Consider the following 55,356-nt stretch of genomic DNA (forward strand, 5'->3'; position numbering starts at 1 on the left):
CGAAGTGATGGGCGGCAGCGTGCAACAGGTGGAAAACGCTGCCGAAATCGGCATGGAGCACAACCTGGGGCTGACCTGCGACCCGATCGGTGGGCTGGTACAGGTGCCCTGCATCGAGCGCAACGCCATGGGCTCGGTCAAGGCCATCAATGCGGTGCGCATGGCCCTGCGTGGCGACGGGCAGCACTACGTGTCGCTCGACAAGGTCATCCGCACCATGCGCCAGACCGGCGCCGACATGAAAAGCAAATACAAGGAGACCGCCCGCGGCGGTCTGGCCGTCAACATCATTGAATGTTGACCCGACAACAAACCAAGGAGTCATCGATGTCCGAAACACTGCACAAGACCCCGCTGCACGCCCTGCACCTGGAACTGGGCGCGCGCATGGTGCCATTCGCCGGCTTCGACATGCCGGTACAGTACCCGCTGGGCGTGCTCAAGGAGCACCTGCACACCCGTGAGCAGGCCGGCCTGTTCGATGTCTCGCACATGGGCCAGATCATCCTGCGCGGCAAGGATGCCGCCCAAGCCCTGGAAAGCCTGGTGCCAGTGGATATCATCGACCTGCCGGTGGGCATGCAGCGCTATGCCATGTTCACCAACGAGCAAGGTGGCATCCTCGACGACCTGATGGTTGCCAACCTGGGCGACGACACGCTGTTCCTGGTGGTCAACGCCGCCTGCAAGGAGCAGGATCTGGCCCATCTGCAGCAGCATATCGGGGACCGTTGCCAGATTCAGCCACTGTTCGAGGAACGTGCCCTGCTCGCCCTGCAAGGCCCGGCCGCAGTCACCGTGCTCGCGCGCCTGGCCCCGGAAGTGGCCGGCATGACCTTCATGCAGTTGCGCCCAGTCACCCTGCTGGGCGAAGACTGCTTCGTCAGCCGTTCGGGGTACACCGGCGAAGACGGTTATGAGATCTCGGTACCGGCCAAGGCTGCCGAAGCCCTGGCCAGACGCCTGCTGGCCGAGCCTGAAGTGCAGCCGATCGGCCTGGGCGCACGCGACTCTCTGCGCCTGGAAGCTGGCCTGTGCCTGTATGGCCACGACATGGACACCGCCACCACGCCGGTCGAGGCCAGCCTGCTCTGGGCCGTGTCCAAGGTCCGCCGCGCCGACGGTGCGCGCGCTGGCGGCTTCCCCGGGGCCGAGGTGATCTTTGCCCAGCAGCAAGCCGGCGTGGCCCGCAAGCGTGTTGGCCTGCTGCCACAGGAACGTACGCCCGTGCGTGAAGGCGCAGAGATTGTCGATGCAGCTGACAAGCCCGTGGGTAAAGTCAGCAGTGGTGGCTTCGGCCCGACACTTGGCGCACCGGTTGCTATGGGTTATGTCGATATCGAACATGGCGCGCTGGACACTCCGCTGTTTGCCCTGGTGCGCGGCAAGAAGGTTGCCCTGAAAGTCAGCAAAACGCCTTTTGTGGCGCAACGTTACTATCGCGGTTGAACGCGGTACATGAGGTTTGCGAGCAGGTCGACTTATTCGTTTTCGAACCTGCCCCATAACTTATGAACATGGCGCCAGGCCAGGCGCCATGCCGTTTGCGATGAATTGTTCAGTTATCGAAAAAAGCCCGATTTTCCAGCTGACCAAGGGCTTGTTTTTTTCTCGGGAGTTGGCGTAGAGTCATTGCACTGTGTTTGCATGGGTCGCAACAGTTCGTGACCTGGGCCAGTAGCCGCAATCTGCTACAACCCGTTGGACGTGACTTACTTTCCTGCAACCCAGCCCAGTACTCTTTCACTCTTGATAACGTGAAAGTAACTGTCATTAAAATTTAAGCTTCATAGGAAATAAGACAATGGCTGAGCGTCAGAACGGTACCGTCAAGTGGTTCAATGACGAGAAAGGTTACGGCTTCATCACCCCAGAAAGCGGTGCTGATCTGTTCGTGCACTTCCGTGCCATCGAGGGCAACGGCTTCAAGAGCCTGAAAGAAGGCCAGAAGGTTACCTTCGAAGCAGTTCAGGGCCAAAAAGGCCTGCAAGCTGACAAGGTTCAAGTCCTCGGCTAAGCCGGTCGCGACTTCGAAGAAAGCCCCTGCCCAGTGCAGGGTTTTTTTTTGCCCGTAGAATGGCGGCTTCGCCATTCGGAGCTGTCCTGCATGCCCAAGCCTCTGCTCTCACCCCAAGGTGACTTTCCGCCGGTCGGCCTGGGCCGGCGCCTGGCGGCGATGTTCTACGACTTCCTGTTGTGTACGGCCCTGCTGATCGTCACCGCAGGGGCCTACAAGATGATCCAGATGGCGATCATCGGCGAGGCACGCATGCGCGAGCTGACCGAGGCTGGTGCGCTGGACGGCGACCCGCTGCTATCGACGATCCTGCTGTTTGCGCTGTTCGGTTTCTTTGCCAAGTTCTGGACCCACGGCGGGCAGACGCTGGGCATGCAGGTATGGGGCGTGCGCGTGCAAAACCTTGATGGCAGCGCAATCAGCCTGTGGCAGGCGCTGCTGCGCTTTATCGTGTCGATCGCCTCATGGCTGTGCCTGGGGCTGGGGTTCTTCTGGTCGCTGATCGACAAGCGCAAGCGCGGCTGGCATGACATTTATTCGCAGACACAGCTGGTGCGGGTACCGAAACAGAAGAAATAAGCCAGTCAGTTGGCGTTGTCAGGGCTGCTTTGCAGCCCATCGCCTGCAAGCCAGCTCCCACTGGGACCGCGCAATTGCTGAGGTCTGCGCTGTACCTGTGGGAGCCGGTTTGCCGGCGATGGGCCGCAAAACGATTACCTGACTGGTATTAACCCTGAGGTCGGGTTTCTCGTGTCATCAGGCCATCATCCCGCCCGACGCAGCAACCATAAGCCGGCCAGTGCACACACACCGGCCGGGATCACCACCGCCAACAGCGGCGGGAAGCCGAACACCTGGCTCGAAGGGCCAAGCAGGTCGCCGGCAATACGGAATACAAAGCCCACCAGTACGCCAGTGAACACGCGCTGGCCGAGGGTCACCGAACGCAGCGGCCCGAAGATGAACGAAATCGCCATCAGGACCAACGCCGCGGTCACCGCCGGCTGCAGCACCTTGGTCCAGAATGCCAGCCAGTAACGGGCATTGTTCAGGCCCTGGTCGGACAGGTAATGGATGTAGTCCCACAGCCCGGTGATCGACAGCGACTCCGGGGCCAGCACCACGGTATTGAGCAGTTGTGGGGTCACCGAGACATCCCAGCGTTCTGCCGAGCTCTTCACCACTTCGGTGTGATCGCCACGGAAGTAGGTGGTGCTGACATCGCTGAGTACCCAATGATCGCTCTCATAACGCGCCCGGCGCGCGAAACTCGACGTGACGATCTTGCGCTCGTCGTCGAAGCGGTAGCGGGTCACACCCAGCAACAGGCCATTGGGCTGTACCGAGTTGATATGCACGAACTCATCACCCTGGCGGTGCCACATGCCGCGCTTGGAGCTCTGCGCCTCACCGCCGCCCTGGGCCAGGGAACGGTCGGCCTGGGCCTTGTTCTCGCTGATTGGCGCCACGTACTCGCCAATCAGCAGGCCGACCAGCATCAGCACCAGCATCGGCTTCATCACCGCCCAGACGATGCGCCCGATGGAAACCCCGGCGGCACGCATGATGGTCAGTTCGCTGCTGCTGGCCAGGCTGCCCAGGCCGATCAGGCAGCCGATCAGTGCCGCCATCGGCAACATGTCGTAGAGCCGGCGGGGCGCTGTAAGAAGCGTGAACCAGCCAGCATCCATGACGGTATAGGTATCGCTCAGGTCGCTCATTTCGTCGATGAAGGCGAACAACGAAGCCAGGCCCAGAATGATGCCCAGCACGGCCAGGATGGCCATCAGCACGCTCTGGCCGATGTAGCGGTCGAGTTTAACCATGGGCCACCTCCGCACGACGGGCGGCACGCTTGAGCCGTAGCGGCTCCCAGTACATCAGGCCCAGGCCGATGAGCAGGAACAGGCCATGCACCCACCACATGCCCAGGGCGATCGGCAGCTTGCCTTTCTCCAGAGCGCCACGTACGGAAATCAGCATCGTCAGGTAGGCCATGTACAGAAGAATCGCCGGCAGCAGCTTGAGGAAGCGGCCCTGGCGTGGATTGACCCGGGACAGCGGCACTGCCAGCAGGGTCACGATGAATACCAGGATCGGCAAGGAGATGCGCCATTGCAGCTCGGCACGTTCGCGTAGCCCGGCATTGCCGATCAGTTGGGAGGTAGGAATGGCTTCACGCTCGGTCACTTCCTCACTGACTTCAGGCTTGGGCAACAGCACGCCATAGGTGTCGTACTTGATCGCCCGGTAATCGGCCTGGCCAGGGTTGCCGTCATAGCGGTAGCCATTCTGCAACACCAGATAGCGATTGCCGTCGGCCTGCACTTCCTGGTGGCCCTTTTCGGCTACCAGCACGGACGGTGCACGGTCCTTGGTCTTGTCCTGGTTGAAGCGCTTCTCGGAGATGAACACACCGGTGAGGTTGCTGCGATCATCGGTCAGCTCCTCGGTGTAGGTCACCCGCGAACCGTCGCGCAGGGTCTGGAAGCGGCCCGGCACCAAGGTATCGAACTCGGTCAGGGCATCCTGCTGGCCAATGATCTGCTGCACCTGGGCAACGCCCAGTGGCGCCAGGCTCAGGCTCAGCCAGGCCACCAGCAAGGCGACCAGCGCTGCAGGTGCCATGGTCAGGCCGAGCAGGCGTTGCTGGCTCATGCCGGTGGCCGACAGCACGGTCATCTCGCTTTCCAGATACAGCCGGCCATAGGCCAGAAGGATGCCGAGGAACAGCCCCAATGGCAGGATCAGTTGCAAGAAACCGGGCAGGCGGAAGCCCATGATCAGGAACAGCACGCTCGGGTCGAGCACGCCCTGGGCCGCCTGGGCCAGGTACTTGATGAAACGCCCGCTCATGATGATCACCAGCAGCACTGCGCTGACGGCGCTCAAGGTCACCAGGACCTCGCGGGAGAGATAACGAAAGACGATCAAACCAGACACTCCTGGGTTGTCAGGGGCGGACTGCCAAACAAAGGCTTACGACAGCCAAGACCAATGCCGGTTCGCCGGGGGCGAACCTCCTTGTAAAGTGCGCGCATTATCCTGTGATTGGCCGCGCCTGTCACTTGGCCGCGCATCAAGGCTGACAACGGGGTTGTCAGCACGCTTGCCGCAGGCTCAAACTGGCAGCTTTTCCACTGGCCCGCGACCACGCGGCCAGGCCCGCCCAGAGCGCAAGAACTCAAAGCGCCAACTGCACAGATCATTCGGGGACCCTGACATGGAACTGGTTGTAAAAAGCGTAGCTGCTGCATCCGTAAAAACCGCCACCCTGGTCGTACCGGTCGGCGAAGGGCGCAAGCTCGGCGCCGTTGCCAAAGCTGTCGACCTGGCCACCGACGGTGCCATCAGTGCCGTGCTCAAGCGTGGCGACCTGGCCGGCAAGCCAGGCCAGACGCTGCTGCTGCAAAACCTGCCTGGCCTCAAGGCCGAGCGCGTACTGCTGGTGGGCAGCGGCAAGGACGAAGCCCTCGGTGACCGCGCCTGGCGCAAACTGGTCACCAGCGTTGCCGGCGTGCTGAAAGGCCTCAACGGCAGCGACGCGGTACTGGCACTGGACGACATCGCCGTCAGCAACCGTGATGCCCACTACGGCAAATACCGCCTGCTGGCCGAAACCCTGCTCGATGGCGAATACGTGTTCGACCGTTTCAAGAGCCAGAAAGCCGAGCCACGCGCGCTGAAAAAGATCACCCTGCTGGCCGACAAGGCCGGCCTGGCCGAAGTGGAGCGCGCGGCACACCACGCCACCGCCATCGCCACCGGCATGGCCTTCACCCGCGACCTGGGCAACCTGCCGCCGAACCTCTGCCACCCGAGCTACCTGGCCGAGCAGGCCAAGGAGCTGGGCAAGGCTCACAAAGGCCTCAAGGTCGAAGTGTTCGACGAGAAGAAGATCAAGGACCTGGGCATGGGCGCGTTCTACGCGGTCGGCCAGGGCAGCGAACAGCCGCCACGCCTGATCGTCCTGCAATACCAGGGCGCCAAGAAGAGCGATAAACCGTTCGTGCTGGTCGGTAAAGGCATCACCTTCGACACCGGCGGCATCAGCCTCAAGCCCGGTGCCGGCATGGACGAGATGAAGTACGACATGTGCGGCGCCGCCAGCGTGTTCGGCACCCTGCGCGCCGTACTTGAACTGAAGCTGCCGATCAACCTGGTATGCATCCTGGCCTGCGCCGAGAACATGCCGAGCGGCAACGCCACCCGGCCGGGCGACATCGTCACCACCATGAGCGGGCAGACCGTTGAAATCCTCAACACCGACGCCGAAGGCCGCCTGGTGCTGTGCGATGCACTGACCTACGCCGAACGTTTCAAGCCACAAGCGGTGATCGACATCGCGACCCTGACCGGCGCTTGCATCGTTGCCCTGGGCAGCCACACCGCAGGCCTGCTGGGCAACAACGACGAGCTGATCGGCCAGTTGCTCGACGCCGGCAAGCGCGCCGACGACCGCGCCTGGCAGCTGCCGCTGTTCGATGAGTACCAGGAGCAGCTGGACAGCCCGTTCGCCGACATCGCCAATATCGGTGGGCCGAAGGCCGGCACCATCACCGCCGCCTGCTTCCTGTCGCGGTTCGCCAAAGCCTACAACTGGGCGCACCTGGACATCGCCGGCACCGCCTGGGTCAGCGGGGGCAAGGACAAGGGCGCCACCGGCCGCCCGGTTCCGCTGCTGACCCAGTACCTGCTCGACCGCGCCAGCGCCTGATGCCGTGAGGCCGGTGATGCCCCAAGGCGTCACCGGCCGGCAGAGCGAACCATGAGTAAAGTCGATTTCTACATCCTGCCCACCGACTCGCTGTCGGCACGGCTGGATTTCGCCTGCAAGCTGTGCGAAAAGGCCTGGCGCCTCGGCCACCGGGTCTACCTGCATTGCCAGGACGCTGAACAGCGCAGCGAGCTGGACCAACGCCTGTGGCGCTTCAAGGGCGAAGCGTTCGTACCCCACGACCTGGCGGAGGCACATGCCGACGCCACAGTGGCCTTGGGCTTGGCCGACAACGCCGGCGAACATCGGGACCTTCTGATAAACCTGGGCGCTGATGTGCCCGGCTTTGTCGGGCAATTCGAGCGGGTTGCCGAAATCGTTGTCGAGCAAGCGGATATCCGCCAATCGGCCCGCGAACGATTCCGTTTCTACCGCGAACAGGGCTATGCTCTGCAAGACCACCGCTTACAGCGACTTTGACGACGATGGACAAGCCTTCCGCCCTACCCGATTCCGCCCATCTGCTTGACGACCTCGAGTCGATTCGCCAGTTGCTGGGCGACGCCGACCTGCAACCACCGCTGCTCACCGAGACGGTGGAACAGATTCCGCTGCTGCTCGACACCCCGGCCGGCAACACCCTGCCAGCACCTGAACCGGCTGCAGCACCCGCCGAAGCAGAACCCGAAGAAGACCCGCAGACCCGCCGCCAGGACACACTGCTGCACCTGGAGGCCGAGCTACGCGCCGCAGCGCAATTGATCATGCAGGACGTGATCAACGACTTCACCCCGCATATCGAAACCGAGATCAAGCGCCGGCTCGATGCGCGTATCGAGCGGCTGATCAAGCGTTCTGAATAAGCCTGACAAACGCGGCGCACTCTTCGCGGATTTACCCCGCGAAGAGTGCCCATAGGTCTTGCAGCTTGTCGCTTGAAGCTCGCAGCTCCGTTATACTTCCCGGCTTTCCCGAATAAATGCACAGGGTCCCGCCGCGCATGGATAAGACCTACCAGCCGCACGCCATCGAAACTTCCTGGTACAACACCTGGGAGTCCGAAAACTATTTCGCTCCACAAGGTGCAGGTGAGTCCTACACCATCATGATCCCGCCACCGAACGTGACGGGCAGCCTGCACATGGGCCACGGTTTCAACAACGCGATCATGGACGCCCTGATCCGTTTCCGTCGCATGCAGGGCCGCGACACCTTGTGGCAGCCGGGTACCGACCACGCCGGTATCGCCACCCAGATGCTGGTCGAGCGCCAGCTCGAAGCCAAGGGCCAGAACCGTCACGACCTTGGCCGTGACGCCTTCCTGGACAAGGTCTGGGAATGGAAAGAGCAGTCTGGCGGCAACATCAGCCGGCAGATCCGTCGCCTGGGTTCGTCGGTAGACTGGAGCCGCGAACGCTTCACCATGGATGACGGCCTGTCCGAAGCGGTCAAGGAAGCCTTCGTGCGCCTGCACGAAGACGGCCTGATCTACCGTGGCAAGCGCCTGGTCAACTGGGACACCAAGCTGCACACGGCCATCTCCGACCTCGAAGTGGAAAACCATGACGAGAAAGGCCACCTGTGGAACCTGCGTTACCCGCTGGCCGACGGTGCCAGAACTGCCGACGGCCAGGATTACCTGGTGGTTGCCACCACCCGCCCGGAAACCCTGCTGGGTGACGCTGCGGTAGCGGTCAACCCGAACGATGAGCGCTACCAGGCACTGATCGGCAAGTTCGTCGAGCTGCCGCTGGTCGGCCGTCGCATCCCGATCATCGCCGATGACTACTGCGACCCCGAGTTCGGCACCGGCTGCGTGAAGATCACCCCGGCCCACGACTTCAATGACTATGAAGTCGGCAAGCGCCACAACCTGCCGCTGCTCAACATCTTCGACAAGAACGCCCTGGTGCTGCCCGCCGCCCAGGCGTTCAACCTCGACGGCAGCGTCAATGAACAAGCGGACACCCGCCTGCCCGCCCAGTACGCCGGCCTCGACCGCTTCGTCGCGCGCAAGCAGATCGTCGCCGACCTGGACGCTCAGGGGCTGCTGGTCAGCATCGACGACCACGCTTTGAAAGTACCAAAGGGCGACCGCTCCGGCACCATCATCGAGCCATGGCTGACCGACCAGTGGTACGTTTCCACCAAGCCGCTGGCCGAACCTGCGATTGCCGCCGTTGAAGATGGCCGCATCCAGTTCGTGCCCAAGCAGTACGAAAACATGTACTTCTCCTGGATGCGCGACATCCAGGATTGGTGCATCAGCCGTCAGCTGTGGTGGGGCCACCGGATCCCGGCGTGGTACGACGAGGCCGGCCAGGTCTATGTCGGCCGCAACGAAGCCGAAGTGCGCGCCAAGCACAACCTGGGCACCGACGTGGTACTGCGCCAGGACGACGACGTGCTCGACACCTGGTTCAGCTCGGGGCTGTGGACCTTCTCCACCCTGGGCTGGCCGGAGCAGACCGAATTCCTCAAGAAATTCCACTCCACCGACGTGCTGGTCACAGGCTTTGACATCATCTTCTTCTGGGTTGCCCGGATGATCATGCTGACCATGCACCTGATCAAGAACGAGGATGGCACCCCGCAGGTCCCGTTCAAGACCGTGTACGTGCACGGCCTGGTACGTGACGGCCAGGGCCAGAAGATGTCCAAGTCCAAGGGCAACGTGCTTGACCCGCTGGACATCGTTGACGGCATCACCCTGGACGCCCTGCTGGAAAAACGCACCAGCGGCATGATGCAGCCCAAGCTGGCCGAGAAGATCGCCAAGCAGACCAAGGCCGAGTTCCCGGAAGGCATTGCCAGCTACGGCACCGACGCCCTGCGCTTCACCTTCTGCTCGCTGGCCTCCACTGGCCGCGACATCAAGTTCGACATGGGCCGCGTCGAAGGCTATCGCAACTTCTGCAACAAGATCTGGAACGCCGCCCGCTATGTGCTGGACAAAGGCGAGGACTGCGGCCAGAACGGCGAAGCCTATGAACTGTCGCTGGCCGACCGCTGGATCATCTCGCAGCTGCAACGCACCGAAGCCGAAGTGACCCGCCAGCTCGAGCAGTTCCGTTTCGACCTGGCCAGCCAGGCCCTGTACGAGTTCATCTGGAACCAGTACTGCGACTGGTACCTGGAACTGTCCAAGCCGGTACTGTGGGACGAAAACGCTCCGGTAGAGCGCGCCCGCGGCACCCGTCGCACCCTGGTGCGCGTGTTGGAAGTGGCGCTGCGCCTGGCTCATCCGTTCATGCCGTTCATCACCGAAGAAATCTGGCAGCGCATCGCGCCGCTGGCAGGCATCGACGGCAAGACCATCATGCTGCAGCCGTGGCCAGTGGCTAACGAAAGCCGCATCGATGCCGCCGCCGAAGGCGATATCGAATGGCTCAAGGAGCTGATGGTCGGCCTGCGTAACATCCGCGCCGAAATGAACATCGGCCCGGGCAAGCCCCTGCCACTGTTCCTGAAGAACGCCAGCGCCGACGACCAGCGCCGCCTGCAGGAAAACGAAGCCCTGCTCAAGAAGCTGGCCAAGGTCGAGTCGTTCACCGTGCTCGGCGAGGCCGACGAAGCGCCGCTGTCGGCCACCGCACTGGTGGGCGATCTGCAGGTGCTGGTGCCGATGGCCGGCCTGATCGACAAGGACGCCGAGCTGGCTCGCCTGAACAAGGAAATCCAGCGCCTGCAAGGTGAAGTGCAACGCGTCGGCGGCAAGCTGTCGAACGCCGCCTTCGTCGACAAGGCACCGCCTGCGGTGATCGAGAAGGAGCGCGCCAAGCTGGCCGAGTCCGAGCAGGCCCTGGCCAACTTCACCGAGCAGCATGCGCGGATCGCTGCGCTGTAACAGTTACATCGCTGACTGACCGGCGGGGGCTTCGCCCCCGATCGCGACACAAGGCCGCCCCTACAGATTCGATGCCGGATTCAACGGCACCGCTTCCTGTAGGAGCGGCCTTGTGTCGCGAAAGGGCCGCACAGCGGCCCCAGGCCAGCGATGCCCATTTGGATTCAAGCATGACCCAGAAACCCACCCTGCACCCGCGCAACCGCCATCAGGGGCGCTACGACTTCCCCAGCCTGATCAAGGCCCACCCGGACCTGGCTCGCTTCACCATCACCAACCCCCACGGCAAACCCAGCATCGACTTCGCCAACCCCGAAGCCGTGCGGGTGTTCAACCGCGCCTTGCTCAAGGCCCAGTACGGCATCCAGCACTGGGACATTCCCGCCGATTACCTGTGCCCGCCGATACCCGGCCGCGCCGACTATATCCACGTCGCCGCCGACCTGTTGGCCGAGGACAACGCTGGCGAAGTGCCCAAAGGCGCTCAGGTGCGCGCCCTGGACATTGGCGTGGGTGCCAACTGCATCTACCCGCTGCTCGGCCACAGCGATTACCGCTGGCGCTTCCTCGGCTCGGACATCGACCCGGTGGCACTGGCCTCGGCCAAGGCGATCGTCCAGGCCAACAACCTGAGCAAAGCCATCGCACTACGTCAGCAGAACAACGCCAAGCTCATTCTCGGTGGCCTGCTCGAGGAAGACGAACGCTTCGACCTGACCTTGTGCAACCCGCCCTTCCACGCCTCACGCGAGGAAGCCACCCGTGGCAGCCAGCGCAAGTGGAAGAACCTCGGCAAACAGGACCCCAAGCGCAAGCTGCCCGTGCTCAACTTCGGCGGGCAGAACAACGAGCTGTGGTGTGAAGGTGGCGAGATCCGCTTCGTCAGCCAGCTGGTTGGCGAAAGCGTGCAGTACGCTTTGCAAGTGCTGTGGTTCACCAGCCTGGTGTCCAAGGCCGGCAACCTGCCCGGCATCGAAGCGGCGCTGAAAAAGGCCGGCGCCAAGGCCGTACGTATCGTTGAGATGGGCCAGGGGCAGAAACAGAGCCGTATGGTCGCATGGAGCTTCCACGACCTTGGCCAACGCCAGGCCTGGAACGAGCGACGCAAATCACAGGCATGAAAAAACCGCGCCCGGGCAAGCCGGGCGCGGTTTGGTCAATGCATCAACGAATTACTTGTTGATAGCGTCGGTCAGCGACTTGGCCGGCACGAACTTGACGACTTTCTTGGCAGCGATTTCGATGGCGGCGCCAGTCGAAGGGTTGCGGCCGGTACGGGCAGGACGCTCGGAGACTTTCAGCTTGCCGATGCCTGGCAGGGTGATTTCAGCGCCGTTTTCCAGCTGGTCGGCAACGATCTGGCCCAGTTGCTCCAGAGCGTTTTTGGCGGTGGCTTTCGGCTGAGCGATCGACTCGGCGATATCGGCAATCAGTTGGTCTTTGGTCAATGCCATGGTGGTGTTCCTTCCCTATCAAATTCAGTGGTTATGCAGCGCTCTACGACGTTATCGGGCCAGCCCCTGAAGTTTGGAGGGCCGCGCCAATCGGGCATGTAGATGCGTAAATCGGCGTTTGGTTCGACACGGCGCAAGCGCGCTGCCAGCAATGCGCCACCCGAGGTGCGCAAGACCGCGCAAAGCTACCACAGGAATGGATAAATATCCGCTGCCCGCTTCAATTTAGTGCAGGTTTTTCGGGGGTTTTAGCCAAATTCGCAAAAAATTGAACAAAAAAACAACAACCGGCATTTCTGCCAACATCCGGCCACTGCATCACCTGTCGTCTGGGGTAAACTTGACGACTTTTGCAGCGCGGCGCCTGGCCGCCCACGACTGACCGAGAATTCCATGCCAATCCGTCATTGCATCGTTCACCTGATCGACAAGAAGCCCGATGGCAGCCCCGCCGTGCTCCACGCACGGGATACCGAGCTGGGTGCATCGGACGCTATCGAAAACCTGCTGGCCGACCTCAACGACAGCTACAACGCCAAGCAGGGCAAAGCCTGGGGCTTCTTCCACGGCGAATCCGGCGCCTACCCGCTGAGCGGCTGGCTCAAGCAGTACCTGGAACAGGAAAAGGACTTTGCCGCCTTCAGCCGCGTTGCCGTCGAGCATCTGCAAAAGCTGATGGAAGAATCCAACCTGTCCACCGGCGGCCACATCCTTTTCGCCCACTACCAGCAAGGCATGACCGACTACCTGGCCATCGCCCTGCTGCACCATAGCGAAGGCGTGGCGGTGAACGCCGAGCTGGATGTAACACCCTCGCGTCACCTGGACCTCGGCCAGCTGCACCTGGCGGCACGCATCAACCTGTCGGAGTGGAAGAACAACCAGAACTCCAAACAGTACATCTCGTTCATCAAGGGCAAGAATGGCAAGAAGGTTTCGGATTACTTCCGCGACTTCATCGGCTGCCAGGAAGGCGTCGACGGCCCAGGCGAAACCCGCACCCTGCTCAAAGCCTTCAGCGACTTCGTCGAAAGCGAGGACCTGCCAGAAGAAGCCGCACGCGAAAAGACCCAGACCCTGGTCGACTACGCCACCACCCAGACCAAACTGGGCGAGCCGGTAACCTTGGAAGAGCTGTCCAGCCTGATCGACGAAGACCGCCCCAAGGCCTTCTACGACCACATCCGCAACAAGGACTACGGCCTGTCGCCAGAGATCCCGGCGGACAAACGCACCCTCAACCAGTTCCGCCGCTTCACCGGGCGCGCCGAAGGCCTGTCGATCAGCTTCGAAGCGCACCTGCTGGGGGACAAGGTGGAATATGACGAGGTGGCGGGCACACTGATCATCAAAGGCCTGCCGACGCAGCTGGTAGACCAGCTCAAGCGCCGCAAGGACTGATCAACCGCTGGCATAGGAGGCGACCAAAGCCTCCTTCGCGGCCTTGCGCAACTTCTTCACCAGGCGCTCCTGGCGCAATGCCTCGCCCTTGTCCGGCCACTGCTCGATGTAGACCAGCGCCTGCGCCGGGCTGGTCTTGAAATACCGCGCCCCCTGCCCTTTCTGATGCGCCACGAAACGCCGCTGCGGATCATCACTGATGCCGCAGTACAGCGAACCATTGGCAGCCCTCACCAGGTAGACATACCAAGGTTTGCAGATGGGGTTCTCGGATACGTCGCTCACGATGCTTGTGCCTGGCTGCAAAGCCGACAGCTTAACCGCTCAGTTCGCCTGCTGGAACGCACGCAGCCCTTTGAACGCCTGCTGGCGCACCTTGTTCTGCAGCATGGGCGACCACCCCAGCAACACACCGGGTGCACCCAGCGCCTGACGCGACCAGCGCCACAGGTCGAAGCTGTCGTCATGCTGGCAGATCAACCCGTCGCGGATGACGAAGCGCGCCTGGATATCGTTGACCACGGTACGGCCGGTCTGGCTGAACAGGTAGGTCGCCACCCAATGTGCACAGGCGCTGCGCTCGTCTGCGCGGACCTGGTCGAACGTCAGCGAGAAGTCCTTGGCGCGGGTGGTGAGCATACGCCACATGTCACCGGCATCACGGCCGCGCAGGGTACCGAAAACCGGGTCACTGAAGACGATGTCATCGCTGTAGCAAGCCACCATCGCTTCGGCGTCCAGCCGCTGGAAAGCTTGATAGAAGCGGGTGATCAGGTCACGGTTGGCGTCGCTCATGGGCAGGCCCGTCCTGGGAATGGAAAGCTGCACGATAATCCGTGGGCACAGGCAATGCCATGCCCATTTACAACATGAATGCCGGCTGGCTCTATGCAGGCTTCAGAGCCTTTCGCTACTGACTTTGACATGCAGCGCCCGCCCTGCCCCGAGGCCGAACACGATGGCCCCCACACCCAGTACGGCAAAGATCCAGCCCACTGCGGCCCAGCCGCCCGTCATGTCATGTACCAAGCCCACCGCAAAGGGGCCCATGGAGGCAAGGGTGTAACCCACGCCCTGGGCCATGCTCGACAGGTTGGCCGCCACGTGGGCGTCTTTCGAACGCAGCACGATCAACGTCAGTGCCAAGGCAAAAGTACCCCCCTGCCCCAGGCCCAGCAGCACCGCCCAGCCCCACAGGCCAGACAGCGGCGCATACAGGCAGCCGAACAGGCCGGCCAGGGTAATGAGCATGACCAGCACGATTGCCAGCCGCTGGTCTTTGCCCCGCGTGGCCAGCCAGGGTGCACTCAGCGAGCTGACCAGTTGCACGATCACCGAGCCGGAGAGCACCAGGCCCGCCTCGGTCGGGCTCAGACCACGGCCAATGAGGATAGACGGCAACCAGCCAAAAACGATATACGCCAGCGACGACTGCAACCCCATGTACAAAGTCACTTGCCAGGCCAGCGGATCGCGCCACAGCCCTTTCACTCGGTAAGCCACCTTGTGCAGGCCATGCCCCTGGCGCGCCTGGGGCAACCAGACCAGCATGGCCAGTAATGCAGGGATCATCCAGAAACCCAGGCCCAAGGCCCAACTGCCGTGCAAATGCTCGGTCAGCGGTACGGTGGCGCCTGCCGCCATGGCTGCGCCCAGGCAAAGGGCCATGGTGTAGACCCCCGTCAAGGTGCCGGCATGCTTGGGAAAATCACGTTTGACGATGCCAGGCAACAGCACACCGATGATGCCAATGCTGGCACCGGCCATGATGCTGCCAAGAAATACCCCGGTCGCCCCCCAAGCACTGCGCAGAACGATGCCCAGCGCCAGCGTCAGCAAGATGCCGACGATCACCCGCTCGCTGCCCCAGCGCCGCGCAAGCAGCGGCGCAAGCGGCGCGAACAGCCCAAGACAGAGCACTGGCAAGGTCGTCAGAAGCCCCGCCTGAGAGGCACTAAGGCCCAGGCTTTCACTGACCAGGCCAAGTACCGGGGCCATGCTCGACAGCGCCGGGCGCAGGTTCAGGGCGACCAGTACCAGGCCCAACAGCAGCAACCAGGGCCGCTGCAGCACCACAGGCTGGCCCTGCACTTGCGCATCATCGGCTTCGGCATCGATCAGCAGTTCATCCAGCTCGCGCTCGCGGGCAGGTGTGTCACGGGTCATTGGTTCAGCCATGGCCTTCTCGTGGTCAGGATTCGATGAGGGTCCGGCTCAGGCCCTTGGCCCGCTCCGGATCGCGTTGTTCGATGGCGTCGAGGATCTGGCCATGCAGATCGAAAGTGGCCTGGCAGCGCGGGACAGTGGCCATGTTGTGCTGCAACGCGGCAGCCACGACACCCGAGAAATAGCGGTACAACTCGCTCAGCGCCGGGTTGTGTGCAGCGTCGATCAGGCGTTGGTGGAACGCCAGGTCGCAACTGATATAAGCATCCACATCACCGTGAAAATGTTCGGCGCTGCCTTTTAGCGCGATGCGCAGGGCACGCAAGTCGTCATCGGTACGCCGCAGTGCTGCCAGGCCTATCGCCTCGGTTTCGAGGATGTGCCGCGTTTCCCTCGCCTGCTCCAGCGTGCAGCGGGACATTGCCTGCACCGCCTGCAGTGGGTCCTGGCAAGTACGCAGGTAACTGCCATCGCCCTGGCGGATTTCCACCAGGCCGCTGAAGGCCAGCACGCGCATGGCCTCACGCACGGTATTGCGGCTGATGCCCAACTCCAAAGCCAGCTCCGGCTCGGTGGGCAGGCGCTGCCCTACCCGCCAGTCACCTTGGAGGATGCGCTCACGCATGCGCTCCACCGCGAGCTCTACCAAGGATCGCTTGGTCAATTCACTGCCCATGCCTAATCAACCAATCATCCGACGAATTTGCGTATGTTAAGCCAGCGTGGGGGGCAGATCAAATCACCGCGCCGGCCAAACCAGTGGGGCCGCTATGCGGCCCCACTGGATATCAGCTCAGCGCATCAATCAGCGCCTGGTTCATTTCTGGCGTACCGATGGTGATACGCAGGAACTGGGCAATCCGCTGTTGCTTGAAGTGGCGCACAATCACACCTTGCTCACGCAGACGTGCCGCCAGCTGCGCCGCATCCTCCTGCGGGTGGCGGGCGAAGATGAAGTTGGCCGCCGATGGCAGCACCTCGAAACCCTTGGCAGTCAACTGTTCCACCAGTGCCTCACGGCTGTCGATCACCTTGCGGCAGGTGTCTTCGAAGTACGCCTGGTCTTCGAATGCCGCAGCGGCACCGACGATCGCCATGCGGTCCAGTGGATACGAGTTGAAGCTGTTCTTGATCCGCTCCAGCGCCTCGATGAGGTCCGGGTGCCCTACCGCCAGGCCAACCCGCAGGCCCGCCAGCGAGCGCGACTTCGACAGGGTCTGGGTCACCAGCAGGTTGTCGTAGCGGTTCACCAGGCTGATAGCCGTCTGGCCACCAAAGTCGATATAGGCTTCATCGACCACCACCACCGAGTCGCGGTTGGCCTGCAACAACTGCTCGATTGCCTGCAGCGGCAACAGGCAACCGGTCGGCGCATTCGGGTTGGGGAAGATGATCCCGGCGTTAGGCTTCTGGTAGTCCTCGACACGGATCTGGAACTGTTCATCCAGCGCCACAGGCTCGAACGGGATGCCATACAGGCCGCAGTAGACCGGGTAGAAGCTGTAGCTGATGTCCGGGAACAACAGCGGGCCGCCGTGCTGGAACAGGCCGTGGAAAATGTGCGCCAGCACCTCGTCCGAGCCGTTGCCTACGAACACCTGCCCAGTGGTTACACCGTAATACTCGGCTACCGCCTGCTTGAGCCGGTCACCATTGGGGTCCGGGTACAGCCGCAGGTTGTCGTTCAGCTCGCCGCGCATGGCCTCCAGCGCCTTGGGCGACGGGCCATAGGGGTTTTCGTTGGTATTGAGCTTGACCAACCGGGCCAGCTTGGGCTGCTCCCCGGGGACGTAAGGCACCAGGCCCTTGACGAAGGGGCTCCAGAATCGACTCATGCTCAGTTCCCCTTGTCTTGGGTCAGGATACGGTATTCGGCGCTGCGGGCGTGGGCGGTCAGCGACTCGCCACGGGCCAGGACCGAGGCAGTGTGGCCCAGCTCGGATGCACCCTGCTCGGAGCAGAAGATGATCGACGAACGCTTCTGGAAGTCATAAACACCCAGTGGCGACGAGAAACGCGCGGTACCGGAAGTCGGCAGCACATGGTTGGGGCCGGCGCAGTAGTCGCCGAGCGCTTCGCTGGTGTGACGGCCCATGAAGATCGCGCCCGCGTGACGGATCTGCCCCAGCCAGGCCTGCGGATCGGCGACCGACAGCTCCAGGTGTTCGGGGGCAATGCGATTGGCCACCTCGATGGCTTGCTGCATGTCGCGCACCTGGATCAACGCGCCCCGGCCATTGATCGATTTCTCGATGATCTCGGCGCGTTCCATGGTTGGCATCAGCTTGTCGATGCTGGCGGCCACACGGTCGAGGAATTCGGCATCCGGGCTGACCAGAATGGCCTGGGCATCTTCGTCGTGCTCGGCCTGCGAGAACAGGTCCATGGCGATCCAGTCGGGGTCCGTCTGGCCGTCGCACACCACGAGGATTTCCGAAGGGCCGGCAATCATGTCGATACCCACTTGGCCAAACACGTGGCGCTTGGCGGTGGCCACGTAGATGTTGCCTGGGCCGACGATCTTGTCTACCTGTGGCACGCTCTCGGTGCCATATGCCAGGGCCGCGACCGCTTGGGCACCACCGACGGTGAACACGCGGTCGACACCTGCGATGCAGGCTGCAGCCAGGACCAGCTCGTTGACTTCACCGCGCGGCGTAGGCACCACCATGACCACTTCAGCCACGCCCGCGACCTTGGCCGGGATGGCGTTCATCAGTACCGACGACGGATAGGACGCTTTTCCGCCAGGTACATACAAGCCGGCGCGATCGAGCGGGGTAACCTTCTGCCCCAATACGGTACCGTCGGCCTCGGTGTACTGCCAGGAGTCCTGCTTTTGCCGCTCGTGGTAGATACGCACGCGCTCGGCGGCCTTCTCCAGGGCGGTACGCTGGGCGTCGGTGATGCGGGTCAGGGCCAGTTCCAGACGTTCACGCCCAAGGATCAGGTCGTTGATGGACGTAGCGCTTACACCATCGAAACGCTGGGTGAATTCCACCAGCGCCGCATCGCCACGCTCGCGCACGGCCTTGATGATGTCGAGCACGCGCTGGTTGACCGCGTCATCGGACACACTTTCCCAGCTCAGCAGATGATCCAGATGTCGGGCGAAATCCGGATCAGCGGCGTTGAGACGGGCAATTGCAGTGGACACGGTCATGGCGAGGGCCTCGATTATTAGCGAATGCTCAGGCGCCCTAGGCTACCAGTCCATCCGCGCGGGCACCCGAGAAAAGTGGCTATGACGCGGATAGACGGGCGCGACAGCAGAGGTCGCGCGTTCGAGTCAGCCGCGGTGTCGCGTTTCGACAGCGTGACGCAGGGTGTCGATCAGGCTCTGGATGCGGGCATGCTGCATCTTCATGGATGCCTTGTTGACCACCAGGCGCGAGCTGATCGTGGCGATCAGGTCCTGGGGCTCCAGGCCATTGGCGCGCAGGGTGTTGCCGGTGTCGACCACGTCGATGATCTTGTCGGCGAGATTGATCAGCGGCGCCAGCTCCATCGAACCGTACAGTTTGATGATGTCGACCTGGCGGCCTTGCTCGGCATAGTAGCGCTTGGCTACGTTGACGAACTTGGTGGCAACCCGCAAGCGGCCCTTGGGCTCGGGAGCACCGACCACGCCTGCGGTCATCAGCTTGCAGCGGGCGATCTGCAGGTCCAGCGGCTCATACAAGCCCTGGCCACCGTACTCCATCAGCACGTCCTTGCCCGCCACACCGAGGTCGGCGGCACCATGCTCGACATAGGTCGGCACGTCGGTGGCGCGCACGATCAGCAGACGCACGTCGTCCTGGGTGGTTGGAATGATCAGCTTGCGGCTCTTGTCCGGATTCTCGGTCGGCACGATACCGGCCTCGGCCAGCAATGGCAGGGTATCGTCGAGGATGCGGCCTTTGGAAAGCGCGATGGTCAACATTGGAACGTCGGTCCTTAAGCGGCTACAACCGACCCGGTCATCGACCCGGCCGTGTTCAATTCAATGGGCGCATCCTTGCGCCGACGAGGCACTAGCCCGGTACGCGACGGATCTTCGCACCCAGCATCTGCAGTTTTTCTTCGATGCACTCGTAACCACGGTCGATGTGGTAGATGCGGTCGATCAAGGTATCGCCTTCGGCGACCAGCGCCGACAGCACCAGGCTGGCGGAAGCACGCAGGTCAGTGGCCATGACCGGTGCACCCTTGAGTGCCGGCACGCCCGTGACGATGGCGGTGTTGCCCTCGACCTGGATATGCGCGCCCATGCGGTGCATTTCGTACACGTGCATGAAGCGGTTCTCGAAGATCGTCTCGATGACCGCGCCGGTGCCTTCGGCAATGGCGTTGAGCGAGATGAACTGTGCCTGCATGTCGGTCGGGAACGCCGGGTACGGGGCGGTACGCAGGTTGACGGCTTTTGGCCGCTTGCCATGCATGTTCAGCTCGATCCAGTCCTCGCCGGTGGTCAGGTCGGCACCCGCTTCCTTGAGTTTTTCCAGTACGGCCTCAAGGATGGTCGGGTCGGTGTCCTTGACCTTGACGCGGCCACCGGTCACGGCAGCGGCAACCAGGTAAGTACCGGTCTCGATACGGTCGGGCATGACGCGGTAGCTGGCCGAGTGCAAACGCTCGACGCCATCGATGGTGATGGTGTCGGTACCCGCGCCTTGCACGTTGCCGCCCATGGCATTGATGAAGTTGGCCAGGTCGACCACTTCCGGCTCGCGTGCGGCGTTTTGCAGCACGCTGCGGCCCTTGGCCAGGGCAGCAGCCATCATGATGTTTTCGGTACCGGTCACGCTGACGGTATCGAAGAAGAAGTGCGCACCGCGCAGGCCGCCTTCAGGTGCCTTGGCCTTGATATAGCCGCCTTCGACTTCGATCTTTGCACCCATGGCTTCCAGGCCGCGGATGTGCAGGTCGACCGGGCGCGAACCAATGGCGCAGCCGCCTGGCAGGGCCACTTCAGCCTCGCCGAAACGGGCAACCATCGGGCCAAGCACCAGGATCGAGGCGCGCATGGTCTTGACCAGCTCGTAAGGTGCGACCAGGGTCTTGATGGTGCGTGGGTCGATTTCCACCGCCAGCTTTTCGTCGATCACAGGCTCGATGCCCATGCGGCCGAACAGCTCGATCATGGTGGTGATGTCGTGCAGGTGTGGCAGGTTGCCCACGGTGACCGGGCCGTCAGCCAGCAGGGTCGCTGCCAGAATCGGCAGGGCCGCGTTCTTCGCGCCCGAAATGCGGATCTCGCCGTCAAGGCGAGCGCCGCCAGTAATAATCAGTTTGTCCATTGGAGTCTCGCCGCCAAGTTGGCTCAGGTGCGCTCAGCCCAGGCTGCGCTGCTGAAAAATTTCATGGTTACCGCATGGATGCTACCGTTGGCGATCCAGGGATTAAGGTGAGCATAGATCGCCTGCTGACGCTTGACCGGGCTCAGGCCAGCCAACTCGTCGCTGATCACGTTCAACTGGAAGTTGCAGCCTTCGCCTTCAACTTCGACCCGGGATCCCGGCAATTTTTCTTCAAGGAAGCTCTTAACTTCTACAGCCTGCATGCTCAACCTCAATCGGCGCCCGATGCGCACGGGTCGGCCATCATACAAAAAAGCCCCTCGCCTGCGAAGCCCACCGAGGGCGTGCGCTGACCGAGGGGCCTCCATCAGTGGCAAGCCATCAGCCCGCCAGCACTTCATCGAGGTCATAGACCTCGGCAATTTCCCGCATGTCGTCGGGCATCCCGCGGACCTCGCAGGCCTTGCCGCCGGCCTGGCCATCGCGGATGAACGCCAGCAGCAGCGACAGCCCGACACTGGAAGACTTCTCCACCGCCGTGCAATCGATTATCAGGCGGGGCTCGCGGGAAGCTTCGACCAGGGCCTTGCCTTGCTTGCGCAAGGCCGGGCCGCTGCGGTAGTCCAGCACACCGACCAAGCGCAACACGCCCGGTTCGGCCATGTTCACGCCGCCCTCGCTCATTGCACAGCCTTGTCAGACGAAGTGTCGGCAGTCTGCTTGGCCTTGGCCACTTCGCCGGCCCAGCCGTCGATGGTCTTGTCCAGATTGTTGCCGTTACGCTGCATGGCGTCGGCGAACTGGTCGCGGAACAGCTTGCCGATGTTGATACCGTTGACGATGACGTTGCGTACCTTCCACTCGCCACCCAGGTTTTCCATGGTGTACTGCACCGGGTAGACGGCACCGTTATTGCCAGTCACCTTCATGCCGACGCTGGCGCGCTTGCCGTCATCGGCTTTGGCCGGGTCGACGGTAATGCCTTGGTTGTTGTATTCCAGCAGGGCGTTGCCATAGAACTGCATCAGGCTGCGCTTGAAGTTTTCCTGGAAGCGCTGCATCTGCTCAGGCGTGGCCTTGCGCGAGTACTTCACGGTCATGATGCTTTTCGAAATACCGTCGGCATCGACCACCGGACCAAGGATGCGGTTGAGCGCCTCGTAGAAGGCCTGCGGGTTGGACTTGTACTGCTCCTTGTTGGACTTGAGGTCACCCAGCAATTCATTGGTCGTGCCCTGCACCACATCGTGCGGAGACTGCCCGGGCGCTGCGAATGTCAGCAGGGGAAAGGCCGCCAGCAGGACCAGCAGGCCACGTCGCAGGATCGAAATCATGGAAACTCCTTAATTAGCCGGTTGTGCTTCTTTCGGTTCCTTGCCCACGGTATTGAGCAGGAACTTGCCAATCAGATCTTCCAGTACCAGCGCCGACTGGGTGTCATGGATGGTTGCGCCTTCCTTGAGCACCTCTTCCTCACCGCCGACACTGATGCCGATGTACTTCTCGCCAAGCAGACCGGCGGTCAGGATCGAAGCAGTGGAGTCCGTCGGCAGGTTGTCGACCTTGCCGTCCAGCTGCAGGGTCACCCGGCCGGTGTAGGAATCACGGTCCAGATCGATGGCGGTGACCTTGCCGATCGTCACACCGGCCATGGTCACTTTAGCTCTGACCGTCAAACCGGCGATATTGTCGAAGTAGGCATAAACTTTATAGGTATCGCTGCTCGGGCTGGCCGATAGCCCGCTGACACGCAGGGCCAGCAGCAGCAACGCCAGGATCCCGGCCAGAAGGAACAGGCCGACACCGATTTCCAGGGTGCGGTTTTGCATCAGAAATCTCCAAACATCAAGGCGGTCAGAATAAAGTCCAGACCCAGTACAGCCAACGAGGCATAAACCACGGTCTTGGTGGTGGCACGGCTGATCCCTTCTGAGGTGGGCTCGCAGTCATACCCTTGGAATACGGCGATCCAGGTCGTGACGAAGGCGAACACCAGGCTCTTGACCAGCCCGTTGAGCACGTCGTCGGTAAAGGAAACACTGTTCTGCATGTTGGCCCAGAACGAGCCTTCGTAGACGCCCAGCCAGTCCACAGCGACCCACGAGCCACCCCAGATGCCGACCACGCTGAAGATCAGCGCCAGCAGCGGCAACGAAATGAAACCGGCCCACAGGCGTGGCGCAACGATGTACTTGAGCGGGTCGACACCGATCATCTCGAGGCTCGACAGTTGCTCGGTGGACTTCATGTTGCCGATTTCGGCGGTCAGCGCCGAACCTGCCCGGCCCGCGAACAGCAGTGCGGTAACCACTGGGCCCAGCTCGCGCAGCAGGGTCAGGGCGACCATCTGCCCCACCGCCTGCTCGGAGCCGTACTTGGTCAGGATGCTGTAACCCTGCAGTGCCAGCACCATGCCGATGAACACACCGGACACCGCGACGATCGCCAGCGACAGCACGCCCACCGAATACAGCTGTTTGGTCAGCAGCTGAAAACCGCCGCCGATGCCGCCACGGCCGACCAGTGCATGGAACAGGAACAGGCAGGAACGCCCGAGCACGGCCAGCACGTCGATCGCCGAGCGACCAAACAGGCGGATACGTTCAAGCAAGGATTTTCTGCGCATCAACGCGCCCCCAACAGATCGGCGCGGTAGTCAGGCGCAGGGAAGTGGAATGGCACCGGGCCGTCCGGATCGCCCTTCATGAACTGGCGAATACGCGGATTGTCCGAGCCCATCAGCTCATCGGGCGTGCCCTGGCCCAGCACCTGGCCGTCACCCACTACGTAGATGTAGTCGGCGATACTGGCGGTTTCGGCCAGATCGTGGGATACCACGATGCTGGTGATACCCAGCGCGTCATTGAGCAGCCGGATCAGGCGTACCAGTACACCCATGGCGATCGGGTCCTGGCCGACGAACGGCTCGTCATACATGAGGATCTGCGGATCCAGCGCAATCGCCCGGGCCAGCGCCACGCGCCGTTTCATGCCTCCGGACAGTTCGTCGGGCATCAGGTCGATGGCACCACGCAAGCCCACGGCCTGCAGCTTCATCAACACGATGTCGCGGATCATCTCGTCCGACAGCTGGGTGTGCACGCGCAGCGGGAAGGCAACGTTCTCGAACACATCGAGGTCGGTGAACAGGGCACCGCTCTGGAACAGTACTCCCATCTGCTTGCGCGCATCGAACAGGTCGCTGCGCGACAGGCTCGGCAGGTTCTGCCCGGCAACCCATACTTCACCAATGGACGGACGCAACTGCGCGCCCATCAGGCGCAACAGCGTGGTCTTGCCGCAACCCGACGGCCCCATGATGCCGGTGACCTTGCCACGCGGAATGCGTATGTCGACATTGCTGAAAATGCTGCGCGAACCGCGCTTGAAGGTGACGCCCTTCAACTCGACCGCGTAGGCGCTATCCACACTCATCTAGACTCCTTGCTAGTACAGCCATGTCCTAATGGACGCCGGCCCTCATCTTGAAGACACACGCGCCCCTGGCGGGCCGAATAGCGGCGAACTATAGCACCGCTGACAGGGTGGCCCCAAGGCCATGGAGCGAGTCGTTCAGGCCAGCGACAGGCTTCGATGTCTTTTCATTGCACAATCGAAAGGGTGAGGCTTTCTTACATTGCGGCTATAATCGCCGCCTTTTCATCAGGCATTGCTTTTCGACATGAGCCAATCCAGTGAGCTGATCCAGTCCGCCCAGCGCACCCTGCGCCTGGAAATCGAGGCCGTACAAGGTTTGACGGCCAGCATCGATGCCAACTTCGTCAAGGCCTGCGAGCTGATCCTGGCGAGCAAGGGCCGCGTCGTGGTGGTCGGCATGGGCAAGTCTGGGCATATCGGCAACAAGATCGCCGCAACCCTGGCCAGCACCGGCACGCCGGCGTTTTTCGTGCATCCGGCTGAAGCCAGCCATGGCGACATGGGCATGATCACCCGTGGCGATATCATCCTGGCCCTGTCCAATTCCGGCAGCACCGCCGAAATCGTCACCTTGCTGCCGCTGATCAAGCGCCTTGGCATCGAGCTCATCAGCATGACCGGCAACCCCGACTCCCCGCTGGCCCAGGCCGCCGAGGTCAACCTCGATGCCCGTGTCGCCCATGAGGCTTGCCCACTGAACCTGGCGCCCACCTCATCGACCACGGCAGCACTGGTGCTGGGCGACGCCCTGGCCATTGCCCTGCTCGAAGCGCGCGGCTTTACCGCAGAAGACTTCGCCTTCTCGCACCCCGGTGGCGCACTGGGCCGCCGCCTGCTGCTCAAGGTCGAGAACGTCATGCACGCTGGCACCGAACTGCCCCAGGTACAACGTGGCACACTGCTCAAGGACGCCCTCCTTGAAATGTCCCGCAAAGGCCTGGGCATGACCGTGGTCGCCGAAGCGAACGGCACGCTGGCCGGGATCTTCACCGACGGTGACCTGCGCCGCAGCCTGGACCGCAACATCGACGTGCACACTACCCTGATCGACCAGGTCATGACCGTGCACGGCAAGACAGCCCGCGCCGAGATGCTCGCCGCCGAAGCACTGAAGATCATGGAAGACCACAAGATCAGCGCCCTGGTGGTGGTGGACAAGGACGACCGCCCGGTCGGTGCCCTGAACATGCACGACCTGCTGCGCGCAGGCGTGATGTAAATGAGAACGACGCAAATGACCCAGAACCTGATGCAGCGCGGCAAGGCCATCAAGCTTGCCGTGTTCGATGTGGACGGTGTGCTCACCGATGGCCGCCTTTACTTCCTCGAAGATGGCAGCGAATTCAAGACGTTCAACACCCTCGACGGCCAAGGCATCAAGATGCTGATGGCTTCGGGCGTGACCACGGCAATCATCAGCGGGCGCAAAACCCCGGTGGTCGAGCGTCGCGCAAAAAACCTCGGCATCCCGCATCTGTTTCAGGGCCGCGAAGACAAACTGGTGGTGCTCGACGGCCTGCTCGCCGAACTGGGCCTAAGCTATGAGCAGGTCGCCTATCTGGGCGACGACCTGCCCGACCTGCCGGTCATTCGCAAGGTCGGCCTGGGTATCGCCGTGGCCAATGCAGCGCCCTTCGTTCGCCAGCATGCCGACGGCGTGACCCAGGCACGCGGCGGCGAGGGCGCCGCTCGCGAATTCTGTGAGCTTATCATGCAGGCCCAGGGCACCCTGGACGCTGCCAACGCCAACTACCTGTAGGTTGCCCATGTTCAGCAAGAAAGCCCGCAATATTGCGCTGCTCGCGGTGATCGCCGCCCTGCTGGCGGCAATAGGCTACTGGAATGTCAGCCCCGAGAGCTTCCTCGACAAGCCGGTAGCGCAGGTCGACGAAAGCGCGATCGACTATTATGCGATCAACGCCCACAGCGTACAGTTCTTGCCCGATGGCAAGCTGCAGTATGAAATGACCGCCGACAAGGTCGAACACCTCAAGGCCACCGAGGTCACACTGGTGACCACGCCCGACCTGCATATGTACCGCGGCACCGAATACCCCTGGCACATACAGAGCGTGCGCGCCGAGGTCAACCCGGACGGCACCGAGGTCGAACTGATCGACAAGGTGCGCGTGGCCCGCACCGATGAGAAGCAGCGTGAGACCATCATTACCAGCTCACGCATGACCGTGTTCCCGCAGAAGCAATATGCGCAGACCGAGCAAGCCGTTAGAATCGACGGCGCCGGTGGCACAACTACGGGCAAAGGAATGAAAGCGTATTTGAAAGAAGGCAGGATGGACCTGCTCTCTAACGTAAGAGGACAGTATGAGGCTCGTTAAAACCCTCCCCCTTTTGCTCAGCCTGAGCGCAGCACTGGGAAGCGCGAGCGCCTTCGCCCTGCCGACCGACCGTGACCAGCCTATCCGCATCCAGGCCGACAACGCGCACCTGGACGACAAGCAAGGCGTAGCCACCTACACCGGTGACGTGATCATCACTCAGGGCTCGATGATGATCAAAGGCAATACCGTGACCATGACCCGCGCCGCCAACGGTGACATCGACGTGGTCACTTCGGTGGGCAACCTGGCCTATTTCGAGCAGCAGCAGAGCGCCGCCAAGCCTGACAAGATGAAAGGCTGGGCCGTGACCATCCAGTATCAGGCGCAAAAGGACACCGTGATTCTCACCGACCGCGCCAAGGTCGAAAACGAAGGCAACACCACCGAAGGCGAGAAGATCGTCTACAACACCAAGTCCCAGGTTGCGACCGCCGGTCGCGGCGGCAACGTGACCCAGCCACGTCAGCGCATCGACATGGTGATCCAGCCGAAGAAGAAGGCCGAGTAAATGGCAACCCTCAAAGCCCAGCACCTGGCCAAGAGCTACAAAGGGCGTCAAGTCGTGCGTGACGTCAGCCTGTCGATCGACAGCGGTCAGATCGTCGGCCTGCTAGGCCCCAACGGCGCAGGCAAGACGACCTGCTTCTACATGATCGTCGGCCTGGTCCAGGCCGACCAGGGGCGCGTGCTCATCGACAACCTCGATGTCAGCCATCAGCCCATGCACGGGCGCGCACGCGCCGGCATCGGCTACCTGCCGCAGGAAGCTTCGATCTTCCGCAAGCTGTCGGTGGCCGACAACATCATGGCCATCCTCGAGACCCGCAAGGAGCTCGACCGTGAGGGCCGCCGCAAGGAGCTGGAAAGCCTGCTGCAGGAGTTCCACATCAGCCACATCCGCGACAACCTCGGCATGAGCCTTTCCGGCGGCGAGCGTCGCCGTGTCGAGATCGCACGCGCCCTGGCAACCGCCCCCAAGTTCATCCTGCTGGACGAACCCTTCGCTGGCGTCGACCCCATTTCGGTCGGTGACATCAAGCAGATCATCCACCACCTCAAGGCCAAGGGCATCGGCGTACTGATCACCGACCACAACGTGCGCGAGACCCTGGATATCTGCGAAACCGCCTATATCGTCAATGACGGGCAACTGATCGCCGAGGGCGATGCGCAGACCATCCTGGCCAACGAACTGGTCAAGGAAGTTTACCTGGGTCACGAGTTCCGACTCTGATTCAGGGACGCGCCTGGAGCACTGGTTTTACAGCCTTGAATGGGCTTAAGTTGTTACAGTGCTCTAGGCAAACGCTACAATTTAAGGCATAAAACTTGCTTGAAATTGGCGCTCCGGCGCCCTCGTGTAGTGGATGGCGCGTGCGCGCCGGCGAACAAGGTATTAGCCCCTGCCATGAAACCATCGCTCGTCCTAAAAATGGGCCAGCAACTGACGATGACCCCGCAGTTGCAACAGGCCATCCGCCTACTCCAGCTCTCTACCCTGGACCTTCAGCAGGAAATCCAGGAAGCGCTGGAGTCCAATCCGATGCTCGAACGTCAGGAAGACGGCGAAGACTTCGACAACAGCGACCCGATGGCGGATAACGCCGAGAGCAAGCCGGCCGCCGAAGTCCAGGACAACAGCTTTCAGGAAAGCACCGCCAGTGCCGAGACCCTGGAAGACGGTGAGTGGAACGAGCGCATCCCCAATGAGCTTCCGGTCGACACGGCCTGGGAAGACATCTACCAGACCAGCGCCAGCAGCCTGCCGAGCAACGATGACGACGAGTGGGACTTCACCACCCGCACATCAGCCGGCGAAAGCCTGCAAAGCCACCTGCTGTGGCAACTGAACCTGGCACCGATGTCCGATACCGACCGCCTGATCGCAGTCACTCTTATCGACAGCATCAACGGCCAAGGCTATCTGGAAGACACGATCGAAGAGATCTGCGCCGGTTTCGATCCGGAGCTGGATATCGAACTGGACGAAGTCGAAGCGGTGCTGCACCGTATCCAGCAGTTCGAGCCTGCAGGCGTCGGCGCACGCAACCTGGGCGAGTGCCTGTTGCTGCAACTGCGCCAACTTCCGGCCAGCACACCATGGATGGCCGAGGCCAAGCGCCTGGTCACCGAGTTCATCGACCTGCTCGGCGGGCGCGACTACAGCCAGCTGATGCGCCGCATGAAGCTCAAGGAAGACGAACTGCGCCAGGTCATCGAGCTGGTTCAGAGCCTCAACCCGCGCCCGGGATCGCAAATCGAGTCCAGTGAGCCGGAATACGTGGTGCCCGATGTCATCGTGCGCAAGGACAGCGATCGCTGGCTGGTCGAACTGAACCAGGAAGCGATCCCGCGCCTGCGGGTCAACCCGCAATATGCCGGCTTCGTCCGCCGGGCCGACACCAGCGCCGACAACACCTTCATGCGCAACCAGTTGCAGGAAGCACGCTGGTTCATCAAGAGCCTGCAAAGCCGCAATGAAACGCTGATGAAAGTCGCCACACAGATCGTCGAGCATCAGCGCGGTTTCCTGGACCACGGCGACGAGGCAATGAAACCCCTGGTACTGCATGACATCGCCGAAGCCGTGGGCATGCACGAGTCGACCATCTCGCGGGTGACCACGCAGAAATTCATGCACACGCCACGCGGCATCTACGAACTGAAATACTTTTTCTCAAGCCACGTCAGCACCTCCGAGGGCGGAGAATGCTCGTCCACGGCAATCCGCGCGATCATCAAGAAACTGGTTGCGGCGGAAAATCAGAAAAAGCCATTGAGTGACAGCAAGATCGCTGGTTTACTGGAGGCACAAGGCATCCAGGTAGCCCGTCGCACCGTCGCCAAATACCGCGAGTCTCTCGGCATCGCACCGTCGAGCGAACGCAAGCGACTGATGTAGCCCCTCGGATCTGCCACAGCGTTTGTGGGGCAGGTGCAAGACCTGCCTCTTTATGCACGGGCAACAAAGGAGAAGCTGTATGCAAGTCAATATCAGTGGACAGCATGTAGAAGTCACCGAGCCGCTGCGCGATTACGTGCTTGAAAAGCTCGCCCGGGTGGAGAGTCACTTCGACAAGATCACCAACGTGCAGGTCATCATGAAAGTCGAGAAGCTGCAGCAGAAGGTCGAAGCGATCCTGCAGATTCCAGGCGGTGAAGTGGTTGCCAACGCCGAACACGAAGACATGTATGCAGCGATCGATGCCTTGGCCGACAAGCTCGACCGCCAACTGAAAAAACACAAGGAAAAACAGCAAAGCCTGCTGCAAGGTGCAGCCGCCCGCTGATCCCCTCATCCATGATCCGACTTGAAACCATCCTGACCCCCGGCCGTTCCCTGGTGAACGTGCCGGGTGGCAGTAAGAAGCGCGCCTTGGAAAAGGTCGCCAATCTGATTGCCGATCAAATACCCGAGCTGGAGATGCAAGACGTCTTCGAAAAGCTGATCGCTCGTGAAAAGCTCGGTTCCACAGGCTTCGGCAATGGCATCGCCATACCTCACTGCCGGCTCGAAGGCTGCACCTCTCCCGTCAGTGCCCTGCTGCACCTGGATGCTCCGATCGACTATGACGCCATCGATGGCGCGCCAGTCGACCTGCTGTTCATCCTTCTGGTGCCGGAGGCTGCCACCGACGCCCATCTGGAACTGCTGCGCCAGATCGCCAGCATGCTGGATCGCAAGGAAGTTCGCGAGCGCCTGCGTGCCGCCAACAGCAGCGAGGCCCTGTACCAGGTAGTCCTGGACGCACAGAACGAGCACTGAACATGCGCCTGATCATCGTCAGCGGCCGGTCCGGCTCCGGCAAGAGTACCGCCCTCGACGTGCTGGAAGACAACGGCTTTTACTGTATCGATAACCTGCCTGCCGGTTTACTGCCGCAGCTGGCGGAAAACGCGTTGATCCATACAGAGTTGCTGCAACCGAAAGTGGCAGTGTCCATTGATGCCCGCAACCTGCCCAGCCACCTGTCACGCTTCCCCGAACTGCTCGCCGAAGCGCGTGGCCGCCATATCCAGTGCGATGTGCTGTTTCTCGACGCCGACGAGGACACGCTGCTCAAGCGTTTCTCCGAAACGCGCCGGCGTCATCCGCTGACAAATGCAGATCGCTCACTGGCCGAAGCGATCCGCGTGGAAAGCGAACTGTTGGGGCCAATCTCCGACCTCGCCGACCTGAAGATCGACACTACCAGCCTCAACCTTTACCAACTGCGCGACTCGATCAAGTTGCGCCTGCTCAATCAACCTGAGCCGGGCACCGCATTCCTGGTCGAATCGTTCGGCTTCAAGCGTGGCATGCCGGTCGATGCAGACCTGGTTTTCGATGTACGCTGCCTGCCCAACCCGTACTGGAAGCCCGAGCTGCGTGAGCATTCTGGCCTGGATCAGCCGGTTATCGATTACCTTGCCGCGCAGCCGGATGTCGAAGAGATGTTTACCGATATCTCGACCTACCTGCTCAAATGGCTGCCCCGCTTTGCCGCCAGCAACCGCGCCTACGTCACCATCGCCATTGGCTGCACAGGTGGCCACCACCGCTCGGTGTACATCACCGAGCGCCTCGGCCAGCTGCTGCAACAGTCCTTGAAAAACGTCCAGGTCCGCCACCGCGACCTCTAGCCCACAGGATCCGCACCACGATGCCCGCCCGCGAAATCACCATCATCAACAAGTTGGGCCTGCATGCCCGGGCGGCCGCCAAGTTCGTCGGCGTAGCCGGGCGCTTCCCCTGCCAGGTGCGGGTGGGCCGCGCACCCGACAAGCTGGTGGACGGCAAGAGCATCATGGCCGTGATGATGTTGGCGGCAGGCAAAGGCACCCAGGTGCACCTGCACACCGAGGGTGAGCAGGACAACGATGCGCTGGAAGCGCTGGTAGCGTTGATCAACAACTACTTCGACGAAGGCGAATAAGCCACCCCAAATCCAGGCTGGCCTCATCGCCGGCAATGCCAATTCAAGACATCGCCGTATCCATCACCATCATCAGGCAAAAACCCACGCACAGCCCGAGGCTGGCCAAACGGTGATGCCCATTGCTGCGCGACTCGGGGATGATTTCCTGGGTCACCACCAACAACATCGCCCCTGCCGCACAGGCCAGGCCCAGCGGTAGCAGCAATTCGGCGACATTCACCAGCCAGGCACAGATCACCGCTGCCAGTGGCTCCACCAACCCCGACGCGGCACCGATCAGAAACGCCTTGAACCGCGGCATCCCCGCCCCTGCCAGCACCAGCGCAATGACCAACCCTTCGGGTACATCCTGCAAGGCGATACCCATGGCCAGGCTGTCAGCGTCGGCCATGCCACCGCCCGCCGAAACACCGATAGCCATGCCTTCAGGAATGTTGTGGGCGATGATGGCGATCACGAACAGCCAGATTCGCGCCGCGATCACCGGCTGCCTCTCGTTGCCGACCAAGGCCTCGGGCGAAGCACCCGAGACTTTCAGATCGACCACGAACAGGCACATCGCACCGAACAGTAAACCGGCACTGATCAGGCCTCCCGCGCCCCAAGGGCTGAAACCTATGGACTGAGCGGCATCCAGCCCAGGGATGATCAGCGAGAAAGCGGTGGCCGCCAGCATCACACCGGCCCCGAAACCCAATAAGGTATCGGCCAGGGCCACCGGCATGTTGCGAATCACCAGCACCGGTACCGCGCCCAGCGCTGTTCCCAGCGCGCACAATGCGCCGCCCTCAAGGGCACGCAACATGCGTGGGTCCAGGTCCAGCCAGGCGATGCCCCGGGCCACCAGCAGGGCTGTGCCAACCAAGAGCAGCAAAGTACCCAGCGCCAGCCGGAACAGGCGCACACTACTGACCGACATCACCTCTGAGCGCATACCGGTCCGACTCACTGGCTGGCTTCGAGATAACGACGTTCCACTTCGGCCCAGTCAATTACGTTGTAGAAAGCCCCAATGTATTCCGGGCGACGGTTCTGGTACTTCAAGTAGTAGGCGTGCTCCCACACATCCAGGCCGAGGATCGGTGTGTTGCCATGCATCAGTGGGCTGTCTTGGTTGCCGCTGCTTTCCACCACGAGTTTCTGCTCAGGGGTCACGCTGAGCCAGGCCCAGCCGCTGCCGAAGCGGGTCAGCGCAGCTTTGGTGAAAGCTTCCTTGAACGCCTCGAAACCACCCAGTTCAGCCTCGATGGCCTTGGCCACCAGGCCCTGTGGCTGGCCCCCGCCTGTGGGCGACATGACCTTCCAGAACAGCGAATGGTTGGCGTGACCACCCCCATGGTTGGTCACCGCGCCTCGCAGGTTCTCCGGCAACTGCTTGACCGCAGCAACCAGCTTTTCAACCGGCCATTCAGCCCACTCGGTACCTTCGACCGCGGCGTTGAGGCCGTTGACGTAGGTCTGGTGGTGCTTGGTGTGGTGGATTTCCATGGTCTGGGTATCGATGTTCGGTTCCAGCGCATCGTAGGCATAGGGCAATGCAGGCAAGGTATGAGGCATATCAATGGATTCCGTAAGCTTGGGTTGTGGGCGGCAGGTCCGGCTGGGCAGCCAGTTCACTGGCCAAGGGCGCCTGGCGATCGAGCAGACGCTCGGTGCGCGGATACTGGCCGTACTCGGCAATGAAGCTCAGCAATTGGGTGTAAGTGCGCCCGCTGTGGCGCAGCGCGGCATCACGCAGCGCCTGCGGCAAACGCGCTTGCTGGCTGGCCTGGAGCAGGCGCTGGTGAGCGGCGCACAGGTAGTCGGCGCTCTCCTGCGGCTGGTTCAGGCGCAGGTGCAGGTCGGCCAGGTTGTGATGGGCGACGACGAACGCCGCCACCGCTTCGTCGACGTCATGCCAGCGCTCCAATAGCACCTGGGCCAGAGCCAGGGCTTGCAGGTAGAGTTCCCGGGCATCGACGAGCTCGCCCTGTTCGAACAGGCGATTGGCGGCCTCGGTGGTGCGTTTCCAGTGCTGCATGACACGTCTCCTGGGCGATGACGCGGGTCAGATGCCCCCAGCGGTGAGTTTTTCCGGGTCCAGCAGCGCCTCGAGCTGATCGCGCGACAGGTCGGTATGCTCCAGCGCCACGTCGATGATCGGCCGGCCCTGCTTGTAGGCGGTCTTGGCGATCTCGGCGGCCTTGAGATAGCCGATGATCGGGTTCAGCGCGGTGACCAGGATCGGGTTGCGCGCCAGGGCTTCCTTGAGCTTGTTCTCGTTGACCTTGAAGCTGGCGATGGCCTTGTCGGCCAGCAGGCGGCTGGCATTGGCCATCAGCTCGATGCTCTCCAGCAGGTTGCGGGCAATCACCGGCAGCATCACGTTGAGCTCGAAGTTGCCCGACTGGCCGGCAACGGCGATGGTCGCGTCGTTGCCGATCACCTGGGCGGCAACCATGGCGGTGGCTTCCGGGATCACCGGGTTGACCTTGCCCGGCATGATCGAGGAGCCAGGCTGCAGGCCTTGCAGTTCGATTTCACCGAGGCCGGCGAGCGGGCCGGAGTTCATCCAGCGCAGGTCGTTGGCGATTTTCATGAGTGCCACGGCTGTGGTCTTGAGCTGGCCGGACAGCGCCACGGCGTTGTCCTGGGAGCCGATCAGGGCGAACAGGTTCGGTCCTTGGGTGAACTCGACCTGGGTGAGGCCGCTCAGCTGACGGGCAAAGCCTGCGGCGAACTGCGGGTGGGCGTTGATCCCGGTGCCCACGGCAGTGCCACCCTGGGCCAGGGCCTGCAGGCTCGGCAGGGTCGCTTCGATATGCGCCTTGGCGCCGTTGATCTGTGCCGCCCAGCCATCGAGCACCTGGCTCATGCGCACCGGCATGGCATCCATCAGGTGGGTACGGCCAGTCTTCACGTACTGATGCACCTGCACCGATTTGGCTTCGATCACCTGAGCCAGGTGAGCCAGGGCGGGCAGCAACTGCTCATGCAGCGCCAGTGCGGCACTGACGTGGATGGTGGTCGGGATGATGTCGTTGCTGCTCTGGCCACAGTTGACGTGGTCGTTGGCATTGACCTGCTCACCGAGCAGGCGGCTGGCCAAGGTGGCGATCACCTCGTTGGCATTCATGTTCGAGCTGGTGCCGGAGCCAGTCTGGTACACGTCCACCGGGAAGTGCTGGATGAAGTCCTCGGCAAGCAGTTGCTCGACCGCCTTGACGATGGCTTGGCCCTGGGCGGCGGAAATCTGCTCAAGCTCGATGTTGGCCTTGGCTGCCGCAGCCTTGGCCAGCAGCAGGGCACGAATGAACTGGGCCGGCATACGCTGACCGCTGATCGGGAAATTGTCGACCGCGCGCTGGGTCTGGGCGCCGTACAGGGCCTGGGCCGGCACTTGCAGTTCACCCATGCTGTCACGCTCGATACGGGTATCACTCATCATCAAATCCTTGCATCAGTTCATCGGGGGAAATGGACGGCAGCAACCGGCAATTGGCCAGTTGCAGAGCGTAGGGTTGCCAGCGCTGGTTCTGTTCGCGGCGGTCCAGGTTGCGCAGTTCAAGCAGAGGGCGCCAGGCCTGGTCCAGGCACTGGCAACGCCAATGCCATGGCAGCATGCGATCGCAAGCGGTATCCAGCAGCAGGCGGAAGGAAGTCAGAGCCACCGTCCATGGCGAGGTATCCGTGCAGCACACCAGGTAGCGGCCTTCGGCAAGGTAGTGCTCGATCAGGCGCGGCTCGTCGGGTTCGAGCGCGCAGCGGATGCGCCGGCTGAGCCAGCGCCAGTTTTCCAGGTAGGGCAGTTCGCGCAGGACAGGTTTCATGAACATCATCACCAAAGCTTTGGGTAATGATATTCATTATTAAATGATAAACGTAATCACTTCAAGCGCGGATTGAGCAAATAAAAACCCGGCACAGTGGCCGGGTTTTTAGGTTTTGCTTAACGCTCAAGCAACTCAGCTACCTGCAACGGTCATCCGCTCGATCAACACCGAGCCCGTGTGAATATTGCTGCGGGTTTCAAGATCGCTGCCAATCGCGACAATCTGCTGGAACATGTCCTTCATGTTGCCGGCAATCGTCACTTCCTGCACCGCATGCTGGATCTCGCCATTCTCAACCCAGAAACCTGCGGCACCCCGTGAGTAGTCGCCCGTGACCATGTTCAGGCCATGGCCCATCAGCTCAGTCACCAGCAAACCGCGCCCCATGCGCCGGATGAGTGCTGCCTGATCTTCGATGCCATGGGTGACATACAGGTTATGCACGCCACCGGAGTTGGCCGTGCTTGGCAAGCCGAGCTTGCGGCCGGAATAGGTGCCCAGCAGGTAAGACACCAGCTCCCCTTTATCGACAAACGGCTTGGCATAAGTCGCCAGGCCATCACCGTCGAATGCCGCGCTGCCAAGGGCACGCGGAATATGCGGGCGCTCGTCCAGCGTCAGCCAGCTGGGGAACAGACGCTGGCCAATGGCACCATCGAGGAACGACGACTTGCGGTACAGGTTGCCACCAGAAATGGCCGACAGGAAGCTGCCGAACAGACCACCCGCCAGCTCGGCGGAGAACAGCACCGGCACTTCGCATGTCTTGACCGGACGCGCACCGAGTCGGCTGGCTGCTCGCTGTGCCGCGCGCTGGCCAATGCTGCGCGGGTCGGCCAACAGGTGGCCCTGGCGGTTGACGTCATACCAGTAATCACGCTGCATCTGGCCTTCACCTTCAGCGATCATCACGCAGCTCAGGCTGTGCCGGGTCGATGCGTAGCCACCGATGAAGCCATGGCTGTTGCCATATACACGGCAGCCCTGGTGGGTATTGAGGGTGGTGCCATCGGCGTTGAGAATGCGCGGGTCAGCGTCAAACGCCGCAGCCTCGCAGGCCAGCGCCATCTCGATGGCTTTCTCGGGCTCCAGATCCCAGTCATGGTAAAGGTCCAGGTCAGGGATCTCGCGCGCCATCAGTGCCGCATCAGCCAGCCCCGAGCACTCGTCTTCGGAGGTGTGCCTGGCAATGGCCAGGGCGGCGGCAACGGTTTCGCGAATAGCCTCCGGCCCACTGGCCGAGGTGCTGGCCGAGCCCTTGCGCTGGCCGACATAGAGGGTGATGCCAAAGCCTTGGTCGCGGTTGAACTCTACCGTCTCGACCTCACGCTGGCGCACCGTGGTGGACAAGCCCTGCTCCAGCGATACTGCCACTTCGCAGGCGCTGGCACCCTGCCGGCTCGCCTCGGCGATGATCGCTTCGACCTGCTCCTGCAATGCTGGCAGGTCCTTGGGGCCTACGCTCTGGACTGCACTCATGGTTTTCTCCACTCAAATTCTGCGTTCGGCGAGGGTCATTCTACGACCGGGCCGGACAAGCGGCCCCCGGGTGGTTATCATGGCGGCAATTTCTATGCCTTGTACGAAAAGTGCCTGCGCGGCGACTTTTCATAAAACTTAAACGGACTGCCACCATGGTTGATTCATACGACGACGCCTTCGACGGCGAAAAAAGCAAAACCCAGATCAAGCGCGAGTTGCATGCGCTGGTCGAACTCGGCGAACGCCTGACCACGGTCAAGGCCGATACCCTGGCGCGCCTGCCGTTGACCGACGAGCTGCGCAAAGCCTTGGCCGAAGCCTGCAAGCACACCGCCCATGGCGCACGCAAACGGCATATGTCGTTCGTCGGCAAACTGATGCGCGACCAGGACCTGGACGCCATCCACGCGGTGCTCGAGCAGATCGACAGCTCCAGCCGCCAGTACAACGAACGCTTCCACAACCTGGAGCGCTGGCGGGACCGCCTGATCGACGGTAACGACGAGGACCTTGAACGCTTCGTCAACGAATACCCCGACACCGACCGTCAGCAACTGCGTTCGCTGATCCGTCACGCTCAGCACGAAAAGGCGCGGAACAAGCCGCCTGCCGCTGCGCGCAAGGTCTTCAAGTACATCCGCGACCTCGACGAACTTCAGCGCGGCCTGCGCTGAGCCCCGCCACCTGGGGCTGCCCTGCAGCCCCGGGGCATGCATCACGCGCCGGTACCACCGACGGTGATCGCGTCCAGCTTCAAGGTCGGCTGGCCAACCCCTACCGGCACCGATTGCCCATCCTTGCCGCACGTGCCCACACCGCTGTCCAACGCAAGATCGTTACCCACCATCGACACTCGGCTCATGGCCTCGGGCCCGTTGCCGATCAGCGTCGCGCCCTTGACCGGCGCGGTGATTTTCCCGTCTTCGATCAGATAGGCTTCGCTGGTGGAGAACACGAACTTGCCGCTGGTGATGTCCACCTGGCCACCGCCAAGATTGGCGCAGTAGATGCCTTTCTTCACCGAGGCGATGATTTCCTGCGGGTCGCTTTCGCCGGCACGCATGTAGGTGTTGGTCATGCGTGGCATCGGCAGATGGGCATAGGATTCCCGGCGGCCGTTACCGGTCACGGCCATCCCCATCAGGCGTGCATTGAGTTTGTCCTGCATGTAGCCCTTGAGCACGCCGTTCTCGATCAGCGTGGTGCATTCGGTCGGCGTACCTTCGTCGTCGACACTCAGCGAGCCTCGGCGGCCCTCGAGGGTGCCGTCGTCTACGATAGTGCACAGGCTCGAAGCCACCTTCTCGCCGATCCGGCCACTGAACGCCGAACTGCCCTTACGGTTGAAGTCGCCTTCCAGGCCGTGACCGACCGCTTCATGCAACAGCACACCCGACCAACCAGAACCCAGCACCACCGGCAAGGTCCCAGCTGGCGCAGGAATGGCCTCCAGGTTCACCAAGGCCTGGCGCAGCGCCTCACGGGCATAACCCATGACCCGTTCCTCGGTGAAGAAGCGGTAGTCGGTACGCCCGCCGCCGCCCTGCCCGCCCCGTTCGCGCCGACCATTTTGCTCGACGATGACACTGACGTTGAAGCGCACCAGCGGCCGTACGTCAGCGGCCAGGCTGCCGTCGGCCGCAGCAATCAGAATGCGCTCCCAAACCCCGGCCATGCTCACGCTGACCTGCTGGATACGCGGGTCGAGCGCCCGCGTGGCGGCATCGACACGTTTGAGCAGCTCGACCTTTTCAGCACGGCTGAGCACATCCAGCGGGTTGTCCGGGGCATACAGGGCCGTCACGTCCTGGCTGCGGAACGCCTGGACAGTGCCATTCTGGCCGGCGCGGGAAATCGAACGCGCCGCACGGGCTGCCGAAGTCAGAGCCTCGAGGTTGATCGCGTTGCTGTAGGCGAAACCGGTTTTCTCACCCGACTGGGCACGCACGCCCACGCCCTGGTCAAGGTTGAAGCTGCCCTCTTTGACAATGCCGTCCTCCAGCGCCCAGGTTTCCGAGATCTGGCCCTGGAAGTACAGGTCGGCGGCGTCGATGCCCGGCCCGGCCAACTCGCCCAGTACAGCCTGCAGGCTGTCCAGGGTCAGTCCGCCTGGGGCCAGGAGCTGCTCGCTGACGGTGGATAACATCTGGCTCATAGTCACTCCGAGGTGTGCGCAGGCCGCAAGGCGTCCTGCGAAAAAAAGCGCCGGTGCGAGGCAACCGGCATGCGCGCCCGAATGGACGCTTGTTCATCACTGTCGCGCTCGGCGAGCAATACCGCTTCGCCCTGCGCCTGTTCGGCGACGATCCGCCCCCAGGGGTCGACGATCGCCGCGTGCCCATAGGTCTCCCGCGGGCCTGGATGGGTACCGCCCTGTGCTGCGGCCAGCACATAGCACTGTGTTTCGATCGCCCGGGCACGAATCAGCACTTCCCAGTGCGCCGCGCCTGTGACCGCAGTAAATGCCGCAGGTGCCGTGATCAGTTGCGCGCCGGCACTGCGCAGCGCGCTGTAGAGTTCCGGGAAACGCAGGTCGTAGCAGACGCTCAAGCCAAGGCGCCCTGCCGGCGTGTCGGCCACCACCACTTGCGCGCCATGGGCATAGTCGTCGGATTCACGGTAACGGCCGCGGTTATCGGCCACGTCCACATCGAACAGGTGCAGCTTGTCGTAGCGCGCCACCACCTCGCCGTGCTCGTCGATCAAAAGCGAGCAGGCATGCGCCTTGGCATCAGGCTGATCGGTAGGTGGCAGCGGCAAGGTGCCGGCAACAATCCATAATCTGAGGTCGCGGGCCGTGCGTTTCAACCAGGGCAGTATCGGCCCCTCACCCAGCGCCTCGGCCCGGCCGAGCGCAGCGGCGTCCTTGCGCCCCATGGCGGCGAAATTTTCTGGCAGCACCGCCAGCCTCGCGCCGCCGAATGCCGCCTGTTCCAGCAAGGTACCCGCACGCTGCAAGTTGGCCAGCACATCGTCCTGGCTGACCATCTGGATGACCGCTACCTTCATGGGCACTCCTGGCACTACTTGTTGAACGGTTTCACAAAGGTGATTCTAGGCTCTTTCCACGGCCCTTCGATGCGATAGTGCACGCTGGCGAAGCGCGATACCCGGTCACCGATCAGCCTATCGACCAGAAACAGCGCCCCACCGACCGCCGGTGCGCCGACGATCAGCGCGGCCAGCGGCAGGTTGTTGGTCACTGGCAGGGAGACCTGCAGGTTGGCGTCGACCCGGTCGCGAACGAGGTCCAGCGTACCGTCGAGCTCGAAGTTGCTCGAAGGCCCGGTCACGCTGATCGGCTCGCGGGTCACGTAGACGCCGTCACTGGCTACCAGCAAGCCTTTTACCCGGTCATAGGCCAGGCCCTTGTCGAACAGGTCGGAGAAGTCCAGGCGCAGACGCCGGCCGATGGAGTTGAAGTTGAGCAGGCCGAACACCCGCAAGGCTTGCGCGCCGCCCTCCACTTCGACGAACTGCCCTGTGCGCAACGCCGCATCCATGCTGCCCGAGAAGCGCTTGAGGCCGACCCAGGCTGGCGAACCGGGCCAGCGGCCATCCACATCCAGACGGAAGTCTCGACTGGTCACGGTAGGCGCGAAGCCCCAGGCCTTGAGCACGTCGGCCAGGTTCTTGCCATCCAGGCGGCCCTTGTACCAACTGCTGGTGGCGCCACTGTCACCTTCCCAGCCGCCCCGGCCGTCGATGTGCAGGCCTTTGAAGACGAGGTCGATATCCTGAGCTGCCACCCCTCGAGCGGTCGGGCGCAGTTTCAGCGCCAGGTTGCCGTACAGGTCGTCGCCGCGGTACAGCTTGTCGATGGTCAGGTCCAGTGCCGGTACCTTGCGTGGGTCGAACGAGGCCAGCGGGTCAGGGCCTTCCTCGGCCTGTGCTTGCGCCGGGTCCGCTGGTGGCAGGCGCAAGGTCTGCAGGCGCACGGTCATCGGTGCGCCCTTGGCATCGGGTAAACGTGCATTGCCGATGACTTCCTTGCTGTCCAGGCGCAGATCCCACGCTGGGCCTCCCCGGGCCAGACGCACGACCGCCTGGTTCAGGTCCATGCCAAGGGCCTTCAACTGGCCGATGCTCAGGTCTACGCTCTGCAGAGTCCGCCGGGCACTTGCGCCAGGGTCGTCGCCACTCATCTGCGTCATCTGCGCCTGCCAGGGCGCCAGGTCCAGGCTCTCGAGGCGCCCCCGTACACGCAGGCCCTGCCCAGCTGGCACCTGCGCCTGCCCTGCCCCCAGCAGCAGTTCGCCGCGACCTTGCGCCAGGTTTTGGCTGGGCGCGGCATAGGCAAAGCGGGCAAGGTCGGCGTAGGCAGCATCCAGACGCCGCTCAGGCCCCTGCAGGCTCATGCTGAATCGGCTCTCACGGGTATCTGCTGCGGCCTTGCCGAACGGCGCAGGCAAATCGATTGCAAGGCCTTTGAGCGACGAATTCACGCTCAGACTGTTGTCGCGGCTGCCAAGGTTGAGTTGCAATTGATAGGGCAGGTCACCGGACGCCGGCAAGGGCTGCTTGAACTGCAGCCAGTCGGTCAAGGCCCGGAGCGCCACGTGGCCATTCGCGCTGATACGCGTCTGCATCTGCCCAGGCTGGCCCCCGGCGGTTATCTGCGCGGTCACCGGCTTGCCAAATGCCTGCAGGGCGATGTTCTTCCCGCTCAGCCCCTTGTCGAGATCGAAACTGAAATCGCCCTTGAGTCGGCTCAGCTCCAGGCTTGGCGGCGCAACCTTGAGGCGTGCATCGGAGGTGGCAAAGTCGACCTGTACCTTCGGGCGTTGTCCTCGGGCCAGGGGGATGTCGAGCTTGAGCTTGCCCTTGAGCGGCCCCTCGCCCTCCCATCCTGCGAAAATTTCGCCCGTGCCGATAGGCGCTTCCTTGAGAATCCTCAGACCATCGCCGAGGCTGCCGTCGAAATTGCCATCAAGGTACAGGCGGCTTTGCTCGGCACCCTCCACATGGGGAATGTTGACACTGACGTCACTTACCTGGGTGTCCAGCAACAGGCCTTTATGGGCCTTGATGCGCACGCCACTGTCCTCGATCAGCACATCGCCATCGACGTTTTGCACCTGTGGCCAGCCAGGCTGGAAGTTCAGGGCGGCGTCGTGCACCTTGAAGAACAGGCTGATGCTGCGCGATTCGGGGCTGGCACCGTGGTTCAGCGAACCTTGGTACTGGAAGTAGCCTTCATCGACGTTGCCCTTGACGATGGCACTGCGCAGCCACTCATCGAGCGCCGGGCTGAGTACTTCAGGCAGGTATTTGGCGGTGTAGCGCCCATCGCCCTCGGTCAGGCCTACGCGCAGGTCCATATAGCTCTCGCTGCCTTCATTGAACAGCAGGCGAATCAGGAAATCCCCGGCGATCTTGCCCTCTTCGCCCAGCACTTTCAGGTAGGGGGCAGCCAAGGTAAAACCCTCTTTGTCGAGGGTATAGGTCAAACGGGCGTTGGCTTTCTGATAATGCCAAGGTTTGGCGAAGATCGGATACAGATGCAACATGAAAGCGTCGGTATCCAGGCGCAGCTCGCCATGGCCCAGGTCTCCGCTGATGCTGCCGCTGACATTGCCGGCAGCGGGTGCGCCGTGGTAGGCGTCAAAACCCACTTTTTCCAGATTGGCAGCGAACTGCAGCCGTTGATCACCCTCGGCCTTGGGCCGCAAGTCGAGGCGCAAGTTGCGCACGGCACCGGTCACATTCAGCGCATCGACCGCAGTCATGAATTTTTCAGGCAGTGGCGCCAGTGCATCTATCAAAGGCGTCAGCGGCGCAAGGTCAAGGCGGTCGGCCTGTACCTGCCAGCTTTCCCCACCGGGTTCCTCACCTGCGCGCTGACGCACCTGCAGCTTCGACTCCCAGCGAGCCTTGCCGATGTTGGCAGCCAGTGAATCGACAACCACATCGAACCCTTGCTCGCGACGCTGGAACCAGGCCGAGACCGCCAGGTTATCCAGTGTCACCGCCTGGCGCTGGGCATAGGCGCCGCGCAACTGAGGGGCATTGAGGCGGACCACCGCCTGCTGCAACCGGCCCTCGCCCCAGTCAACCCAGAACTCACCACCGGCGCGCAGGGCTTGGGCCTGCCACTGGCCGAGCAGGCGTGGCGGCAGCCAACGCGCCCAGTCGCTCTGCGGCAGGCTCAGGTAAGCCTCTGCCTTACCATCGCGCCAGGCCTGGGGCGTTACCCGGCTGCGCAGGTTCAGTGCCAACGGCTGGCCATCAGGCAGGGTCGCACGCAGGTCCAGCGCCTGGCGTGAAGCGCCGGCCTGCAGGCCAAGGCTGACATAGGTAAGAGTCAACGGGTCACGCTGCCAGGGCTGCAGGGTGACCTGGCTGTCGAATACGTCGATACGGCCCAACTGTTGCAGACGCTGCAGCACCTCGGCCGGGTCCAGCGGCGCGTCGTCCTTTTGCGGTAAGCCTTCAAGCGCCCAACCGCCCTGCTCGTTCTCACGCAGGATCAGTTGCAGGCCCGCCAACTGGATATGCGCCAGGCGTACTTCGCGGGCAGTGAGGCTGGCCCAGAGGTCCGGCACCAGCTTGACGTCATCCAGGCGCAACGCCGAAGCGCCCTCGCCCAACTGCAGGTCACGAACCCGCAGCACCGGCGCCAGGCCACTCCAGCGCCCTTCAAGCGCCCCCACATGCACCGGCATGCCCAACGCCTGCTCGGCCTTGCTTTCAAGGTCGGCGCGGTATTCGGCCACCAGTGGCACCAGCTCCCGGCCGAGGCTGACATAGAGCGCCACCAACACAGCCAGCAGGGCGCAGATGCCCAGCCCCCAACGGGTCAAGGCGACAAGAACGCGGGTCAGACGTCCCATGGCCAAGGCCCTCCAGGTCGTTTATCCATGATGGCTCGAAGCAGCGGTTTTGCCAGCCCGAGCACCTTGGGCTGGGTATCAGAAAGCCTCAGAGCAGCACCACATCGTACTGCTCCTGCGAGTACATCGACTCGACCTGGAAGCGAATGGTTCGACCGATGAACGTTTCCAGCTCGGCCACGTTGCCGGACTCTTCATCGAGCAAGCGGTCGACCACCTTCTGGTTGGCCAGCACCCGATAGCCTTCTGCCTGATAGGCGCGGGCTTCACGAAGGATCTCGCGGAAAATTTCGTAACAGATAGTTTCCGGGGTTTTCAGCTTGCCACGCCCCTGGCAGGCGGTGCACGGTTCGCACAGTACCTGCTCCAGGCTCTCACGCGTGCGCTTGCGGGTCATCTGTACCAGGCCCAGCTCGGTGATGCCGATGATGTTGGTCTTGGCATGGTCACGTTCGAGCTGTTTCTCCAGCGTACGCAGCACCTGGCGTTGATGGTCCTCATCCTCCATGTCGATGAAGTCGATGATGATGATCCCGCCAATGTTGCGCAGGCGCAGCTGCCGGGCGATTGCCGTGGCCGCTTCGAGGTTGGTCTTGAAAATGGTCTCTTCGAGGTTGCGGTGGCCGACGAAGGCGCCGGTGTTGACATCGATGGTAGTCATTGCCTCGGCGGGGTCGACCACCAGATAGCCGCCGGACTTGAGCGGCACCTTGCGATCCAGTGCGCGCTGGATTTCGTCCTCGACGCCGTACAGGTCGAAGATCGGCCGCTCACCCGGGTAGTGCTCCAGGCGGTCGGCGATCTCCGGCATCAGTTCGGCAACGAACTGCGTGGTTTTCTGGAAGGTTTCCCGTGAGTCGATGCGAATCTTCTCGATCTTGGGGTTGACCAGGTCACGCAGTGTGCGCAAGGCCAGGCCAAGATCCTCGTAGATGACCGTCGGCGCGCCGCAGGTCTGGATCTGGCTGCCAATCTGCTCCCAAAGGCGGCGCAGGTAGCGGATGTCCTGCAGGATCTCTTCGGCCCGTGCGCCCTCGGCAGCAGTGCGCAGGATGAAACCGCCGGCGTTCTTGATGTCTTCGCTGTCCATGCAGTCACTGACCACCTGCTTGAGGCGATCACGTTCGGCTTCGTCTTCGATCTTCAGGGAAATGCCGACATGGCTGCTGCGCGGCATGTACACCAGGTAACGCGACGGTATGGACAGCTGGGTGGTCAGCCGTGCGCCCTTGCTACCGATGGGGTCCTTGGTCACCTGCACCACCAGGGCCTGGCCTTCGTGTACCAGTGCGGTGATGGTCTCCACGGCAGAACCTTCGCGCTGGGAAATCTCCGAGGCATGAATGAACGCGGCGCGCTCCAGGCCGATATCGACGAACGCCGCCTGCATGCCTGGCAGCACCCGCACCACTTTGCCCTTGTAGATATTGCCGACGATGCCGCGACGCTGGGTGCGCTCGACGTGCACTTCCTGCAGCACCCCGTTTTCCACCACCGCCACACGCGACTCCATCGGGGTGATGTTGATCAGGATCTCTTCACTCATGGCAGGCTCTCGTCAAAGGTCTTCGGTAATCATGGATCGCGGGCGCCGGGCTGGCTACTGCTGCTTTGTTACCTCAGGAGAAAGCGCCGGCACCTGCCAGCAGGCGATACCGAATTGGGCGAGCAGCTCGGCCGTCTCGCTCAGGGGCAGGCCGACTACCGCCGAATAGCTGCCCTGAAGGCCGGTCACGAATACCGCCCCCAGGCCCTGGATGGCATAACCGCCAGCTTTATCCACTGGCTCGCCACTGGCCCAATAGCGCTGTGCTTCTTGCGGGTCGATGGCGCGAAAACATACGTTGCTGGTGACGCAGACACTCAGGCAGCACTGGCCATCGCTCAGCGCCACCGCCGTCAACACCTGATGTTCGCGCCCTGCCAGGTCGGCCAGCATGGCCAAGGCATCTTCACGGTTTTCCGGTTTGCCGAGAATACGACCATCGAGCACCACCGCAGTGTCTGCGCCGAGCACCACGGCCGGGCCGGCAAGACTGGCAAGGCCAGCCTCGGCCTTGCTCCGGGCCAGGCGTTCGACATACGCCACGGCGCTTTCGTCTGGCAGCGGGGTTTCATCGATGGGGGCGCTGGTGACGGTGAACGGCACGCCGATCTGGGCCAGCAATTCACGACGACGGGGCGAGCCGGAGGCCAGGTAAAGTGGTTTCATGCAGACATCTCCCTGTCGGTGGCGGCGGCGCCGTCAGTTGATATGCAAACGCCGGCGCAGATCACGCAGGGCGAAGCTGATCCACGGCCAGAGCAAGGCGCTGATGACCGCCGACCAGACCAGCGCCAGCGTCGGCAAACGATTGCCGGTGAGCGCACTGAGCCACAACTGGATCAGCTGGGCGATACCGAAGATCACCAGGATTACCAGGCTCTGCTGCCACATCGGGAACATGCGCAGACGCTGCTGCAGCGACAGCACCAGGAAGGTGATCAGGGTCAGGACCAGGGCATTCTGCCCGAGCAGCGTGCCGTACAGCACGTCCTCGGCCAGGCCCAGCACGAACGCAGTGGTCATGCCGACCTTGTTCGGGACCATGAGCGTCCAGAACGACACCAGCATCGCCAGCCACATGGGCCGGAACACCTCGAGAAACGGTGGCATGGGCGAGACGCTGAGTAGCAGGCCAATGGCGAAGGTCAGCCAGATGACCCACCCGTGGTTACGGCGCGTTTTGGCCATCATTGCCTCCGAGGCTGGGCGGGTGCCGCAGGCGCTGCGGCAGGGCTGGCGGGTGCCGGGGCCGGTGCTGAAGCGGCCGGGGCCGGTACCGCTGTGGCAGGTACCGCGGGCGTGGCCGGGGCCGGCGCTGCCGCTGCAGGCGTGCCGGGGGCAGCCTGTTCGCCATTGGCACCAGGCTGAGCAGGGTTCGCTGCGCCCTTGCGGTCCGCCTCTTCCTGGGCGAGCGCCGCGTCGGTGGCACGCTGCTCCGGAGAACGCCGGTCGCTGAACACCAGCAGCATGTAGCGGCTGCGGTTGAGTGCGGCGGTAGGAATGGCGCGAACGATGGCGAACGGCTGGCCGGAGTCATGGATCACTTCGTTGACCGTGGCAACCGGGTAGCCGGCCGGGAAGCGCTGGCCCATGCCGGAGCTCACCAGCAAGTCGCCTTCCTTGATGTCAGCCGTGTCGGCAACATGACGCAGCTCCAGACGCTCCGGGTTGCCAGTACCGCTGGCAATCGCGCGCAGGCCGTTACGGTTGACCTGTACCGGGATGCTGTGGGTGGTGTCGGTCAGCAGCAACACTCGTGCGGTGTAGGGCATCAGCTCGACCACCTGGCCCATCAGGCCGCGGGCATCGAGCACCGGCTGGCCAAGGAACACACCGTCGCGCTCGCCTTTGTTGATCAGGATACGGTGGGTGAACGGGTTGGGGTCGACGCCGATCAGCTCAGCCACCTCGACCTTCTCGTTGACCAGTGCAGAGGAGTTGAGCAACTCGCGCAGGCGCACGTTCTGCTCGGTCAGGGCCGCCAGCTTCTGCAGGCGCCCCTGCAGCAGCAGGGCTTCGGTCTTGAGTTTCTCGTTTTCCGCGATCAGTTCGTTACGGCTGCCGAACTGGCCCGCCACGCCTTGCCACATCCGCTGAGGCAAGTCGGTGATCCAGTACGATTCCATCAGTACCAGGCCCATCTGGCTGCGCACGGGCTTGAGCAGGTCAAAGCGCGCATCGACCACCATCAGCGCGACCGAAAGCACCACCAGTACGAGCAGGCGCACGCCCAGCGAAGGGCCCTTGGAGAAAAGCGGTTTAATGGGCCGTTCCTCGTGGACGACTCAGGAAGTCATTGGACATGGGACAACGCACCAGCCTGGTTGCGGGTTGACGGAAGCGGCGCCCCAACGGACGCCAGCCCAACGCATACAGGTAGCACTGCGCGTGCCACCTGTAAACCGGGCGCTCGATCACTCGCTGGAGAGCAGGTCCATCGCGTGCTTGTCCATCATCTCCAGGGCGCGACCGCCGCCACGGGCCACGCAGGTCAGCGGGTCCTCGGCAACGATCACCGGCAAGCCGGTTTCCTGGGCCAGCAGCTTGTCGAGGTCGCGCAGCAGCGCGCCACCACCGGTCAGCACCAGGCCACGCTCGGCGATGTCGGAGGCCAGCTCCGGCGGAGACTGCTCCAGGGCGCTCTTGACGGCCTGAACGATGGTCGCCAGCGACTCCTGCAGGGCTTCGAGCACTTCGTTGGAGTTCAGGGTGAAGGCACGTGGCACGCCTTCGGCCAGGTTGCGGCCGCGCACGTCGACTTCACGCACTTCGCCGCCCGGGTAGGCGGTACCGATTTCCTGCTTGATGCGTTCGGCAGTGGATTCGCCGATCAGGCTGCCGTAGTTGCGGCGCACATAGGTGACGATGGCCTCGTCGAAGCGGTCGCCGCCAACGCGGACAGACTCGGCGTAGACCACGCCATTGAGCGAGATCAGGGCGATTTCAGTGGTACCACCACCGATATCGACGACCATCGAGCCACGGGCTTCTTCGACCGGCAGGCCCGCACCGATGGCAGCGGCCATTGGTTCTTCGATCAGGAACACTTCACGGGCACCGGCACCCAGAGCCGATTCGCGAATGGCGCGGCGCTCTACCTGGGTCGACTTGCACGGCACGCAGATCAGCACGCGAGGGCTGGGCTGCAGGAAGCTGTTTTCGTGAACCTTGTTGATGAAGTACTGCAACATTTTTTCACAAACGCTGAAGTCGGCGATGACGCCGTCCTTCATCGGACGAATGGCAGCAATGTTGCCGGGCGTACGGCCCAGCATGCGTTTGGCTTCGGTACCGACGGCGACGACGCTTTTCTGGTTGCCGTGGGTACGGATGGCAACTACCGAGGGCTCATTCAGGACGATACCGCGCTCACGCACGTAGATAAGGGTGTTGGCAGTACCCAGGTCGATGGAGAGATCGCTGGAAAACATGCCACGCAGTTTCTTGAACATGGGAAAGTGACCCTGGGGAAAGCGTGGGTAAAAAAGTGCGGCAAACTCTAACAATGGCAGGGATTTTGGGCAAGGAGCCAATATGTTAAATTGGTCGTTTTTCCGAGCACGCCAGCAGATGATCGCGGCCGTATGACCGCCAGAATGCCGACATGTTCCTCATCACGGACCTTATTCCGTTCTTTGTTTCCCCTGGAGATACCCATGGCGCTTGAACGCTGCGACGTGGAAAAGATCGCCCATCTGGCCCGCCTGGGCCTGAATGAAGGCGAACTGCCACGCATTACCGATGCACTGAACAGCATTCTCGGGCTGGTCGACCAGATGCAAGCGGTCGACACCACCGGCATCGAGCCCCTGGCCCACCCCCTGGAGGCCAGCCAGCGCCTGCGTCCCGACCAGGTCACCGAAAGCAACCAGCGCGATGCCTACCAAGCCATCGCACCAAAGACCGAAAGCGGTCTGTACCTGGTTCCCAAAGTCATCGAGTAAGGGATAGTGCCTGCCATGCATCAATTGACCCTGGCCGAGATCGCCCGCGGGCTCGCCGACAAGTCGTTTTCCTCCGAAGAGCTGACCGGCGCCCTGCTGGCGCGCATCCAGCAGCTCGACCCGCAACTCAACAGCTTCATCAGCGTCACCGAGGATCTGGCCCTGGGCCAGGCCCGTGCCGCCGACGCCCGTCGCGCCGCCGGTGAGACCGGCGCACTGCTGGGCGCCCCTATCGCCCACAAGGACCTGTTCTGCACCAACGGCGTACGCACCAGCTGCGGCTCGAAGATGCTCGACAACTTCAAGGCGCCGTATGACGCCACCGTGGTCGCCAAGCTGGCCGAGGCCGGCATGGTCACCCTGGGCAAGACCAACATGGACGAATTCGCCATGGGGTCTGCCAACGAATCCAGCCACTATGGCGCGGTGAAAAACCCCTGGAACCTCGAGCACGTGCCAGGCGGCTCGTCCGGCGGCTCCGCTGCGGCCGTGGCTGCCCGCCTGCTGCCGGCGACCACCGGCACCGATACCGGCGGCTCGATCCGACAGCCGGCAGCACTGACCAACCTCACAGGCCTAAAACCGACGTACGGTCGCGTTTCGCGCTGGGGCATGATCGCCTATGCCTCCAGCCTCGACCAGGGTGGCCCGCTGGCCCGCACCGCCGAAGACTGCGCGCTGCTGCTGCAAGGCATGGCCGGTTTCGACGCCAAGGACTCCACCAGCATTGACGAGCCGGTGCCGGACTACAGCGCCAACCTGAATGCCTCGCTGCAAGGCCTGCGCATCGGCCTGCCGAAAGAGTACTTCGGCGCCGGCCTCGACCCGCGCATCGCCGAACTGGTCCAGGCCAGCGTCAAGGAGCTGGAAAAGCTCGGCGCAGTGGTCAAGGAAATCAGCCTGCCGAACATGCAGCACGCAATCCCTGCGTACTACGTGATCGCGCCGGCCGAAGCCTCTTCCAACCTGTCGCGATTCGACGGCGTGCGCTTCGGCTACCGCTGCGACGCCCCCAAAGACCTGACCGACCTGTACAAGCGCTCCCGTGGCGAAGGCTTCGGTGCCGAAGTCCAGCGCCGCATCATGGTCGGTACCTACGCCCTGTCGGCTGGCTACTACGACGCCTACTACGTCAAGGCGCAGCAGATCCGCCGCCTGATCAAGAACGACTTCATGGCCGCCTTCGAAGGCGTCGACCTGATCCTTGGCCCGACCACGCCCAACCCGGCCTGGAAGCTCGGCGCCAAGAGCAGCGACCCGGTCGCGGCATACCTTGAAGACGTCTACACCATCACCGCCAACCTGGCGGGCCTGCCGGGCCTGTCGATGCCAGCCGGCTTCGTCGATGGTCTGCCGGTCGGCGTACAGCTGCTGGCCCCGTACTTCCAGGAAGGCCGCCTGCTCAATGTCGCGCACCGCTACCAGCAGGTCACCGACTGGCACACCCGCGCCCCCAACGGCTTCTGAGGAATTCACACATGCAATGGGAAGTTGTGATCGGGCTGGAAATCCATACCCAGCTGGCCACCCAGTCGAAGATCTTTTCCGGCAGCGCCACCACCTTCGGCTCCGAGCCGAACACCCAGGCGAGCCTGGTTGACCTTGGCATGCCCGGCGTACTGCCGGTGCTGAACCAGGAAGCCGTGCGCATGGCCTGCATGTTCGGCCTGGCGATCGATGCCCAGATCGGCAAGCGCAACGTGTTCGCGCGCAAGAACTACTTCTACCCCGACCTGCCCAAGGGCTATCAGATCAGCCAGATGGACTTGCCGATCGTGGGCAAGGGCCACCTGGACATCGCCCTGGAAGACGGCACCATCAAACGCATCGGCGTAACCCGCGCGCACCTGGAAGAAGACGCCGGCAAGAGCCTGCACGAAGACTTCAGCGGCTCCACCGGTATCGACCTGAACCGTGCCGGCACCCCGCTGCTGGAAATCGTCTCCGAACCGGACATGCGCAGTGCCAAGGAGGCCGTGGCCTACGTCAAGGCGATCCACGCGCTGGTGCGCTACCTGGGCATCTGCGACGGCAACATGGCTGAAGGCTCGCTGCGCTGCGACTGCAACGTCTCGATCCGGCCCAAAGGCCAGGCCGAGTTCGGCACCCGCTGCGAGATCAAGAACGTCAACTCGTTCCGCTTCATCGAGCGCGCGATCAACAGCGAAATCCAGCGCCAGATCGACCTGATCGAAGATGGCGGCAAGGTGGTTCAGGAAACCCGCCTGTACGACCCGAACAAGGACGAGACCCGCTCCATGCGCAGCAAGGAGGAAGCCAACGACTACCGTTACTTCCCCGACCCGGACCTGCTGCCGGTGGTGATCGAGGACAGTTTCCTCGAAACCATCCGTGCCGGTTTGCCGGAGCTGCCACCGCAGAAAGTCGAGCGCTTCCAGAGCCAGTATGGCCTGTCGGCCTACGACGCCAACGTGCTGGCCTCCAGCCGTGAGCAGGCGGACTACTTCGAGCAGGTGGTGAAGATTGGCGGCGACGCCAAACTGGCAGCCAACTGGGTCATGGTCGAACTGGGCAGCCTGCTGAACAAGCTGGGTATCGAGATCGACCAGGCACCGGTCAGTGCCGAGCAGCTCGGTGGCATGCTGCTGCGTATCCGCGACAACACCATCAGCGGCAAGATCGCCAAGACCGTGTTCGAGGCCATGGCCGCCGGTGAAGGCGATGCCGACAGCATCATCGAGAGCAAAGGCCTGAAACAGGTCACCGATACCGGCGCGATCGACAAGATGCTCGATGAAGTGCTTGCTGCCAACGCCGAGCAGGTCGAACAGTACCGCGCCGCCGATGAAGCCAAGCGCGGCAAGATGTTCGGCTTCTTCGTCGGCCAGGCGATGAAAGCCTCCAAGGGCAAGGCCAACCCGGGGCAAGTGAACCAATTGCTCAAGGCCAAGCTCGAAGGGTGAGCTTTGTAGGAGCGGCCTCGTGTCGCGAAAGGGCTGCAAAGCAGCCCCAAAGGCTTATGCAGTGACCTGGCCATGGGGCCGCACTGCGGCCCTTTCGCGACACAAGGCGGCTCCTACAGCCACCGCGCCGCCAAGCGCGCCCAATGGCAGCACCGGAGCATCACCTTGCTAAAAAGATCCATCGCCACCCTGGCCCTGTTTTCCCTGTTGGCCGGCTGCGCCAGCCACGACATCGACCCCCGTGGCTATAACCAGACCAGCACCGCCTCCTATTACGGCGCCCGCCACCACGGCAAACGCACCGCCAGCGGCGAAGCCTTCAACCAGCACGGCCTGACCGCCGCGCATCGCAGCCTGCCCTTCGGCACCCGGGTACTGGTCACCAACCTCGCCAACCAACGCAGCGTGGTGGTCCGCATCAACGACCGCGGCCCGCACACACGCGGCCGGCTGATCGACCTGTCGCGCGCTGCAGCAGAAAAAATCGGCATGATCCGTAGCGGAACGGCGCGCGTGCGGGTACAAGGTCTAAGCGACTGACGCAACGGAGTTCCAACCATTTTCGACCTGGCCACCCTCCCCACCTTCAGCCTCCTGCAACTGGGCATAGCCTTGCTGTTGCTGGTGGCCGGCGCCGAACTGCTGGTGCGAGCCGCCCTTCGCCTGGCACAGCGTGTACACGTACGGCCGCTGATCATTGGCCTGAGCCTGGTGGCATTCGGCAGTACGGCGCCACAGCTGACCGTCAGCCTGCAGGCCGCCTATCAGGGCGCGCCCGATGTGGCCGTGGGCAGCGTGATCGGCAGTAACATCTTCAATGTTCTGGTGATCCTTGGCCTGGCTGCATTGATCATCCCGCTACGCGTGTCCCGCCAACTGGTGCGCCTGGACATTCCACTGATGATCCTCGCCAGCGCACTGGTCTATGCGCTGGCCGCCAACGGCCATCTGGGGCGCGTGGAAGGGCTGGTGCTGCTATCAGGCCTCGTGGGGTATCTGGTCATGCTCTGGCACCAGTCGCGCCACTATGCCCGCACTTACCCTGCACCGCGTGCGCTGGCCAGCAGCGCCGGGCGCTTCTGGACCGGCACACTGCTGCAAGTGGCGTTCGGCTTCGGCCTGCTCAGCCTGGCCGGCCACTTGCTGCTGGAAGCGGCGGTCGAAGTCGCGACCGACCTGGGCTTGTCTGAACGCATCATCGGCTTGACCGTTGTCGCGGTGTGCACGTCACTGCCCGAACTGGCTGCGGCGCTGATTGCCGCCCTGCGAGGGGAACGGGAGATCGCCGTGGGCACGGTGATCGGCAGCAACCTGTTCAATCTGCTGGCGGTGCTAGGCCTGACCGCACTGACTACACCCGAGCCGCTGACCATATCGCCAAACGCACTGGGCTTCGACCTTCCGGTAATGCTCGGCGTCGCGGCGCTGAGCCTGCCAGTGTTCTACTCCGGGTACCGGATTACCCGGGCCGAAGGGCTGGTATTACTTGGCCTTTACCTGGTCTACGGGTTGCACGTGGTGGCGTTCACCATCGGCATGCCGCTGGCCGGCCGCCTGGAACGGCTGATGCTCTTCTACGTTCTGCCAGTGCTCGGCCTGGTGCTGTTGTACACCACTGTGAGGGCCTGGCGGCGGCAGCACTAACGGCGGGAAGGTGGTGTCGCGACGAAGTGCATGGCTTGGGTGGCGCGCCGCACCACTCAAGATATGCACCCTGACTCAAGCCTGCCGGGCTTTCTTCAACCGGAACGCTACCCAAAGCAGCGCAATCCACCCGGGTATCAGCATCACCGAAATACGAATCGGCGGGGTCAGGTACATCACCACCAGAATCAGCACGATAAATGCCAGGCACAGGTAGTTGGTGAACGGGTGCCCCCAGCTCTGGTAGAACGGCTGGATACCTGCCGCCAGCTTGGCCTTGCGGAACTTCAGGTGGGTAATGCTGATGCTCGCCCAGTTGATCACCAGCGCCGACACCGCCAGCGCCATCAGCAGGCCGAATGCATCACCCGGCATCAGGTAGTTGATCACCACGCACATGCCCGTAGCGAAAGCCGACACGCCCAACGCAGTCAGTGGCACACCGCTGCGGCTGACCTTGAGCAGCTGGCGTGGTGCGTCGCCCTGGCTGGCCAGGCCGAACAACATACGGCTGTTGGCGTACACGCAACTGTTGTAGACCGACAGCGCAGCTGTCAGCACCACGATATTGAGAATGGTCGCCACCAGGTCGCTGTCCAGTTCGTGGAAGATCATCACGAACGGGCTGCCACCCTGCACGACCTTCTGCCACGGGTACAGCGACAACAGCACCGCCAGCGCACCGATGTAGAAAATCAGGATGCGGTAAACCACCTGGTTGGTTGCCTTGGGAATGCTCTGGCGCGGGTTGTCCGCTTCCGCGGCCGTGATGCCCACCAGCTCCAGGCCACCAAAGGAGAACATGATCACCGCCAGCGCCATCACCAGCCCGGTGACGCCATTGGGGAAAAACCCGCCGTATTGCCACAGGTTGGCCACACTGGCGTCCGGGCCGCCGTGGCCACTGCTCAGCAGCCACGCGCCGAAACCGATCATGCTGACGATGGCCACCACCTTGACCAGGGCGAACCAGAACTCCATCTCGCCATAGACCTTGACCTGGGTCAGGTTGATCAGGTTGATCACCACGAAGAAGATCGCCGCCGTGGCCCAGGTGGGAAACTCCGGCCACCAGTACTGCACATAGATGCCAACGGCGGTGAGCTCGGCCATACCCACGAGCACATACACCACCCAGTAGTTCCAGCCCGAGACGAAGCCTGCGAACTCACTCCAGTACTGGTGTGCGAAGTGGCTGAAACTGCCGGCTACCGGCTCTTCGACCACCATTTCGCCCAACTGGCGCATGATGAAGAAAGCCATCAGGCCAGCGATGGCATAGCCCAGCAAAACGGAGGGGCCCGCCAGCTGGATGGTCTGGGCGATACCCAGGAACAACCCGGTACCGATGGCACCGCCAAGCGCGATCAGCTGGATATGGCGATTCTTCAGCCCGCGCTGCAACCGCTCGGGCGTGCTCTGGTCTTGCATGAAGTGTCCTTAAGCTCAGGGAGGCAGTGTTTTTGTGAGGTATGCAGTCAAGGATCTAGATCCATCCGCCCCACTGCAAGATGAAAATACCAATATTGGTGGTGATCGCCGCCATTAGCGTAGTGATCACGATGATCGATGCCGCCAGTTCGTGATT

At 62.6% G+C, this 55,356-nt stretch carries 59 protein-coding genes (2 of these 59 cut by a window edge); 26 read left to right on the forward strand and 33 right to left on the reverse strand.

Annotation, left to right across the window (positions count from 1 at the left end; genetic code table 11):
- The 4 genes from ACEWE8_RS00790 to ACEWE8_RS00805 form a co-directional block, all read left to right on the forward strand.
- On the forward strand, positions 1-301 hold the end of the coding sequence (locus tag ACEWE8_RS00790; protein ID WP_046784430.1) for an L-serine ammonia-lyase. The gene continues 1,076 nt to the left of window position 1, outside the view; only the last 301 of its 1,377 coding nucleotides appear in the window; the start codon falls outside the window, past its left edge; it ends in the stop codon at positions 299-301.
- A 26-nt stretch (positions 302-327) separates the two neighbouring features.
- A complete protein-coding gene (gene gcvT / locus ACEWE8_RS00795; RefSeq protein ID WP_046784431.1) occupies positions 328-1,449 on the forward strand; it encodes a glycine cleavage system aminomethyltransferase GcvT in 1,122 nt (373 codons plus the stop codon).
- A 355-nt stretch (positions 1,450-1,804) separates the two neighbouring features.
- Positions 1,805-2,017, forward strand: a complete 213-nt coding sequence (locus tag ACEWE8_RS00800; protein WP_012316046.1) for a cold-shock protein — start codon at positions 1,805-1,807, stop codon at positions 2,015-2,017.
- Positions 2,018-2,107: 90 nt separating this feature from the next.
- A complete protein-coding gene (locus ACEWE8_RS00805) occupies positions 2,108-2,596 on the forward strand; it encodes an RDD family protein (protein WP_012316047.1) in 489 nt (162 codons plus the stop codon).
- A gap of 185 nt (positions 2,597-2,781) precedes the next feature.
- Here ACEWE8_RS00805 and lptG read toward each other — a convergent pair whose 3' ends face one another.
- Positions 2,782-3,843 (reverse strand): LPS export ABC transporter permease LptG, encoded by a 1,062-nt coding sequence (lptG, locus tag ACEWE8_RS00810; protein WP_046784432.1) that lies wholly within the window; start codon positions 3,841-3,843, stop codon positions 2,782-2,784.
- On the reverse strand, positions 3,836-4,951 hold the full coding sequence (lptF, locus tag ACEWE8_RS00815; RefSeq protein WP_012316049.1) for an LPS export ABC transporter permease LptF: 1,116 nt from the start codon (positions 4,949-4,951) through the stop codon (positions 3,836-3,838). Before lptF ends, lptG begins: the two co-directional genes overlap by 8 nt.
- A gap of 289 nt (positions 4,952-5,240) precedes the next feature.
- Between lptF and ACEWE8_RS00820 the strand changes: the two genes are divergently transcribed.
- The 5 genes from ACEWE8_RS00820 to rlmF all read left to right on the forward strand — a co-directional run bounded on the left by ACEWE8_RS00820 (position 5,241) and on the right by rlmF (position 11,702).
- The gene (locus ACEWE8_RS00820) at positions 5,241-6,734 is read left to right on the forward strand and encodes a leucyl aminopeptidase (protein WP_046784433.1); all 1,494 of its coding nucleotides are present in this window, start codon (positions 5,241-5,243) and stop codon (positions 6,732-6,734) included.
- Positions 6,735-6,785: 51 nt separating this feature from the next.
- Positions 6,786-7,214, forward strand: a complete 429-nt coding sequence (locus ACEWE8_RS00825; RefSeq protein ID WP_012316051.1) for a DNA polymerase III subunit chi — start codon at positions 6,786-6,788, stop codon at positions 7,212-7,214.
- A 5-nt stretch (positions 7,215-7,219) separates the two neighbouring features.
- The gene (locus ACEWE8_RS00830) at positions 7,220-7,597 is read left to right on the forward strand and encodes a hypothetical protein (RefSeq protein ID WP_012316052.1); all 378 of its coding nucleotides are present in this window, start codon (positions 7,220-7,222) and stop codon (positions 7,595-7,597) included.
- 137 nt (positions 7,598-7,734) lie between these two features.
- A complete protein-coding gene (locus tag ACEWE8_RS00835) occupies positions 7,735-10,581 on the forward strand; it encodes a valine--tRNA ligase (protein ID WP_046784434.1) in 2,847 nt (948 codons plus the stop codon).
- A 170-nt stretch (positions 10,582-10,751) separates the two neighbouring features.
- Entirely contained in the window at positions 10,752-11,702 is a 951-nt protein-coding gene (rlmF, locus tag ACEWE8_RS00840) for a 23S rRNA (adenine(1618)-N(6))-methyltransferase RlmF (RefSeq protein WP_046784435.1), read from the forward strand.
- Positions 11,703-11,753: 51 nt separating this feature from the next.
- Here rlmF and ACEWE8_RS00845 read toward each other — a convergent pair whose 3' ends face one another.
- Positions 11,754-12,035: an HU family DNA-binding protein gene (locus tag ACEWE8_RS00845; RefSeq protein ID WP_012316055.1), complete on the reverse strand. Its 282-nt coding sequence runs from the start codon at positions 12,033-12,035 to the stop codon at positions 11,754-11,756.
- 393 nt (positions 12,036-12,428) lie between these two features.
- Between ACEWE8_RS00845 and yejK the strand changes: the two genes are divergently transcribed.
- Positions 12,429-13,436, forward strand: coding sequence for a nucleoid-associated protein YejK (gene yejK, locus ACEWE8_RS00850; RefSeq protein WP_012316056.1), 1,008 nt, complete (start codon positions 12,429-12,431; stop codon positions 13,434-13,436).
- Here the strand turns inward: yejK and ACEWE8_RS00855 are convergent, their stop codons facing one another.
- From ACEWE8_RS00855 to ACEWE8_RS00920, 14 genes are all read right to left on the reverse strand, one after another.
- Positions 13,437-13,724, reverse strand: a complete 288-nt coding sequence (locus tag ACEWE8_RS00855) for a GIY-YIG nuclease family protein (RefSeq protein ID WP_223255081.1) — start codon at positions 13,722-13,724, stop codon at positions 13,437-13,439. It lies immediately after the preceding gene.
- Between the two features lie 36 nt (positions 13,725-13,760).
- Positions 13,761-14,231 carry a nuclear transport factor 2 family protein gene (locus ACEWE8_RS00860; protein WP_046784437.1) on the reverse strand — a complete coding sequence of 157 codons (471 nt, stop codon included), beginning with the start codon at positions 14,229-14,231 and terminating at the stop codon, positions 13,761-13,763.
- Between the two features lie 102 nt (positions 14,232-14,333).
- Positions 14,334-15,614: an MFS transporter gene (locus tag ACEWE8_RS00865; RefSeq protein ID WP_046784438.1), complete on the reverse strand. Its 1,281-nt coding sequence runs from the start codon at positions 15,612-15,614 to the stop codon at positions 14,334-14,336.
- Between the two features lie 13 nt (positions 15,615-15,627).
- Positions 15,628-16,278, reverse strand: a complete 651-nt coding sequence (locus ACEWE8_RS00870; protein ID WP_046784439.1) for a FadR/GntR family transcriptional regulator — start codon at positions 16,276-16,278, stop codon at positions 15,628-15,630.
- 112 nt (positions 16,279-16,390) lie between these two features.
- A complete protein-coding gene (gene hisC / locus ACEWE8_RS00875; protein WP_046784440.1) occupies positions 16,391-17,437 on the reverse strand; it encodes a histidinol-phosphate transaminase in 1,047 nt (348 codons plus the stop codon).
- A 2-nt stretch (positions 17,438-17,439) separates the two neighbouring features.
- A complete protein-coding gene (gene hisD / locus ACEWE8_RS00880; RefSeq protein ID WP_046784441.1) occupies positions 17,440-18,765 on the reverse strand; it encodes a histidinol dehydrogenase in 1,326 nt (441 codons plus the stop codon).
- Positions 18,766-18,891: 126 nt separating this feature from the next.
- On the reverse strand, positions 18,892-19,527 hold the full coding sequence (gene hisG / locus ACEWE8_RS00885) for an ATP phosphoribosyltransferase (RefSeq protein WP_046784442.1): 636 nt from the start codon (positions 19,525-19,527) through the stop codon (positions 18,892-18,894).
- Positions 19,528-19,618: 91 nt separating this feature from the next.
- The gene (murA, locus tag ACEWE8_RS00890; protein ID WP_012316064.1) at positions 19,619-20,884 is read right to left on the reverse strand and encodes a UDP-N-acetylglucosamine 1-carboxyvinyltransferase; all 1,266 of its coding nucleotides are present in this window, start codon (positions 20,882-20,884) and stop codon (positions 19,619-19,621) included.
- 23 nt (positions 20,885-20,907) lie between these two features.
- On the reverse strand, positions 20,908-21,147 hold the full coding sequence (locus ACEWE8_RS00895; protein WP_003255121.1) for a BolA family protein: 240 nt from the start codon (positions 21,145-21,147) through the stop codon (positions 20,908-20,910).
- A gap of 118 nt (positions 21,148-21,265) precedes the next feature.
- Positions 21,266-21,568: a lipid asymmetry maintenance protein MlaB gene (locus tag ACEWE8_RS00900; protein WP_039601751.1), complete on the reverse strand. Its 303-nt coding sequence runs from the start codon at positions 21,566-21,568 to the stop codon at positions 21,266-21,268.
- On the reverse strand, positions 21,565-22,218 hold the full coding sequence (locus ACEWE8_RS00905) for a phospholipid-binding protein MlaC (RefSeq protein WP_046784443.1): 654 nt from the start codon (positions 22,216-22,218) through the stop codon (positions 21,565-21,567). The genes ACEWE8_RS00900 and ACEWE8_RS00905 overlap by 4 nt, the downstream gene beginning before the upstream one ends.
- Before the next feature lie 9 nt (positions 22,219-22,227).
- Positions 22,228-22,713: an outer membrane lipid asymmetry maintenance protein MlaD gene (gene mlaD, locus ACEWE8_RS00910; protein ID WP_012316067.1), complete on the reverse strand. Its 486-nt coding sequence runs from the start codon at positions 22,711-22,713 to the stop codon at positions 22,228-22,230.
- Positions 22,713-23,510 (reverse strand): lipid asymmetry maintenance ABC transporter permease subunit MlaE, encoded by a 798-nt coding sequence (mlaE, locus tag ACEWE8_RS00915; protein WP_012316068.1) that lies wholly within the window; start codon positions 23,508-23,510, stop codon positions 22,713-22,715. The genes mlaD and mlaE overlap by 1 nt, the downstream gene beginning before the upstream one ends.
- Complete coding sequence (locus tag ACEWE8_RS00920; RefSeq protein WP_039601753.1) at positions 23,510-24,319, reverse strand: ATP-binding cassette domain-containing protein; 810 nt, start codon at positions 24,317-24,319, stop codon at positions 23,510-23,512. The genes mlaE and ACEWE8_RS00920 overlap by 1 nt, the downstream gene beginning before the upstream one ends.
- Positions 24,320-24,566: 247 nt before the next feature.
- Between ACEWE8_RS00920 and ACEWE8_RS00925 the strand changes: the two genes are divergently transcribed.
- From ACEWE8_RS00925 to ACEWE8_RS00970, 10 genes are all read left to right on the forward strand, one after another.
- Positions 24,567-25,541 carry an SIS domain-containing protein gene (locus ACEWE8_RS00925; protein ID WP_046784444.1) on the forward strand — a complete coding sequence of 325 codons (975 nt, stop codon included), beginning with the start codon at positions 24,567-24,569 and terminating at the stop codon, positions 25,539-25,541.
- Positions 25,542-25,556: 15 nt separating this feature from the next.
- Positions 25,557-26,081: an HAD family hydrolase gene (locus tag ACEWE8_RS00930; protein WP_039604821.1), complete on the forward strand. Its 525-nt coding sequence runs from the start codon at positions 25,557-25,559 to the stop codon at positions 26,079-26,081.
- 7 nt (positions 26,082-26,088) lie between these two features.
- Complete coding sequence (lptC, locus tag ACEWE8_RS00935) at positions 26,089-26,661, forward strand: LPS export ABC transporter periplasmic protein LptC (protein ID WP_039604820.1); 573 nt, start codon at positions 26,089-26,091, stop codon at positions 26,659-26,661.
- Positions 26,648-27,172 carry a lipopolysaccharide transport periplasmic protein LptA gene (lptA, locus tag ACEWE8_RS00940; RefSeq protein WP_012316073.1) on the forward strand — a complete coding sequence of 175 codons (525 nt, stop codon included), beginning with the start codon at positions 26,648-26,650 and terminating at the stop codon, positions 27,170-27,172. The genes lptC and lptA overlap by 14 nt, the downstream gene beginning before the upstream one ends.
- On the forward strand, positions 27,173-27,898 hold the full coding sequence (gene lptB, locus ACEWE8_RS00945) for an LPS export ABC transporter ATP-binding protein (protein WP_046784445.1): 726 nt from the start codon (positions 27,173-27,175) through the stop codon (positions 27,896-27,898).
- Between the two features lie 174 nt (positions 27,899-28,072).
- Positions 28,073-29,566 carry an RNA polymerase factor sigma-54 gene (locus ACEWE8_RS00950; protein ID WP_039602457.1) on the forward strand — a complete coding sequence of 498 codons (1,494 nt, stop codon included), beginning with the start codon at positions 28,073-28,075 and terminating at the stop codon, positions 29,564-29,566.
- A gap of 79 nt (positions 29,567-29,645) precedes the next feature.
- Positions 29,646-29,954, forward strand: coding sequence for a ribosome hibernation-promoting factor, HPF/YfiA family (gene hpf / locus ACEWE8_RS00955; RefSeq protein WP_012316076.1), 309 nt, complete (start codon positions 29,646-29,648; stop codon positions 29,952-29,954).
- Between the two features lie 11 nt (positions 29,955-29,965).
- Positions 29,966-30,430: a PTS IIA-like nitrogen regulatory protein PtsN gene (gene ptsN, locus ACEWE8_RS00960; protein WP_039602459.1), complete on the forward strand. Its 465-nt coding sequence runs from the start codon at positions 29,966-29,968 to the stop codon at positions 30,428-30,430.
- Between the two features lie 2 nt (positions 30,431-30,432).
- Complete coding sequence (gene rapZ / locus ACEWE8_RS00965; RefSeq protein WP_012316078.1) at positions 30,433-31,287, forward strand: RNase adapter RapZ; 855 nt, start codon at positions 30,433-30,435, stop codon at positions 31,285-31,287.
- Positions 31,288-31,307: 20 nt separating this feature from the next.
- Positions 31,308-31,580, forward strand: a complete 273-nt coding sequence (locus tag ACEWE8_RS00970; protein WP_046784446.1) for an HPr family phosphocarrier protein — start codon at positions 31,308-31,310, stop codon at positions 31,578-31,580.
- A 43-nt stretch (positions 31,581-31,623) separates the two neighbouring features.
- On the opposite strand, the gene ACEWE8_RS00975 is transcribed toward ACEWE8_RS00970, so the two are convergent.
- The 6 genes from ACEWE8_RS00975 to pmbA all read right to left on the reverse strand — a co-directional run bounded on the left by ACEWE8_RS00975 (position 31,624) and on the right by pmbA (position 36,874).
- Complete coding sequence (locus tag ACEWE8_RS00975) at positions 31,624-32,517, reverse strand: ZIP family metal transporter (protein ID WP_039602462.1); 894 nt, start codon at positions 32,515-32,517, stop codon at positions 31,624-31,626.
- Between the two features lie 11 nt (positions 32,518-32,528).
- Positions 32,529-33,140: a superoxide dismutase gene (locus ACEWE8_RS00980; protein ID WP_046784447.1), complete on the reverse strand. Its 612-nt coding sequence runs from the start codon at positions 33,138-33,140 to the stop codon at positions 32,529-32,531.
- Between the two features lies 1 nt (position 33,141).
- Positions 33,142-33,603: a hypothetical protein gene (locus ACEWE8_RS00985; protein WP_046784448.1), complete on the reverse strand. Its 462-nt coding sequence runs from the start codon at positions 33,601-33,603 to the stop codon at positions 33,142-33,144.
- Positions 33,604-33,630: 27 nt separating this feature from the next.
- Positions 33,631-35,007, reverse strand: coding sequence for a lyase family protein (locus tag ACEWE8_RS00990; protein WP_046784449.1), 1,377 nt, complete (start codon positions 35,005-35,007; stop codon positions 33,631-33,633).
- Positions 35,000-35,401: a FagA protein gene (locus ACEWE8_RS00995; RefSeq protein WP_080952054.1), complete on the reverse strand. Its 402-nt coding sequence runs from the start codon at positions 35,399-35,401 to the stop codon at positions 35,000-35,002. The genes ACEWE8_RS00990 and ACEWE8_RS00995 overlap by 8 nt, the downstream gene beginning before the upstream one ends.
- Before the next feature lie 126 nt (positions 35,402-35,527).
- Entirely contained in the window at positions 35,528-36,874 is a 1,347-nt protein-coding gene (pmbA, locus tag ACEWE8_RS01000) for a metalloprotease PmbA (protein WP_046784450.1), read from the reverse strand.
- Between the two features lie 155 nt (positions 36,875-37,029).
- On the opposite strand from pmbA, the gene yjgA reads away from it, so the two are divergent.
- The gene (gene yjgA, locus ACEWE8_RS01005) at positions 37,030-37,551 is read left to right on the forward strand and encodes a ribosome biogenesis factor YjgA (RefSeq protein WP_012316086.1); all 522 of its coding nucleotides are present in this window, start codon (positions 37,030-37,032) and stop codon (positions 37,549-37,551) included.
- Between the two features lie 41 nt (positions 37,552-37,592).
- Here yjgA and tldD read toward each other — a convergent pair whose 3' ends face one another.
- From tldD to mreB, 8 genes are all read right to left on the reverse strand, one after another.
- The gene (tldD, locus tag ACEWE8_RS01010; RefSeq protein ID WP_012316087.1) at positions 37,593-39,032 is read right to left on the reverse strand and encodes a metalloprotease TldD; all 1,440 of its coding nucleotides are present in this window, start codon (positions 39,030-39,032) and stop codon (positions 37,593-37,595) included.
- Positions 39,033-39,034: 2 nt separating this feature from the next.
- On the reverse strand, positions 39,035-39,886 hold the full coding sequence (locus tag ACEWE8_RS01015; RefSeq protein ID WP_046784451.1) for a carbon-nitrogen hydrolase family protein: 852 nt from the start codon (positions 39,884-39,886) through the stop codon (positions 39,035-39,037).
- A gap of 14 nt (positions 39,887-39,900) precedes the next feature.
- A complete protein-coding gene (locus tag ACEWE8_RS01020) occupies positions 39,901-43,710 on the reverse strand; it encodes a YhdP family protein (RefSeq protein WP_367903738.1) in 3,810 nt (1,269 codons plus the stop codon).
- Positions 43,711-43,798: 88 nt separating this feature from the next.
- Positions 43,799-45,256 carry a ribonuclease G gene (gene rng / locus ACEWE8_RS01025; RefSeq protein WP_012316090.1) on the reverse strand — a complete coding sequence of 486 codons (1,458 nt, stop codon included), beginning with the start codon at positions 45,254-45,256 and terminating at the stop codon, positions 43,799-43,801.
- Positions 45,257-45,310: 54 nt separating this feature from the next.
- Positions 45,311-45,922 carry a nucleoside triphosphate pyrophosphatase gene (locus ACEWE8_RS01030; RefSeq protein WP_046784452.1) on the reverse strand — a complete coding sequence of 204 codons (612 nt, stop codon included), beginning with the start codon at positions 45,920-45,922 and terminating at the stop codon, positions 45,311-45,313.
- 33 nt (positions 45,923-45,955) lie between these two features.
- A complete protein-coding gene (mreD, locus tag ACEWE8_RS01035; protein ID WP_012316092.1) occupies positions 45,956-46,444 on the reverse strand; it encodes a rod shape-determining protein MreD in 489 nt (162 codons plus the stop codon).
- A complete protein-coding gene (gene mreC / locus ACEWE8_RS01040; RefSeq protein ID WP_080952055.1) occupies positions 46,444-47,520 on the reverse strand; it encodes a rod shape-determining protein MreC in 1,077 nt (358 codons plus the stop codon). Before mreC ends, mreD begins: the two co-directional genes overlap by 1 nt.
- Positions 47,521-47,670: 150 nt before the next feature.
- Positions 47,671-48,708, reverse strand: coding sequence for a rod shape-determining protein MreB (mreB, locus tag ACEWE8_RS01045; protein WP_003255163.1), 1,038 nt, complete (start codon positions 48,706-48,708; stop codon positions 47,671-47,673).
- Positions 48,709-48,912: 204 nt separating this feature from the next.
- Between mreB and gatC the strand changes: the two genes are divergently transcribed.
- From gatC to ACEWE8_RS01070, 5 genes are all read left to right on the forward strand, one after another.
- The gene (gatC, locus tag ACEWE8_RS01050) at positions 48,913-49,200 is read left to right on the forward strand and encodes an Asp-tRNA(Asn)/Glu-tRNA(Gln) amidotransferase subunit GatC (RefSeq protein ID WP_012316094.1); all 288 of its coding nucleotides are present in this window, start codon (positions 48,913-48,915) and stop codon (positions 49,198-49,200) included.
- Between the two features lie 15 nt (positions 49,201-49,215).
- Positions 49,216-50,667 carry an Asp-tRNA(Asn)/Glu-tRNA(Gln) amidotransferase subunit GatA gene (gene gatA, locus ACEWE8_RS01055; RefSeq protein WP_046784453.1) on the forward strand — a complete coding sequence of 484 codons (1,452 nt, stop codon included), beginning with the start codon at positions 49,216-49,218 and terminating at the stop codon, positions 50,665-50,667.
- Between the two features lie 11 nt (positions 50,668-50,678).
- Positions 50,679-52,124, forward strand: a complete 1,446-nt coding sequence (gatB, locus tag ACEWE8_RS01060) for an Asp-tRNA(Asn)/Glu-tRNA(Gln) amidotransferase subunit GatB (RefSeq protein ID WP_039603446.1) — start codon at positions 50,679-50,681, stop codon at positions 52,122-52,124.
- A gap of 165 nt (positions 52,125-52,289) precedes the next feature.
- The gene (locus ACEWE8_RS01065; protein WP_046784671.1) at positions 52,290-52,664 is read left to right on the forward strand and encodes a septal ring lytic transglycosylase RlpA family protein; all 375 of its coding nucleotides are present in this window, start codon (positions 52,290-52,292) and stop codon (positions 52,662-52,664) included.
- Between the two features lie 60 nt (positions 52,665-52,724).
- Positions 52,725-53,768 carry a calcium/sodium antiporter gene (locus ACEWE8_RS01070; RefSeq protein ID WP_046784454.1) on the forward strand — a complete coding sequence of 348 codons (1,044 nt, stop codon included), beginning with the start codon at positions 52,725-52,727 and terminating at the stop codon, positions 53,766-53,768.
- 75 nt (positions 53,769-53,843) lie between these two features.
- On the opposite strand, the gene ACEWE8_RS01075 is transcribed toward ACEWE8_RS01070, so the two are convergent.
- On the reverse strand, positions 53,844-55,199 hold the full coding sequence (locus ACEWE8_RS01075; RefSeq protein ID WP_046784455.1) for an amino acid permease: 1,356 nt from the start codon (positions 55,197-55,199) through the stop codon (positions 53,844-53,846).
- Between the two features lie 55 nt (positions 55,200-55,254).
- Positions 55,255-55,356 carry the final stretch of an AEC family transporter gene (locus ACEWE8_RS01080; RefSeq protein ID WP_046784456.1) on the reverse strand. Its footprint extends 840 nt past the window's final position, so only the last 102 of its 942 coding nucleotides appear in the window; the start codon falls outside the window, past its right edge; the stop codon is at positions 55,255-55,257.

The organism is Pseudomonas sp. TR47 (assembly GCF_044143025.1).
Lineage (GTDB): Bacteria > Pseudomonadota > Gammaproteobacteria > Pseudomonadales > Pseudomonadaceae > Aquipseudomonas > Aquipseudomonas putida_E.

Bases quoted from the DNA above. Each gene is read 5' to 3' on its own strand.
- ACEWE8_RS00975 (WP_039602462.1), bottom strand. From the start codon at position 32,517: ATGCGCTCAGAGGTGATGTCGGTCAGTAGTGTGCGCCTGTTCCGGCTG.
- ACEWE8_RS00985 (WP_046784448.1), bottom strand. From the start codon at position 33,603: ATGCAGCACTGGAAACGCACCACCGAGGCCGCCAATCGCCTGTTCGAA.
- mlaE (WP_012316068.1), bottom strand. From the start codon at position 23,510: ATGCGCAGAAAATCCTTGCTTGAACGTATCCGCCTGTTTGGTCGCTCG.
- ACEWE8_RS00905 (WP_046784443.1), bottom strand. From the start codon at position 22,218: ATGATTTCGATCCTGCGACGTGGCCTGCTGGTCCTGCTGGCGGCCTTT.
- ACEWE8_RS00830 (WP_012316052.1), top strand. From the start codon at position 7,220: ATGGACAAGCCTTCCGCCCTACCCGATTCCGCCCATCTGCTTGACGAC.
- ACEWE8_RS00950 (WP_039602457.1), top strand. From the start codon at position 28,073: ATGAAACCATCGCTCGTCCTAAAAATGGGCCAGCAACTGACGATGACC.
- pmbA (WP_046784450.1), bottom strand. From the start codon at position 36,874: ATGAGTGCAGTCCAGAGCGTAGGCCCCAAGGACCTGCCAGCATTGCAG.
- ACEWE8_RS01075 (WP_046784455.1), bottom strand. From the start codon at position 55,199: ATGCAAGACCAGAGCACGCCCGAGCGGTTGCAGCGCGGGCTGAAGAAT.
- gcvT (WP_046784431.1), top strand. From the start codon at position 328: ATGTCCGAAACACTGCACAAGACCCCGCTGCACGCCCTGCACCTGGAA.
- tldD (WP_012316087.1), bottom strand. From the start codon at position 39,032: ATGAGCCAGATGTTATCCACCGTCAGCGAGCAGCTCCTGGCCCCAGGC.
- ACEWE8_RS00980 (WP_046784447.1), bottom strand. From the start codon at position 33,140: ATGCCTCATACCTTGCCTGCATTGCCCTATGCCTACGATGCGCTGGAA.
- yjgA (WP_012316086.1), top strand. From the start codon at position 37,030: ATGGTTGATTCATACGACGACGCCTTCGACGGCGAAAAAAGCAAAACC.
- ACEWE8_RS00825 (WP_012316051.1), top strand. From the start codon at position 6,786: ATGAGTAAAGTCGATTTCTACATCCTGCCCACCGACTCGCTGTCGGCA.
- lptA (WP_012316073.1), top strand. From the start codon at position 26,648: ATGAGGCTCGTTAAAACCCTCCCCCTTTTGCTCAGCCTGAGCGCAGCA.
- gatC (WP_012316094.1), top strand. From the start codon at position 48,913: ATGGCGCTTGAACGCTGCGACGTGGAAAAGATCGCCCATCTGGCCCGC.
- ACEWE8_RS00900 (WP_039601751.1), bottom strand. From the start codon at position 21,568: ATGAGCGAGGGCGGCGTGAACATGGCCGAACCGGGCGTGTTGCGCTTG.
- hisD (WP_046784441.1), bottom strand. From the start codon at position 18,765: ATGACCGTGTCCACTGCAATTGCCCGTCTCAACGCCGCTGATCCGGAT.
- ACEWE8_RS00860 (WP_046784437.1), bottom strand. From the start codon at position 14,231: ATGAGCGACGCCAACCGTGACCTGATCACCCGCTTCTATCAAGCTTTC.
- ACEWE8_RS00870 (WP_046784439.1), bottom strand. From the start codon at position 16,278: ATGGGCAGTGAATTGACCAAGCGATCCTTGGTAGAGCTCGCGGTGGAG.
- mreD (WP_012316092.1), bottom strand. From the start codon at position 46,444: ATGGCCAAAACGCGCCGTAACCACGGGTGGGTCATCTGGCTGACCTTC.
- rlmF (WP_046784435.1), top strand. From the start codon at position 10,752: ATGACCCAGAAACCCACCCTGCACCCGCGCAACCGCCATCAGGGGCGC.
- ACEWE8_RS00865 (WP_046784438.1), bottom strand. From the start codon at position 15,614: ATGGCTGAACCAATGACCCGTGACACACCTGCCCGCGAGCGCGAGCTG.
- hisG (WP_046784442.1), bottom strand. From the start codon at position 19,527: ATGTTGACCATCGCGCTTTCCAAAGGCCGCATCCTCGACGATACCCTG.
- gatB (WP_039603446.1), top strand. From the start codon at position 50,679: ATGCAATGGGAAGTTGTGATCGGGCTGGAAATCCATACCCAGCTGGCC.
- ACEWE8_RS00930 (WP_039604821.1), top strand. From the start codon at position 25,557: ATGACCCAGAACCTGATGCAGCGCGGCAAGGCCATCAAGCTTGCCGTG.
- lptC (WP_039604820.1), top strand. From the start codon at position 26,089: ATGTTCAGCAAGAAAGCCCGCAATATTGCGCTGCTCGCGGTGATCGCC.
- ACEWE8_RS00835 (WP_046784434.1), top strand. From the start codon at position 7,735: ATGGATAAGACCTACCAGCCGCACGCCATCGAAACTTCCTGGTACAAC.
- murA (WP_012316064.1), bottom strand. From the start codon at position 20,884: ATGGACAAACTGATTATTACTGGCGGCGCTCGCCTTGACGGCGAGATC.
- ACEWE8_RS00820 (WP_046784433.1), top strand. From the start codon at position 5,241: ATGGAACTGGTTGTAAAAAGCGTAGCTGCTGCATCCGTAAAAACCGCC.
- mlaD (WP_012316067.1), bottom strand. From the start codon at position 22,713: ATGCAAAACCGCACCCTGGAAATCGGTGTCGGCCTGTTCCTTCTGGCC.
- ACEWE8_RS00970 (WP_046784446.1), top strand. From the start codon at position 31,308: ATGCCCGCCCGCGAAATCACCATCATCAACAAGTTGGGCCTGCATGCC.
- lptB (WP_046784445.1), top strand. From the start codon at position 27,173: ATGGCAACCCTCAAAGCCCAGCACCTGGCCAAGAGCTACAAAGGGCGT.
- mreB (WP_003255163.1), bottom strand. From the start codon at position 48,708: ATGTTCAAGAAACTGCGTGGCATGTTTTCCAGCGATCTCTCCATCGAC.
- ACEWE8_RS00995 (WP_080952054.1), bottom strand. From the start codon at position 35,401: ATGATGTTCATGAAACCTGTCCTGCGCGAACTGCCCTACCTGGAAAAC.
- ACEWE8_RS00845 (WP_012316055.1), bottom strand. From the start codon at position 12,035: ATGGCATTGACCAAAGACCAACTGATTGCCGATATCGCCGAGTCGATC.
- hpf (WP_012316076.1), top strand. From the start codon at position 29,646: ATGCAAGTCAATATCAGTGGACAGCATGTAGAAGTCACCGAGCCGCTG.
- yejK (WP_012316056.1), top strand. From the start codon at position 12,429: ATGCCAATCCGTCATTGCATCGTTCACCTGATCGACAAGAAGCCCGAT.
- ACEWE8_RS01015 (WP_046784451.1), bottom strand. From the start codon at position 39,886: ATGAAGGTAGCGGTCATCCAGATGGTCAGCCAGGACGATGTGCTGGCC.
- gatA (WP_046784453.1), top strand. From the start codon at position 49,216: ATGCATCAATTGACCCTGGCCGAGATCGCCCGCGGGCTCGCCGACAAG.
- ACEWE8_RS00925 (WP_046784444.1), top strand. From the start codon at position 24,567: ATGAGCCAATCCAGTGAGCTGATCCAGTCCGCCCAGCGCACCCTGCGC.
- ACEWE8_RS00990 (WP_046784449.1), bottom strand. From the start codon at position 35,007: ATGAGTGATACCCGTATCGAGCGTGACAGCATGGGTGAACTGCAAGTG.
- ACEWE8_RS00895 (WP_003255121.1), bottom strand. From the start codon at position 21,147: ATGCAGGCTGTAGAAGTTAAGAGCTTCCTTGAAGAAAAATTGCCGGGA.
- ACEWE8_RS00920 (WP_039601753.1), bottom strand. From the start codon at position 24,319: ATGAGTGTGGATAGCGCCTACGCGGTCGAGTTGAAGGGCGTCACCTTC.
- ptsN (WP_039602459.1), top strand. From the start codon at position 29,966: ATGATCCGACTTGAAACCATCCTGACCCCCGGCCGTTCCCTGGTGAAC.
- rapZ (WP_012316078.1), top strand. From the start codon at position 30,433: ATGCGCCTGATCATCGTCAGCGGCCGGTCCGGCTCCGGCAAGAGTACC.
- ACEWE8_RS00800 (WP_012316046.1), top strand. From the start codon at position 1,805: ATGGCTGAGCGTCAGAACGGTACCGTCAAGTGGTTCAATGACGAGAAA.
- rng (WP_012316090.1), bottom strand. From the start codon at position 45,256: ATGAGTGAAGAGATCCTGATCAACATCACCCCGATGGAGTCGCGTGTG.
- ACEWE8_RS01030 (WP_046784452.1), bottom strand. From the start codon at position 45,922: ATGAAACCACTTTACCTGGCCTCCGGCTCGCCCCGTCGTCGTGAATTG.
- ACEWE8_RS01020 (WP_367903738.1), bottom strand. From the start codon at position 43,710: ATGGGACGTCTGACCCGCGTTCTTGTCGCCTTGACCCGTTGGGGGCTG.
- ACEWE8_RS00805 (WP_012316047.1), top strand. From the start codon at position 2,108: ATGCCCAAGCCTCTGCTCTCACCCCAAGGTGACTTTCCGCCGGTCGGC.
- hisC (WP_046784440.1), bottom strand. From the start codon at position 17,437: ATGAGTCGATTCTGGAGCCCCTTCGTCAAGGGCCTGGTGCCTTACGTC.
- lptG (WP_046784432.1), bottom strand. From the start codon at position 3,843: ATGGTTAAACTCGACCGCTACATCGGCCAGAGCGTGCTGATGGCCATC.